The 55,375-nt window shown below is 64.5% G+C and carries 59 protein-coding genes (2 of these 59 running past the window's edge); 38 read left to right on the top strand and 21 right to left on the bottom strand.

Annotated elements, in window-relative coordinates; translation table 11 throughout:
• On the top strand, window positions 1-1,025 hold the 3' portion of the coding sequence (locus NGM06_RS16025; RefSeq protein WP_254267924.1) for a carbon starvation CstA family protein. 796 nt of this gene lie to the left of the window's left edge; 1,025 of the gene's 1,821 nt are visible here — the last part of the coding sequence; its start codon lies beyond the left edge, outside the window; the stop codon is at window positions 1,023-1,025.
• Between the two features lie 61 nt (window positions 1,026-1,086).
• Here the strand turns inward: NGM06_RS16025 and NGM06_RS16020 are convergent, their stop codons facing one another.
• Together NGM06_RS16020 and NGM06_RS16015 are read right to left on the bottom strand one after the other, a co-directional pair.
• Window positions 1,087-1,734, bottom strand: a complete 648-nt coding sequence (locus NGM06_RS16020; protein WP_254267923.1) for a DUF8052 family protein — start codon at window positions 1,732-1,734, stop codon at window positions 1,087-1,089.
• The gene (locus NGM06_RS16015; RefSeq protein ID WP_254267922.1) at window positions 1,731-2,105 is read right to left on the bottom strand and encodes a cupin domain-containing protein; all 375 of its coding nucleotides are present in this window, start codon (window positions 2,103-2,105) and stop codon (window positions 1,731-1,733) included. The genes NGM06_RS16020 and NGM06_RS16015 overlap by 4 nt, the downstream gene beginning before the upstream one ends.
• Before the next feature lie 183 nt (window positions 2,106-2,288).
• Here NGM06_RS16015 and NGM06_RS16010 point away from each other — a divergent pair, with 183 nt between their 5' ends.
• From NGM06_RS16010 to NGM06_RS16000, 3 genes are read left to right on the top strand one after another with little or no spacing between them, the layout of a single operon-like run.
• Window positions 2,289-2,510: a DUF8007 family protein gene (locus NGM06_RS16010; protein WP_254267921.1), complete on the top strand. Its 222-nt coding sequence runs from the start codon at window positions 2,289-2,291 to the stop codon at window positions 2,508-2,510.
• Between the two features lie 58 nt (window positions 2,511-2,568).
• Window positions 2,569-3,255 carry a DUF5828 family protein gene (locus NGM06_RS16005; protein WP_254267920.1) on the top strand — a complete coding sequence of 229 codons (687 nt, stop codon included), beginning with the start codon at window positions 2,569-2,571 and terminating at the stop codon, window positions 3,253-3,255.
• Between the two features lie 50 nt (window positions 3,256-3,305).
• Window positions 3,306-4,499, top strand: coding sequence for an inorganic phosphate transporter (locus tag NGM06_RS16000; protein ID WP_254267919.1), 1,194 nt, complete (start codon window positions 3,306-3,308; stop codon window positions 4,497-4,499).
• 88 nt (window positions 4,500-4,587) lie between these two features.
• On the opposite strand, the gene NGM06_RS15995 is transcribed toward NGM06_RS16000, so the two are convergent.
• Window positions 4,588-5,910, bottom strand: coding sequence for a hemolysin family protein (locus tag NGM06_RS15995; protein ID WP_254267918.1), 1,323 nt, complete (start codon window positions 5,908-5,910; stop codon window positions 4,588-4,590).
• 197 nt (window positions 5,911-6,107) lie between these two features.
• Here NGM06_RS15995 and NGM06_RS15990 point away from each other — a divergent pair, with 197 nt between their 5' ends.
• From NGM06_RS15990 to NGM06_RS15975, 4 genes are all read left to right on the top strand, one after another.
• Window positions 6,108-6,386 (top strand): glutathione S-transferase N-terminal domain-containing protein, encoded by a 279-nt coding sequence (locus NGM06_RS15990; RefSeq protein ID WP_163519551.1) that lies wholly within the window; start codon window positions 6,108-6,110, stop codon window positions 6,384-6,386.
• On the top strand, window positions 6,386-6,949 hold the full coding sequence (locus NGM06_RS15985) for a redoxin domain-containing protein (protein WP_254267917.1): 564 nt from the start codon (window positions 6,386-6,388) through the stop codon (window positions 6,947-6,949). Before NGM06_RS15990 ends, NGM06_RS15985 begins: the two co-directional genes overlap by 1 nt.
• A gap of 71 nt (window positions 6,950-7,020) precedes the next feature.
• A complete protein-coding gene (locus NGM06_RS15980; RefSeq protein WP_254267916.1) occupies window positions 7,021-7,611 on the top strand; it encodes an L-threonylcarbamoyladenylate synthase in 591 nt (196 codons plus the stop codon).
• A gap of 208 nt (window positions 7,612-7,819) precedes the next feature.
• On the top strand, window positions 7,820-8,137 hold the full coding sequence (locus NGM06_RS15975; protein WP_254267915.1) for a HalOD1 output domain-containing protein: 318 nt from the start codon (window positions 7,820-7,822) through the stop codon (window positions 8,135-8,137).
• 119 nt (window positions 8,138-8,256) lie between these two features.
• Here NGM06_RS15975 and NGM06_RS15970 read toward each other — a convergent pair whose 3' ends face one another.
• Window positions 8,257-8,925: a CRISPR-associated protein Cas4 gene (locus NGM06_RS15970; protein ID WP_254267914.1), complete on the bottom strand. Its 669-nt coding sequence runs from the start codon at window positions 8,923-8,925 to the stop codon at window positions 8,257-8,259.
• Between the two features lie 276 nt (window positions 8,926-9,201).
• Window positions 9,202-9,804, bottom strand: coding sequence for a conditioned medium-induced protein 4 (locus tag NGM06_RS15965; protein WP_163519546.1), 603 nt, complete (start codon window positions 9,802-9,804; stop codon window positions 9,202-9,204).
• 107 nt (window positions 9,805-9,911) lie between these two features.
• Between NGM06_RS15965 and NGM06_RS15960 the strand changes: the two genes are divergently transcribed.
• From NGM06_RS15960 to NGM06_RS15950, 3 genes are read left to right on the top strand one after another with little or no spacing between them, the layout of a single operon-like run.
• Window positions 9,912-10,493 (top strand): biotin transporter BioY, encoded by a 582-nt coding sequence (locus NGM06_RS15960; RefSeq protein WP_254267913.1) that lies wholly within the window; start codon window positions 9,912-9,914, stop codon window positions 10,491-10,493.
• Window positions 10,494-10,516: 23 nt separating this feature from the next.
• Window positions 10,517-11,287, top strand: coding sequence for an energy-coupling factor ABC transporter ATP-binding protein (locus NGM06_RS15955; RefSeq protein ID WP_254267912.1), 771 nt, complete (start codon window positions 10,517-10,519; stop codon window positions 11,285-11,287).
• Window positions 11,284-11,991: an energy-coupling factor transporter transmembrane component T family protein gene (locus NGM06_RS15950; protein ID WP_254267911.1), complete on the top strand. Its 708-nt coding sequence runs from the start codon at window positions 11,284-11,286 to the stop codon at window positions 11,989-11,991. The genes NGM06_RS15955 and NGM06_RS15950 overlap by 4 nt, the downstream gene beginning before the upstream one ends.
• Before the next feature lie 162 nt (window positions 11,992-12,153).
• On the opposite strand, the gene NGM06_RS15945 is transcribed toward NGM06_RS15950, so the two are convergent.
• Both NGM06_RS15945 and NGM06_RS15940 read right to left on the bottom strand, forming a co-directional pair.
• Window positions 12,154-12,966: a hypothetical protein gene (locus tag NGM06_RS15945; protein WP_254267910.1), complete on the bottom strand. Its 813-nt coding sequence runs from the start codon at window positions 12,964-12,966 to the stop codon at window positions 12,154-12,156.
• Between the two features lie 193 nt (window positions 12,967-13,159).
• On the bottom strand, window positions 13,160-13,342 hold the full coding sequence (locus NGM06_RS15940; RefSeq protein WP_254267909.1) for a hypothetical protein: 183 nt from the start codon (window positions 13,340-13,342) through the stop codon (window positions 13,160-13,162).
• Between the two features lie 169 nt (window positions 13,343-13,511).
• Between NGM06_RS15940 and NGM06_RS15935 the strand changes: the two genes are divergently transcribed.
• Window positions 13,512-15,698, top strand: coding sequence for a (Fe-S)-binding protein (locus tag NGM06_RS15935; RefSeq protein ID WP_254267908.1), 2,187 nt, complete (start codon window positions 13,512-13,514; stop codon window positions 15,696-15,698).
• A gap of 298 nt (window positions 15,699-15,996) precedes the next feature.
• Here NGM06_RS15935 and NGM06_RS15930 read toward each other — a convergent pair whose 3' ends face one another.
• Window positions 15,997-16,677 carry a DedA family protein gene (locus NGM06_RS15930; protein WP_379793567.1) on the bottom strand — a complete coding sequence of 227 codons (681 nt, stop codon included), beginning with the start codon at window positions 16,675-16,677 and terminating at the stop codon, window positions 15,997-15,999.
• Between the two features lie 173 nt (window positions 16,678-16,850).
• On the opposite strand from NGM06_RS15930, the gene hemB reads away from it, so the two are divergent.
• Window positions 16,851-17,837 carry a porphobilinogen synthase gene (gene hemB, locus NGM06_RS15925; RefSeq protein ID WP_254267907.1) on the top strand — a complete coding sequence of 329 codons (987 nt, stop codon included), beginning with the start codon at window positions 16,851-16,853 and terminating at the stop codon, window positions 17,835-17,837.
• Between the two features lie 51 nt (window positions 17,838-17,888).
• Here the strand turns inward: hemB and NGM06_RS15920 are convergent, their stop codons facing one another.
• Together NGM06_RS15920 and NGM06_RS15915 are read right to left on the bottom strand one after the other, a co-directional pair.
• On the bottom strand, window positions 17,889-18,629 hold the full coding sequence (locus NGM06_RS15920; RefSeq protein ID WP_254267906.1) for a hypothetical protein: 741 nt from the start codon (window positions 18,627-18,629) through the stop codon (window positions 17,889-17,891).
• A gap of 16 nt (window positions 18,630-18,645) precedes the next feature.
• Window positions 18,646-19,383, bottom strand: coding sequence for a hypothetical protein (locus NGM06_RS15915; protein WP_254267905.1), 738 nt, complete (start codon window positions 19,381-19,383; stop codon window positions 18,646-18,648).
• Window positions 19,384-19,645: 262 nt separating this feature from the next.
• Between NGM06_RS15915 and NGM06_RS15910 the strand changes: the two genes are divergently transcribed.
• Window positions 19,646-20,170: a hypothetical protein gene (locus tag NGM06_RS15910; protein WP_254267904.1), complete on the top strand. Its 525-nt coding sequence runs from the start codon at window positions 19,646-19,648 to the stop codon at window positions 20,168-20,170.
• Window positions 20,171-20,205: 35 nt separating this feature from the next.
• Here NGM06_RS15910 and NGM06_RS15905 read toward each other — a convergent pair whose 3' ends face one another.
• On the bottom strand, window positions 20,206-20,700 hold the full coding sequence (locus tag NGM06_RS15905) for a cupin domain-containing protein (RefSeq protein WP_254267903.1): 495 nt from the start codon (window positions 20,698-20,700) through the stop codon (window positions 20,206-20,208).
• A gap of 440 nt (window positions 20,701-21,140) precedes the next feature.
• Here NGM06_RS15905 and NGM06_RS15900 point away from each other — a divergent pair, with 440 nt between their 5' ends.
• Both NGM06_RS15900 and NGM06_RS15895 read left to right on the top strand, forming a co-directional pair.
• On the top strand, window positions 21,141-22,865 hold the full coding sequence (locus NGM06_RS15900; RefSeq protein WP_254267902.1) for an ammonium transporter: 1,725 nt from the start codon (window positions 21,141-21,143) through the stop codon (window positions 22,863-22,865).
• 173 nt (window positions 22,866-23,038) lie between these two features.
• Complete coding sequence (locus tag NGM06_RS15895; protein ID WP_254267901.1) at window positions 23,039-23,455, top strand: DUF5518 domain-containing protein; 417 nt, start codon at window positions 23,039-23,041, stop codon at window positions 23,453-23,455.
• 50 nt (window positions 23,456-23,505) lie between these two features.
• On the opposite strand, the gene NGM06_RS15890 is transcribed toward NGM06_RS15895, so the two are convergent.
• Window positions 23,506-23,739: a hypothetical protein gene (locus NGM06_RS15890; protein ID WP_254267900.1), complete on the bottom strand. Its 234-nt coding sequence runs from the start codon at window positions 23,737-23,739 to the stop codon at window positions 23,506-23,508.
• 167 nt (window positions 23,740-23,906) lie between these two features.
• On the opposite strand from NGM06_RS15890, the gene NGM06_RS15885 reads away from it, so the two are divergent.
• Window positions 23,907-24,539 (top strand): DsbA family oxidoreductase, encoded by a 633-nt coding sequence (locus NGM06_RS15885; protein ID WP_254267899.1) that lies wholly within the window; start codon window positions 23,907-23,909, stop codon window positions 24,537-24,539.
• A gap of 53 nt (window positions 24,540-24,592) precedes the next feature.
• On the top strand, window positions 24,593-25,933 hold the full coding sequence (hemL, locus tag NGM06_RS15880) for a glutamate-1-semialdehyde 2,1-aminomutase (protein ID WP_254267898.1): 1,341 nt from the start codon (window positions 24,593-24,595) through the stop codon (window positions 25,931-25,933).
• 56 nt (window positions 25,934-25,989) lie between these two features.
• On the opposite strand, the gene NGM06_RS15875 is transcribed toward hemL, so the two are convergent.
• Complete coding sequence (locus NGM06_RS15875) at window positions 25,990-26,187, bottom strand: hypothetical protein (protein ID WP_254267897.1); 198 nt, start codon at window positions 26,185-26,187, stop codon at window positions 25,990-25,992.
• Window positions 26,188-26,295: 108 nt separating this feature from the next.
• On the opposite strand from NGM06_RS15875, the gene NGM06_RS15870 reads away from it, so the two are divergent.
• Window positions 26,296-26,766: a hypothetical protein gene (locus NGM06_RS15870; protein WP_254267896.1), complete on the top strand. Its 471-nt coding sequence runs from the start codon at window positions 26,296-26,298 to the stop codon at window positions 26,764-26,766.
• A 1-nt stretch (window position 26,767) separates the two neighbouring features.
• On the opposite strand, the gene NGM06_RS15865 is transcribed toward NGM06_RS15870, so the two are convergent.
• Window positions 26,768-26,983, bottom strand: coding sequence for a hypothetical protein (locus NGM06_RS15865; RefSeq protein WP_254267895.1), 216 nt, complete (start codon window positions 26,981-26,983; stop codon window positions 26,768-26,770).
• A gap of 113 nt (window positions 26,984-27,096) precedes the next feature.
• On the opposite strand from NGM06_RS15865, the gene hemC reads away from it, so the two are divergent.
• The 6 genes from hemC (at window position 27,097) to NGM06_RS15835 (ending at window position 33,498) form a co-directional block, all read left to right on the top strand.
• A complete protein-coding gene (hemC, locus tag NGM06_RS15860) occupies window positions 27,097-28,257 on the top strand; it encodes a hydroxymethylbilane synthase (protein WP_254267894.1) in 1,161 nt (386 codons plus the stop codon).
• Between the two features lies 1 nt (window position 28,258).
• Window positions 28,259-29,002, top strand: coding sequence for a uroporphyrinogen-III synthase (locus tag NGM06_RS15855; protein WP_254267893.1), 744 nt, complete (start codon window positions 28,259-28,261; stop codon window positions 29,000-29,002).
• A 116-nt stretch (window positions 29,003-29,118) separates the two neighbouring features.
• The gene (locus NGM06_RS15850) at window positions 29,119-29,793 is read left to right on the top strand and encodes an RNA 2'-phosphotransferase (protein WP_379793565.1); all 675 of its coding nucleotides are present in this window, start codon (window positions 29,119-29,121) and stop codon (window positions 29,791-29,793) included.
• Between the two features lie 69 nt (window positions 29,794-29,862).
• Window positions 29,863-31,305, top strand: coding sequence for a RecJ family nuclease (gene recJ / locus NGM06_RS15845; protein ID WP_254267891.1), 1,443 nt, complete (start codon window positions 29,863-29,865; stop codon window positions 31,303-31,305).
• 471 nt (window positions 31,306-31,776) lie between these two features.
• Window positions 31,777-32,109, top strand: a complete 333-nt coding sequence (locus NGM06_RS15840; RefSeq protein WP_254267890.1) for a DUF5783 family protein — start codon at window positions 31,777-31,779, stop codon at window positions 32,107-32,109.
• Between the two features lie 672 nt (window positions 32,110-32,781).
• Window positions 32,782-33,498 (top strand): hypothetical protein, encoded by a 717-nt coding sequence (locus NGM06_RS15835; protein ID WP_254267889.1) that lies wholly within the window; start codon window positions 32,782-32,784, stop codon window positions 33,496-33,498.
• A gap of 110 nt (window positions 33,499-33,608) precedes the next feature.
• Here NGM06_RS15835 and NGM06_RS15830 read toward each other — a convergent pair whose 3' ends face one another.
• Complete coding sequence (locus NGM06_RS15830; RefSeq protein WP_254267888.1) at window positions 33,609-33,947, bottom strand: hypothetical protein; 339 nt, start codon at window positions 33,945-33,947, stop codon at window positions 33,609-33,611.
• 290 nt (window positions 33,948-34,237) lie between these two features.
• Here NGM06_RS15830 and NGM06_RS15825 point away from each other — a divergent pair, with 290 nt between their 5' ends.
• Together NGM06_RS15825 and NGM06_RS15820 are read left to right on the top strand one after the other, a co-directional pair.
• A complete protein-coding gene (locus NGM06_RS15825) occupies window positions 34,238-34,606 on the top strand; it encodes a NifU family protein (protein ID WP_254267887.1) in 369 nt (122 codons plus the stop codon).
• A gap of 93 nt (window positions 34,607-34,699) precedes the next feature.
• Window positions 34,700-36,187, top strand: a complete 1,488-nt coding sequence (locus NGM06_RS15820) for a sulfatase (RefSeq protein ID WP_254267886.1) — start codon at window positions 34,700-34,702, stop codon at window positions 36,185-36,187.
• Between the two features lie 56 nt (window positions 36,188-36,243).
• Here the strand turns inward: NGM06_RS15820 and NGM06_RS15815 are convergent, their stop codons facing one another.
• The 6 genes from NGM06_RS15815 to NGM06_RS15790 all read right to left on the bottom strand — a co-directional run bounded on the left by NGM06_RS15815 (window position 36,244) and on the right by NGM06_RS15790 (window position 43,502).
• Entirely contained in the window at window positions 36,244-37,269 is a 1,026-nt protein-coding gene (locus NGM06_RS15815; protein ID WP_254267885.1) for a lysylphosphatidylglycerol synthase transmembrane domain-containing protein, read from the bottom strand.
• A gap of 153 nt (window positions 37,270-37,422) precedes the next feature.
• Window positions 37,423-38,331 (bottom strand): ketopantoate reductase family protein, encoded by a 909-nt coding sequence (locus tag NGM06_RS15810; protein ID WP_254267884.1) that lies wholly within the window; start codon window positions 38,329-38,331, stop codon window positions 37,423-37,425.
• Between the two features lie 517 nt (window positions 38,332-38,848).
• Complete coding sequence (locus tag NGM06_RS15805; RefSeq protein WP_368410449.1) at window positions 38,849-39,190, bottom strand: DUF7130 family rubredoxin-like protein; 342 nt, start codon at window positions 39,188-39,190, stop codon at window positions 38,849-38,851.
• 67 nt (window positions 39,191-39,257) lie between these two features.
• A complete protein-coding gene (locus tag NGM06_RS15800; protein WP_254267883.1) occupies window positions 39,258-42,809 on the bottom strand; it encodes a DNA polymerase II large subunit in 3,552 nt (1,183 codons plus the stop codon).
• Entirely contained in the window at window positions 42,810-43,229 is a 420-nt protein-coding gene (locus NGM06_RS15795; RefSeq protein WP_254267882.1) for a PPC domain-containing DNA-binding protein, read from the bottom strand.
• Window positions 43,230-43,331: 102 nt separating this feature from the next.
• Window positions 43,332-43,502: a DUF7556 family protein gene (locus NGM06_RS15790; RefSeq protein WP_254267881.1), complete on the bottom strand. Its 171-nt coding sequence runs from the start codon at window positions 43,500-43,502 to the stop codon at window positions 43,332-43,334.
• Window positions 43,503-43,799: 297 nt separating this feature from the next.
• Here NGM06_RS15790 and NGM06_RS15785 point away from each other — a divergent pair, with 297 nt between their 5' ends.
• From NGM06_RS15785 to NGM06_RS15735, 11 genes are all read left to right on the top strand, one after another.
• Entirely contained in the window at window positions 43,800-45,611 is a 1,812-nt protein-coding gene (locus tag NGM06_RS15785) for an ABC transporter substrate-binding protein (RefSeq protein WP_254267880.1), read from the top strand.
• Window positions 45,612-45,821: 210 nt separating this feature from the next.
• Window positions 45,822-46,838, top strand: coding sequence for an ABC transporter permease (locus tag NGM06_RS15780; protein WP_254267879.1), 1,017 nt, complete (start codon window positions 45,822-45,824; stop codon window positions 46,836-46,838).
• Between the two features lies 1 nt (window position 46,839).
• The gene (locus NGM06_RS15775; RefSeq protein WP_254267878.1) at window positions 46,840-48,237 is read left to right on the top strand and encodes an ABC transporter permease; all 1,398 of its coding nucleotides are present in this window, start codon (window positions 46,840-46,842) and stop codon (window positions 48,235-48,237) included.
• Window positions 48,237-49,319: an ABC transporter ATP-binding protein gene (locus NGM06_RS15770; RefSeq protein ID WP_254267877.1), complete on the top strand. Its 1,083-nt coding sequence runs from the start codon at window positions 48,237-48,239 to the stop codon at window positions 49,317-49,319. Before NGM06_RS15775 ends, NGM06_RS15770 begins: the two co-directional genes overlap by 1 nt.
• Window positions 49,316-50,647, top strand: coding sequence for an ABC transporter ATP-binding protein (locus NGM06_RS15765; protein WP_254267876.1), 1,332 nt, complete (start codon window positions 49,316-49,318; stop codon window positions 50,645-50,647). The genes NGM06_RS15770 and NGM06_RS15765 overlap by 4 nt, the downstream gene beginning before the upstream one ends.
• Complete coding sequence (locus NGM06_RS15760; protein WP_254267875.1) at window positions 50,648-51,121, top strand: DUF7555 family protein; 474 nt, start codon at window positions 50,648-50,650, stop codon at window positions 51,119-51,121.
• Window positions 51,122-51,276: 155 nt separating this feature from the next.
• Complete coding sequence (locus NGM06_RS15755; protein ID WP_254267874.1) at window positions 51,277-51,864, top strand: DUF7529 family protein; 588 nt, start codon at window positions 51,277-51,279, stop codon at window positions 51,862-51,864.
• Between the two features lie 81 nt (window positions 51,865-51,945).
• Window positions 51,946-52,479 carry a GrpB family protein gene (locus NGM06_RS15750; RefSeq protein ID WP_254267873.1) on the top strand — a complete coding sequence of 178 codons (534 nt, stop codon included), beginning with the start codon at window positions 51,946-51,948 and terminating at the stop codon, window positions 52,477-52,479.
• A gap of 276 nt (window positions 52,480-52,755) precedes the next feature.
• Window positions 52,756-53,604 carry a CBS domain-containing protein gene (locus tag NGM06_RS15745; protein WP_254267872.1) on the top strand — a complete coding sequence of 283 codons (849 nt, stop codon included), beginning with the start codon at window positions 52,756-52,758 and terminating at the stop codon, window positions 53,602-53,604.
• Window positions 53,601-55,346 carry a glycine--tRNA ligase gene (gene glyS / locus NGM06_RS15740; RefSeq protein WP_254267871.1) on the top strand — a complete coding sequence of 582 codons (1,746 nt, stop codon included), beginning with the start codon at window positions 53,601-53,603 and terminating at the stop codon, window positions 55,344-55,346. Before NGM06_RS15745 ends, glyS begins: the two co-directional genes overlap by 4 nt.
• Before the next feature lie 2 nt (window positions 55,347-55,348).
• Window positions 55,349-55,375, top strand: the start of a protein-coding gene (locus NGM06_RS15735) for a diacylglycerol/polyprenol kinase family protein (protein ID WP_254267870.1). Its footprint extends 558 nt past the window's final position; only the first 27 of its 585 coding nucleotides appear in the window; the start codon lies at window positions 55,349-55,351; the stop codon falls past the right edge of the window.

Here is a 55,375-nt window from a genome sequence, read left to right as displayed (position 1 = left end):
TGCTGCTCCAGCCGCGTGACTACCTGTCGTCGTTCCTACTGTACACCGGCGTCGGCGGCGCGCTGCTGGCTATCATCGTCGGCACCGTGTTCGGTTCGGCGTCCCAGCCCCTCGAAATCCAGCTCGCCGCGTACAAGGGCTTCATGGGAGCGACGGGGACGCCGCTGTTCCCGCTGCTGTTCATCACTATCGCGTGCGGGACGATTAGCGGATTCCACGCGCTGGTCTCCTCGGGGACCACCGCCAAGCAGTTGAACAAGGAGACGGACGCCCGGACCATCGGGTACGGCGGGATGCTCGGCGAGGGCCTGCTCGCGACCGTGGCGCTCGCCACCGTTGCCATCGTCGCGCCCGACGTGGGCGGCGGCATCGGTCTCGCGCTCCCGACGTTCGCCAGCGGCGGCGGCATCATCCTCACGTCGTTCGGCATCCCGACCTCGTTCGGCGGTCCGTTCATGGCGCTGGTGCTGGTCAGCTTCCTGCTGACCTCCACCGACACCGCGGTCCGCCTCGGTCGGTACATGGTCGAGGAGATCGTCGGCACGGACGCGTCCGCCGCGGGCGAGGTCGCCAAGAACCGCTACGCCAACGCCGCGATACAGGGCGTCCCGGCGTACATCCTCATCACCAGCGGGTCGTGGCTCACGCTCTGGCAGTTGTTCGGCGGTGCGAACCAACTGCTCGCGGCGCTCGCGCTACTGACCGCGACGGTCTGGTTGGCCAACTGGGACGACTCGAAACAGCTCATCTCGACCGGCGTCCCGATGGCGCTGATGGGCACGATGACCATCCTCGGACTGGGGTGGCTCGCGTTCCACGACAACCTCTACGTCAAGTTCATCCAGAGCAGTCCGGCCGAGATGACGACCGTACAGACGCTATCGGCCGTGACCCAGATGGTACTCGCACTGGTCCTCATCGGACTGGCGCTGTCGCTGGTTCGGATGGGGTACAGAAACATTCAGAAAGTCCGCGGCGGCCGCGGAGCGGCGGTCGCGGACGGCGGCGAACCCGGCAGCGACTGACGCACCGACGGCGATTTTCTTTTTCCGATTCCGCGAGTCACCCTCGAACCAGAGCGACGACTCACCCTCGAATCGCAGCGACGAGTCGGGCTAACAGTCCCGACCGCTCCTCGGTCACGTCGGTCCACGTGCGGAACGCGGTGGCCACGTCGGCGCTCTGGCTCTCGACGGCCTCCTCGCGCTCGGGTGCGGCGACGAGTAAGTTCACCTCGTAGTGGCCGTAGTAGCCGAACTTGAGCAGGGTCCGGTCCTCGAACCCGGCGACGTACTCGCGTATCTCGTCGGGAATCTCGGGGACGACCACCGCGAAGGTGAACTCGGTGCCGTAGTGTTCCTCGTCGGGGTCTATCCACTCGTCGGCGAGGTCGTGGCCGAGTTCGACGAGTTCGTCGAGGTCGGCCCGCGAGACCGTCTCGGCGCGCCGGACGAACAGATGCTCCCGGGCCTCGTAGTTGGCGTAGTTGACGGACGGGTGGAGGAAGTGCTTCTGGGACTCCATCCGGAGTTCGCCGTACATCGTGAACGTCCGGCCGCGGAGGCGGTACTCCTTTTCGAGGTCGTAGTTGAACATCAGGCGGTCGCTCACCCGGTCGACGTACTCGTCGTCCCAGTCCGGCACGTCGTCGGGGGCCTGTGCGTCGTCGGGAACCTGCGCGTCGTCCGGGAGGTCCGCCTCGGGCGTTTCCGACTCGGCGGTCTCGTCGCTCATGACTCGGGTTCGTAGGCGTGAACGTCGTCCACCGACGGCGCGCCGAGGACGAGCGTCCGGACCGTCTCCTCGGCGTCTTCGGGGACGAACGCTCGCTGGGGACTGTCCGGTTCCACGACCAAGACGTTGTCCTCGGGGACGACCTGCTCGCCCTCAGGCGTCTCGACGTGGAGGTCGCCCGACTCGACGTAGAAGACCTCCTCTTGGTCGTCGTGATAGTGGTACGCCAGCGGAATCTGTTCGCCGGGTTCGACCTCGTAGAGGTTGAGCGCGACGTTCTCCAACCCGGCGGCGTCTCCGAGCGCGCGCTGGACGCAGGGTCGGTCGGGCGTCGGTTCGACGGTCTCGGGGTCGATGACGTGGTATCCCATGCGTGACCACAGTTCTCAGGGGGTTAAATACTCTCGGACGAGGCGAAGGTTTCCTGCGTCGCGCGAGGGCCATCGCGTCCGCGACGTCGGGCGAACTCCGACGCAGTCCGGTCTCGCGTTCGCTCCGCCTCAGCGCCGAAACCTTAATACCCCGAACACCCAACCATCGTGCAAGTGGTCCGCATGGACGACAAACGAACCGAAGCGTGTGGCCGATGCTCGATGACCAGCGTCGTCTCGATGACCGGAGAGGACGGCGAGCGCGCCGGTCGCAACCCCTTCGACGGGGCGCGCATCGAGGTACCGGAGGCCGAGATGCAGGCGGCCAACAGACACCAGGTCTGGCTCGGCCGACTCAAGCGCCGTCTGGACGAGATGGCGACCCGCCTGACGTACGGTCGCTAGTCGCACGACGGACAGCACCCGACAAGCGTATACCGAATCCGAACTAGAAGGTCTACCAATGGAAGAGAGCGTTTCGGGATTCAAGCTCCGCGGGACGTGGGGCGACATCGTCGAACACGGCGAGCGCATCACGGAGGCACTCCGCGAGGCCGACGTCTCCGGCGACGCCTACGAGGAGTGGGAAGAGTGGCGACCCAAACACCACGAGCGACTCGGCGAAGACGTGTCCGAGAAGACCGCCGAGCAGGCGTCTGTCGGCGAAGGGAAAGGAGAGAAGAAGGGCAAGACGCCCGACGACGACCTCAAGACCGCGGGCGAGAAGATCAGCGAATCCTACGAGAAGTTGGAGGACGAGGACACCGACGAAGCCGTGAGCAAGTGGCAGGACTCGGTGAGCTACGTCGCACGGGCCGCCGACTCCGCGAGTCGGAAGGCCCTCCGGAAGGTCGAGGACACCGTCTATCAGAAGGTGATGACCCGACTCGCGCCCTACTACTTCGACAACGACCTCATCAGCGCGAACGTCCAGCAGGTCGGCCGGGGCGACGGCGAGGAGGAGTTCGTCTTCGAGGTCAACATCAACGACGACCAGCTCAAGCAGAAGGTCAGCGACAAGCTGGCGGCCTACGAGGACGAGGTCAACCGTTGGCACGTCGCCACCGAGAAGGACACGGACATCGCCGAGGCCGCGGAGGGCGTCGAAGCGCCCGAGGAACCAGAACAGCCACACTCGAAGACGACTTGAGGCGTCCAGAAGCCGGTACACTATTCTACCGTCGGCGATAGGTTCGGAGCATGGTCGGGAGTGGCGTCGTAACGTTGGTAATCGCAGGCATCGCCAGCCTCTTCATGGCGTGGGCCATCGGCGCGGGGTCGTCGGGGTCCACGCCGTTTGCACCAGCCGTCGGCGCGAACGCCATCTCCGTAATGCGGGCCGGATTCTTCGTCGGTCTCCTCGGCTTCTTCGGAGCCGTGTTGCAGGGAGCGAACGTCTCGGAAGCGGTCGGGACGGAACTCATCGGCGGCGTCCAACTGACTGCTATCGCGGCCACGACGGGACTGCTCGTCGCGGCGATACTGGTCGCCATCGGCGTGTTCACGGGGTACCCCATCGCCACGGCGTTCACCGTCACCGGAGCCATCGTCGGCGTCGGACTGGCGATGGGCGGCGACCCCGCGTGGGCGAAGTACCGCCAGATTTCCGCGCTGTGGATTCTGACGCCCATCGTCGGTAGTTCTATCGCGTACACCACTGCCAGACTCCTCCGGTCCGAGCGCACCTCCGAAGGGGTCGTCATCCCGCTGCTCGGCGGCTTCGTCGGTCTCATCATCGCCAACGTCAAGTTCGTGATATTCGGGCCGCCGGACGTGAGCCAATCGGTCGCCGAGACCGCGGCCGACGCGCTGGCACTGCCCGCGGTCGCCGGGTTCGAGACCGGCCGAATCGTCGTCTCGCTCGCGGTCGCGGGATTCATAGCCGGACTGTTGGCGTGGGACGTTCACCGGGACCTCGACGCCGGACAGCGCCACTTCCTGCTCGCGCTCGGGAGCCTCGTGGCGTTCTCGGCGGGCGGGTCGCAGGTCGGTCTCGCCATCGGACCGCTGGTCCCCCTGCTGGACCCCTTCGAGATTCCGCTCGTGCCGGTCCTCGTCGGCGGCGGACTCGGCCTGCTCGCCGGGTCGTGGACCGGCGCGCCCCGGATGATAAAGGCGCTGGCGCAGGACTACTCGGCGCTGGGTCCCCGGCGCTCCATCGCGGCGCTCATCCCCTCGTTCGCCATCGCGCAGGTCGCGGTCTTCTTCGGGATTCCGGTGTCGTTCAACGAGATCATCGTGAGCGCAATCGTCGGGAGCGGGTTCGCCGCGGAGGGCGGTAGCAGCGTGAGCAAGCGGAAGATGGGCTTCACCGTGCTAGCGTGGGTCGCGTCGCTCGTCCTCGCAATCGGGGTCGGCTACGGCGCGTTCGCGCTCATCGACACGGTGAGCTAATCGGGTCGTAGACGAGTACGTTTAGCAGAGACTCTCCTTCGAAGGCGGACGGAGAATTCGGACGCGAAAACGCGACTTCGAGACGCTACTACCCTTCGGTCTCGACGCCGTCTTCGATTTCGGTGTCCCGCTGGCCCTCGCTCTCGGCGCGTTCGACCGCATCGAGTTTCGTCACGCGGGCCTTCATGATGCGGGTGTTCTCGACCTGTTCGACGTGGAGGCGCACGCCGTCGTAGGTGATGTCCTCGCCCTCCTCGACGAGGCGACCGGCGCGGTTGAAGATGAACCCGGCGATGGTCTCGAACTCCTCGCCCTCCGGGAGTTCGATGTCCAGCGCCTCGTTGACCTCGTCGATGTTGAGTTCGCCCTGCACGATGATGGTGTCGTCGTCCACGTACTCGATGGGTTCCTCCTCCTCGCCTTCGAGGATGTCGCCGACGATCTCCTCGACCATGTCCTCCATCGTCACCAGCCCCTCGGTGGTCCCGAACTCGTCGATGACGATGACCATCTGCATCCGGTTCTCGCGCATCTCGGTCAGGAGTTCGTCCACGTTCTTGCTCTCGGGGACGTGGAGGGTGGGCTGAATCACGTCCTCCAGTTCGAGGTGGTCGTGCTCGCCGTAGGTCTGTTCCCGAACCAAGTCGCGGATGTGGATGACGCCGATGACGTTGTCGAGGCTCCCCTCGTAGACGGGGACGCGCTCGTGGCCGCCCTGAACCAGCGTCTCGATGGCCTCCTCGACGCTCGCGGCCTTCGAGACGGCGGTCATGTCGAGGCGCGGGGTCATGACCTCCTTGGCGATGGTGTTGTTGAACCGGAAGATGCGCTGGAGCATCTCGCGCTCGTCCTCTTCAAGGACGCCCTCGCGCTCGCCGGTCTCGATCATGTCCTGAATCTCGTCGCGGGTCACGTACGACGTTTCGATGGCCGACCGCCCGCCCGTGACCTTGTTGACGACTCGCGTGAGGTAGTCGAACAGGACGACCAGCGGGAGGAGAAGGTACTCCGACAGTTTCAGCGGGCGGGCGATGCGGAGCGCCCACGACTCGGTGTTCTCCACCGCGTAGCTCTTGGGCGCGGACTCGCCGAACAGCAGAACGAGAGAGGTAATCCCGAAGGTCGAGACGAGGACTGCCATCCCCGCGCTGTCGACGTGGATACCGACGATGGCCGTCGCTATCGACGACATGGCGATGTTGACGATGTTGTTGCCGACCAGAATCGTCACCAACAGGCGGTGGGGGTCGGATTTGAGTTCGTTGACCGTCTCCGCGCCCGGCACCTTGTCCTCGACCAGCGCGTCCACGCGGTGGTTCGCCAGCGAGAACATGGCGATCTCCGAGGACGAGAAGAATCCGGAGAGCGCGATGAGGAGGGCGATGACTATTGCACCACCCCACGTAACCATCGCTCTCGAGACCTGAACGCCCAACACTTCCGCTATCGGGGTCGGCCCCACAGACGCGACCGTAGACATCGGGAATGGCACCATTCGACAATCCAACTTGCAAGTGGACGGGATTAACTCTTTATTCTTTTCCTGCGACGTGACGGGAGACTGCCGCGAGCGAAGACCTTACGGCGCTTTCGGGACAATACTCGGTCATGAGCCAGTCAACCAGCGCCGAGTCGGCGATAACCCTGTACCGCTTGCAGGCGTGTCCGTACTGCGAGCGCGTGGTCAACAAGCTACAGGAGTACGACCTCGACTACCGGTCGCGGTTCGTGGAACCGATGCACAGCGACCGCAACGTCGTCAAGCGTATCTCGGGCAAGCGGACCGTCCCGGCCATCGTGGACGAGAACACCGGCGTCACGATGAGCGAGAGCGCCAACATCGTGGACTACCTCGACCGGACCTACGGCGCTGGAGGTGCCGAGTAATGCCGGACTTCGACGTCGTCTCGCTCCCCGACACCGACCACGTCGCGGAGGGCGACACCGCGCCCGACTTCACTCGGCCGCTGGTCAACGACGAGTACTGGGAGGACGCCGCGCTGTCGGACCTGACCGACGAGGGGCCGGTCCTGCTGGTGTTCTTCACGATGGACGGCGCGTTCCCCGCGACGTACATGTGGAACGAGATTCGCGATAGAGCGTGGGGTAGCGAGGCGCAACGCGCCTCGGAGGAAGCGAGCGGTGAAACCGCGAACGAAGAGGACCGCGACCTCACCGTCGTCGGTCTCTCCATCTCGGACCCCTACGCCCACAAGCAACTCGTCGAGGAGCGCGGGGTGGAGTACCGACTGTTCAGCGACCCGCAGAACGGCGTCGCCGAGGAGTACGGCATCGTCAACGACCTCGACGGGATGGCTGGCGTGAGCGAACCCCGGCCCGCCGTCTTCCTGCTGGACGGGGACCGGACCGTCGAGTACGCGTGGGTCGCCGAGGAGTGGCCCGACTTCCCGGACTACGACGAGGTCGAAGCCGCCATCGAGTCGCAGTAGCTCCGGGACTCCCACGGTGTCGCGCCGCCGGACCGACGCGCATTTTTCCGCCCGACGCGAACGTTCGCTCGATGAGTGCCGACGCCGACGACATCGAACGAGCGGCGACCGCGATTCGGGACGGCGAACTCGTGGTCTACCCGACCGAGACCGTCTACGGACTCGGTGCGGACGCACTGAACGAGGACGCCATCGAGCGCGTCTTCGCGGCCAAGGACCGGTCGCGCGACAAACCGGTCTCGCTGGCGGTGCCGGACGCCGACGCCGCGCTGGAGTTCGTCCGGGCGTCGGACCGCGAACGGCGATTCATGCGGGAGTTCCTGCCCGGTCCGGTGACGGTCCTGTGCGAGAAGCGCGAGACGGTCCCGGACGCGCTGACCGGGGGCCGCGAGCGCGTGGGGATTCGGGTTCCCGACCACGAGGTCGCGCTCGACCTCCTGCGCGAGGTCGCGCCCGTCACGGCCACGAGTGCGAACGTGAGCGGGCGGCCGAGCGCGACCCGCGCGGCCGACCTCGACGCCGAGATTCGGGACGCCGCCGCGGTCGTCCTCGACGGCGGGGAGACCGGTGACACCGGAAGCACCGTCGTGAACGTCGAGTCCGGCGAGATTCACCGCCGTGGACCGAACGCCGACGACGTAGCGGCGTGGCTACGGGAGTGACCCACGTGGCCGGGAGTTCGACGCGAGGTCGGAGAGTCGTTCGACAGTCGTCGCCCGGTCGCTCGAAACCGACCGAGTGCAGTCGGACGTAGGCGGTGGTTACTTCGTTACCGGCGACTGTCGGACCTGCTGTGAGAGTCCCTGCCACCGATATCAGGCGGGACATAACAAAGGAAGGCTACGAATACGGTATCGGTAGGGATAGACAATGTCGATCGCAACGAAGGACGCGAACTCGGAGATACTCTACCGAGCGAACCACGACCGAGACAACGACGGTCCCGTCAGCGATACCGTCGTCGAGGCAATCGCCGCAGTCGAGAACGTCGAACCGCAGAACCTGGACGTTCGTCTGTACGACAGCATCGACGGCGACGCGCTCGACCGCCTGTACGAGACGACGGCCGAACGCTCCGAGCGACTGCGCGTGTCGTTCACCATCTCCGCCTACGAGGTGACCATCGAGGACGACGGCTACGTCGTCGTCCGCGAACGCGTGGATAACCCGAAACAGAGCGTTCGGTGAGGCCGAGTCGGAGTGTTCGGGGAGACGGAACGGGAGTGTTCGATGAGACCCGAGCACAGTGCTCGATAGGGTCGAACCAGCGCCGTCGGTGACACCGAGACTCGTCCGGAACTCACAGTTCAGAACCCCAGTAGTGACTTCAGCGACCGGGTCACGACGCCGCACTCCGAGCGGTACTCACAGGCGTCGCACTTCGCGCTGCCGCGGAGTCGCGGCGGGGGACCGTCGAGCGAGCGAACCGCCCCGACGGCCGTCCGGTACGCGGCTTTCCGGCGGGTGTTCAGTTCGACCTCGCGGACGACGCCGTGGGTGGGGTACTCCACGAAGGCGCGTTCGACCGGTCGCTCGAACGTCCACGACAGCGCCTTGGCGGCGGCGACGGTCCGCACCGTCTGTGGCTCCCAGACGCCCTGTTCCGGCGGGTCGCCGGTGAAGACCATCGCGGGCGTCGGCGGGTCGAGCGCGAGGACTTTGTGGACGACGCCCCGGCAGTCCTTGCCCTCGGTCAGTCGGTCGCGCTCGCTCGGGTCTCGAATGGCGGGCCACGCCTTGTCGAACCGCCGTCTGGCGTAGTCGAGGTTCGACCTGAACTCGGTCGGGCCGACCGCCAGCGGTAGGTCGGCGAGTCGCTCGTCGGGAGCGTCGAGCAAATCGCCGTACCGGAAGGCGAGGTCGCGGCGCTCGGCGACTCGTTCGGGCACCTCGAAGTCGTCGTCCCGTCGCCGGTAGTACAGCTTTCGCGGACAGTACGCCGCGGTTTCGAGTTCGCTGAACGGAATCTTCGACACGGGGAGGGTTCGTCCCGGCTTCAGAGATAAAGTTTGGCCACCCTTAGCTACGGTAAAGAAACGAATTGCTTCTTTGGCGGACGGCCAGCGAGCGCCCGGCCAGACTGCCGACAGCAGACGCTCGACTGAGCAACCGATGCGGAAGTAGCATCCGTGCGAGCGAAGCGAGCGCGATTCACCGCGAGTGAGGGCGTCGCCCGAGTGAGCGGACTTTTTTGGTCGAGATTTTTTCGAGGAGCGGTGCCCGAGGACACCCGACGAAGAAAAAAGGTCGTTCTAAAAGGAGACGTTCGTCTCCATCCCCTCGGTCGCGTCGTCCAGACCGTCCTCCTGCACGCCCTCGGTCATCCGGTCGGAGAGTTCGCGGTCCTGAAGCACGTTCTCGAACTCGTTGCGGAACCGGTCGTTGACGGTGCGGCGTTCCTGCTGGGCCTCGACGACCCGACGGTAGCGTCTGACCGTGGACTCGCTCACGTCGAGTTCCTCGGCGCACTCACCGGTGGAAGCGTCGGCGTCGAGGAGGTCGCGGAGGTCGTCGAGGTCGAATGGCGCGTCTTCGTCGGCGTCGCGGATGAGATGGAGGTCGATGCGGGCGCGCGACACAGTCTTACCGAGCGAAGCGTCGCCGAGTTCGCGGGCGATCTCCGCGTCGGAGTCGCCCGCGTAGAAGCCACGGACCACGGTCACGAGTTCCTCGTCCGAGAGCGTCGTCCCGAAGTCGTAGTGGTCGCGCATGCGCGAGATGACCTCTTCGAGGCGCTCCTCGACCGCCGCCTCCGAACTCAGAGACCCGTGGGTCTCCTCCTGCTGTTCGGTGACGGTGGATTCGTCGGTGACATCCATGAAGATGTCACGGAGTTCCTCAGTCTTCTCGTCCATTATTCTATGATGTGGGTGGGTCGGGACCGCAATATAAAAATCTGTCGGCAACGAGACGGACGCCGTCAACCGAAGAAATAATCTCGGTTGACGAGAGAGTGGCGACCATGAGTACCGACACCGCGTCAGTCGAGTTGGTCGGCGAAGAGACCGCGGAGAACGTCGCGCGGGCGGCCCTGCTCGCCGCGCTCACGGGCGCGTTCGCCTACGTCTCGTTCCCGAACCCCTTCTCGCCCGCACCGGTCAGTCTCCAAGTTCTGGGCGTCTTCCTCGCCGGGATTCTACTCGGCCCCTCTTGGGGCGGCGTCTCGATGGCGCTGTACCTCGTCGCCGGAGCGGTCGGCGCACCGATTTTCGCTGGCGGGTCGGCGGGAGTGGGCGCGCTGCTCGGCCCGACCGGCGGGTACCTCTGGTCGTACCCCGTCGCGGCGTTCGCCATCGGCGCTGTCGCTCACGGCGGACTTCGACTTCGTGACCCCGCCGAGCGCGGACTCGGCCGTCTGGTCGGCGCGATGGTGATCGGCACGGTCGTCATCTACGCCTTCGGCGTGGTCGGGTTCGCGTTCGTGCTGGACATGACCCTCCAGAAAGCGTTCCTCACGGCCGCGGTGGCGTTCATCCCGGCCGAGGCGTTCAAGATGGCCGCCGCGGTCGGCGTCGTCCGGAGCGACCAGATAGCGGCGGAGTAGACCCCGGCGACTCACAGAACCAGATGATAGAGACTCGAAACCTGCGCCATCGGTACGGCGGCGACGACGGCCCCGCGGCAGTAGACGGCGTCTCGCTGTCCATCGCCGACGGCGAGTTCGTCGTGCTGGCGGGACCGAACGGGTCGGGGAAGTCCACGCTCGTCCGCCACTTCAACGGCCTGCTCGACCCCGACGAGGGCGAGGTGCTGGTGGACGGCACGCCGGTCTCGGAGGACCTCGTCGCCGCCCGGACTCGGGTCGGGATGGTGTTCCAGCAGCCCCGAGACGGGTTCGTCGCGGCCACGGTCGGCGCGGACGTTGCGTTCGGTCCCGAGAATCTGGGCCTCCCGCGCGAGGAAATCGACCGGCGCGTCGGCGAGGCCCTCGCGGCCGTGAACATGGCGGGCCGCCGCGACGAGCGCATCGACGAACTCTCGGGCGGCGAGCGCGAGCGCGTGGCCATCGCCGGGGCGCTCGCGATGGACCCCGGACACCTCGTGCTGGACGAACCGTTCACCGGTCTCGACGCCCCGGCGCGCGAGTCGGTGGTCGAGCAACTCCGGGCGCTCCGCGACGCGGGGACCGGCGTCGTCCTCGTGACACACGACCTCAGAGACGCGCTCGAACTCGCGGACCGAATCGTCGCACTCGCCGACGGACAGGTGGCCGTGGACGCTCCGCCCGCCGAGGTGCGCGAGCGACTGCCCGACCTCGGAATCCGGGTACCGCCAGCGTCGGAGCGGGAGTCCCCAGTCCCGGGACGAGAGTCCACGAGTCCGGAGCGGGAGCCGTGACACTCAGCTATCGCCCCGGCGACTCGCTCGCTCACCGACTCGACCCCCGGACGAAACTCGGCTTTCAGGTCGCGTTCGCGGCCGCGGCGTTCGCGCACACGACCCCGCAGGGCCTGGTCGCGCTGACGGTGGTCGCGTTCGTCGTCCTGCGAGCGTCGGGCGTCGCCGCGCGCGAGGCCCTCGTGGAGTACCGGTTCGTCTTCCCGTTCCTGCTGGCGGGACCGCTGATTTCCTCGCTGACGCTCGGCGCGCCGTGGGTTCGGTGGGAGGCGGGCGTCGAGAGCCTGTTAGCGAGCTATCGCGTGGTGCTCGTCCTGCTCGTGAGCGCGGCCTACCTCCGGACGACCCCCGTCCGGGACTCGCGGGCCGCGATTCAGCGCGTCGTGCCGGGGAAGGCCGGGCGACTGCTCGGCACCGGTGTCGGCTTCGTCTTCCGATTCCTGCCGGTCCTGCAGGCGGACTTGCGCCGGATTCGCGACGCCTCGGCCGCCCGGTTGGGCGACCAGCGAGGGCTGGTCGAACGCATGAAACTGGTCGGCGTCTCGGGACTGGCGCGGGCGCTCTCGCGGGCCGACAGGTTCGCGCTCGCGCTCCGCGCCCGGTGTTTCGCGTGGAATCCGACGCTTCCGCCCCTGTCGTTCTCCCGGGCCGACGTTCCGGTGGTGGTGGGGAGTGCGGGGCTGTTGCTCTGGGCGGTCCTCTAACTCGGTGGCCGGAGAGAGAGCGGGACACCACTTTCGCGCCTCTGCAGGTAAAACGGGTGAGTCACAGCGTTGCACCCGCTCCGGGTTCGTTCGAGGCCCTCCGACAACGTCGGGGGTGGAAGGTCGGTAACGTTCCGCAACCGGTACGACTCCCGGCGAGCGTCAACAGGCACAGACCTTCTCGCACACGTCCTGCGGGTTACTGATTCCGAAGGTCGTCACGACGAGACAGAGCACTCCGAATGCCGCGGCACAGGCGAGCGGACCGACGCCGGTCTCGGCAGTGACGAACGAACAGTAGGCGGCCGTCTGTAGACTGCACGACAGCGAGTTCAGTATCGTCACCATGTTCTTGCAGTCTCCGCACCCGATGGTGTCGGGAAAGTCTGAACAGTAACTCGCCTGCGTGGTGACCTCACCGTCGTTGAACCATCCTGAGAGGTCGTGGGTCTTCTTCGTAACCGTCGTTCCCCCGACGTTGGTCGTCGTCGTCCGGGTCGAGACGTTTTCGAGACCGTTCGCAGTACTCGTCGAAACCACGCCGCCCCGACCGAACTCGGTGATGGTGACGGGGCGGTCCCGGTCGTCGAGTTCGGTGACCGTCGCCTTGGCGACGGAGTCACCGCCCAGCGGAATCGAGATGTTCACACCACCGGCATCGACGCTGTCGTCTACGAACGAGACGAGTTCGAACTTTCCACCGCTCGCCGGAAAGACTTTGAAAGCGTTGACCTCGGTCGCGTCGAACGAGATGCCTTCGCGCTGGAGCGCCGTAGCGAACAGTTCGAACTCGTCGGTGGAGCGCGCGTCCTCGATTACTTTAGAGCGTTTGCCGCCACGGATTCGCTTTATCCTCAGTTTCCCGTTAGCCGAAGCAGGGTTCGATGCGAACCCGAATGTCACGCCAGCGGCACCGATGCCCTTTAGACATTTCCGACGACTGAACGAACGCTCGTCTTGGCTATCTCGTGACATGCAGCAGGATTTTCACGCGTCTAGATTAAAGAATTTTTATATCTACGTCGATTTTATTATTTTCAACTATCATTAATTATCTCATGAGGGCATACAGCATAAGATGTGATAAAATTGATCGAATATCGATATCGGATATCGGTGAGTGGACGGTTCGACCCCGACTTGGCCGAGAAACTGCGTATCGGTCCGATTACTTGAGCAACAGCGTCGTGGCCACCAGCGAGACTAGTCCCGAGATTGCCGCGACCAGAAGGCGGGAGTCCGCCGGGGCTACGAGCCAAGTGAAAGTAGCCGTCACGACCGCGATACCGATTATCAGTCGCAGTTGAGTCGGTCCAATCGTGGCGCGACCGTTTCGGTTCACGTTCGACATCGTATCACCCTACGTCACAGTCGAAAATAAAAGGTTGGATTGGTCGAGCGAGAGACGCGACCCGTGCGGTCGAGCGTGAACTGAAAACGGTAAACTCCGAGTCCGTTTTTGACAGAGGAAGCTGCCTGAGTCGGTAAAACTTAAGCGAATCGTCTCCCCCGTGTAAAACATGGCAAGATTTGTGCTGGCGCAGGCGGGGGCCGAGGCGACCCGCCCGACCTTCTGGAAGATCGGTCATCTGGGCGAGGCCATCTTCTACTACCTCGCGGCGGTGGCGATGGCCATCTTCGCGTTCGGGGTCTACGAGCGGTTCGCCACCTACGCCGAGGGGACCGACTCGTGGTTCGACCGCCTCGACGACCTGTCGGGCCGCATCGTCTCGGCGACCAAAATCGTCTTCTCGAACCAGAAGCAGTTCGACCGCGACCTCTACGCGGGCCTGATGCACGCGTTCGTCTTCTGGGGGTTCCTGACCCTGCTCATCGGGACGACGATTCTGGCCATCGACATGGACATCTGGACCAAGGGACTCGGCCAAGAGTCGTTCTTTAACGGCGCGTTCTACCTCTCGTACTCGCTGGTGATGGACGCGATGGGCCTGCTGTTCGTGGTCGGCGTGGGGATGGCCATCTACCGGCGCTACTGGGTCCAGAACAACCGGCTGTGGGGTCGCCACACCTCGGCCGAGGACGACCTGTTCGTCTGGTCGCTGTTCCTGCTCGGGGTCGGCGGCTACGTCACCGAGGGCGTCCGCATCCTCGGGACGAGCGCGACCCGCGACGTCTCCTTCGAGACGGTGAGTTTCGTCGGGTGGTTCGTCTACGACGTGCTGGCGGTCGCGGGGGTCAGCCCCGAGATGGCGACCGCGGCCTACCCCGTAATCTGGTGGTCCCACGCGCTGCTCGCGCTGGCGTTCGTGGCCGCGGTTCCCTACGCCAAGCCGTTCCACATGATCTCGTCGTTCGCCAACGTCGTCACCCGCGACGAGAAGGCGGGCAAGCGCCTGCCGGGCGTCCCCGAGGACGCCAGTCCCGAGGAGATCGGCCACGGGTCCATCGAGGACTTCACGTGGAAGGAACTGCTCGACCACGACGCCTGCACCAAGTGCGGTCGGTGTTCGTCGGTCTGTCCCGCGAAAGCGTCGGGCCGACCGCTCGACCCCCGCGACGTGATTCTCGACCTGAAACGGTACCGCGAGGACCGCGACGCCGGGAACGTCGAGGAGATGCCCATCATCACGGACGCCACCGTCGACGAGACCTACTCGCCCGGCCGGGGAGCGGAGGCCGCGACCGACGGGGGCGTGGCGACCGGCGAGAGCGTCATCGCGAGCGAGACGATGGAGTCGTGCATGTCCTGCATGGCGTGCATGGACGCCTGCCCGGTCGAGATAGAACACGTCGAGCAGTTCACGCAGATGAACCGACGGCTCACCGAGTCGGGCCAGATGGACCCGAACGTGCAGGACACGATGATGAACGTGTTCCAGAACGGCAACACGTTCGGCGAACCCCAGCGCAAACGCCCCGACTGGGCCGACGAGTTGGACTTCGAGATTCCGGACGCTCGCGATGAGTCCGTCGAGTACCTCTGGTACGTCGGCGACTACCCGAGTTTCGACGAGCGCAACCGGAAGGTCGCGCGTTCGCTGGCGACTATCCTCGAAGAGTCCGGCGTCAGTTACGGCATCCTCTACGACGACGAGCAGGCCGACGGCAACGACGTGCGCCGGGTCGGCGAGGAGGGCCTCTACGAGATGCTCGTGGAGGACAACGCCGAGGCGATTCAGGACTGCGACTACGACAAAATCGTCTGCACGGACCCCCACAGCTACAACACGTTCAAGAACGAGTATCCGGAGTTCGAGGCGTGTTCGTGGACCGAGGACGACGTGTTCCACTACACGCAGGTCGTCGAAGACCTGTTCACCGAACTCGGACTCTCGGGGACCGAACTCGACTACACCGTCACCTACCACGACCCCTGCCACCTCGGGCGGTACAACGACGAGTACGAGGCCCCGCGGGAAATCGTGAAGGCGACGGGCTGTGAACTCGACGAGATGCCCCGCAACCGCGACAACTCGTTCTGCTGCGGCGGCGGCGGTGGCGGCCTGTGGATGGACTTCGACGAGGACCCCAAGCCGAGCGAGGAGCGCCTGCGGGAGGCGCTGAACGACACCGACGCCGGGAGCCGCGTCGAGAAGTTCGTCGTCGCCTGCCCGATGTGCATGACGATGTACGAGGACGGCCGGAAGACCGGCGGCTACGAGGACGACATCGAAATCGTAGACGTCTCGGAGTTGCTGGTGGACGCCATCGGTCGGAAGGAGCAGGTCGAAGTCGCGGCGGATTAAGTAGCGGGCGTTTTCGGGTCGATACGGGGGTTATGCCGTCGTAGTCGTCGTCGAACGTGAGGACGATACGTACTGGCAGGTATCGAGTGGAAGTATCGAAAGAGAGCGACTGCCGCACCCATCGCGGCAGAAGTGCGCTCGCGTGGCGTTCATGGCATGGCACGCGATGAGGTCGGCACGCGAGCGCACCTGACCCTACGAACCGCGGCTTGTTAGGTCTGACGCCTACCACTTCGCCGAAAAACGCGACGGGGTAGCGGGCCGAGTTTCCGCGAGCGCGGAGCGTGGAGCGGTCGGGTCAGAGGAATCCGAGGAATCCGAGTTCGAGCGCGTAGAGCGCCGCGGCCGCGAGCCACGTCTGGAAGACGAGGGTACCCAACGCCGAGAGGACGACGAACTCCGCGTCGTTCATCTCGGCGAATCCCGCGGGCACGGTGAGCATCCCCCGAGTGAACAGCAGGGCGTTGCTCACCGGGACGACGATACGGCCCCACTTCTGGAACCACCCGTCGAAGCGGTCGAGTTGGCTCTCGTCGATTCGGAACCAGCGCTTTTCGAGCAGGTACTCTCGGCCGCCGCGCTTGGCCAGCAGGAAGAGCGCGTACTGCCCGATAGTCGCCCCGACCACCGCGACGGCGATGACCGCCGCGATGGTGGCGTAGTCGGTCGAGGACTCCGCGAGCAGCGTGACGCCGAGGGGGACGAGGCTCTCGCTCGGCGCGAAGTACAGCAGCATCGCGCCCTCCAGAATCAGGATGAGGAAGAGCGCGAGCAGGCCGTACTGGTCGAGCCACGCCTTGGCGAGTTCCTTGTTTCCGACGAAGAACAGGCCGACGCCGACCACCGCCGCGAGGACGATACCGGCCGTGAGTAGGACGAGACCGTTGTCGGCGAAGAACTCCCGGACTGCGCCGGGTTCGGTCGCGTTAGACAGCAGTGCGCCTGCGACGAACACCGCGACTCCGAGTGCGACTGGCACGTCGGAAGCGACGAGAGCGAGCGGGGACAGCATTCGTGACTGTCGTATCGACTGGCGGTAGTAAATGCGTTGTGACCCCGGCCGAGCAGAACCCCCTCCGGAGCGTGACCGCGCGACCCCGCCGAACTGACCGCGAGCGACGCGGTTTTGACGAGGGGGCCGCAAGGACCGATATGAACCTCACCGACCGGCCCCGTCGCCTCCGGCGGGACGGACTCCGCGAGATGGTCAGCGAGACCGACGTGGACGCCAGCGACCTCGTCGCGCCCGTCTTCGTGGACGCGACGACCGACGAACGAGTTCCCATCGAGTCGATGCCGGGCCACGAGCGCGTGCCCGTCTCGGACGCGGTGGCGCGCGTGGAGGAAGTCCTCGAAACCGGCGTCGAGGCGGTCATGCTCTTCGGCATCCCCGAGTCGAAGGACGAGCGCGGCACCCGGGCGTGGGCCGAGGACGGCGTGGTGCAGGAGGCGACCCGCCGCGTGACCGCCGAGACCGACGCCTACGTGATTACCGACGTCTGCCTCTGCGAGTACACCGACCACGGCCACTGCGGCGTGTTGGAAGAGGGAGCAAGTGAGGGCGAAGAGCGCCTGACGGTGAAGAACGACGAGACGCTCGACCTGCTCGGCAAAATCTCGACCTCTCACGCCGAGGCCGGGGCCGACATGGTCGCTCCCTCGGGCATGATGGACGGGATGGTCGGAGCCATCCGGGAGTCGCTGGACGACGCGGGCTTCTCGGACGTGCCGATCATGAGCTACGCCGCCAAGTACGAGTCGGCGTTCTACGGTCCCTTCCGGGACGCGGCGGACGGCGCGCCCGCGTTCGGCGACCGGCGACACTACCAGATGGACCCCGGGAACCGACGCGAGGCCCTACGCGAGGTCCGCCTCGACGTGGAACAGGGCGCGGACGTGCTGATGGTCAAGCCCGCACTCCCCTACCTCGACATCGTCCGGGACCTCCGCGAGGAGTTCGACCACCCGGTCGCGGCGTACAACGTCTCCGGGGAGTACGCGATGCTCCACGCCGCGAGCGAGAAGGGGTGGCTGAATCTGGAGGAGGTGGCGATGGAGTCGCTGGTGTCGATGAAACGCGCCGGGGCAGACCTGATTCTGACGTACTTCGCCGAGGACGTGGCGGACCGTCTCGACTGAGAACCTTGGCACTATCTAGAGGCGAACGAGGCGAAAAGGCCCCGGTGTCAATTACGGCACTCCTTTCGAGTTGTCAAGAGTCGATAGGTCCACGACCGAGATGTCCTCCAGATACTTAGCGCGTAGGACCCGCGTCACATCAATTTCCTGTTGCCATCGGTCGATGTTCACCGAACGCTCGTTCTTCGGGATGTGAGGTGCGTCAACGAGGTCATCGGAAACCTCGTAGGCTTTTACGGTTATCGTGTGTTCATCCACCTCAGTCGTCTGTTCCGTATTTGGTTGGAGGGCCGTTTTGAACGACCCCGTCGAGATAGTCGCAGCACCGGCTTCAGGCGTGATCTCGACACCGGGTTCTTGGAACGGTTCCTCCAACCCGAGGACGGCGATCGGCCGGTAAGTTGAGTCGTCAAGTGCTGTTGGAAGCACAGTAGTAGACTCGTTGCCTAACGAATGCTCTTTCATTGCGCCAAGTCCACTCTGTTTGACTATCGTCGCACGTGACTGGAAGGCAGACTTCTCAGTTGGCGATACTGCACTAGTCAGGTACATCGATTTCTCTGCTGAGTCAAAGAAGTAGCCCGGTGTACCGTTGATAAGGAACTCTTGGAGTTCGAATGGCTCATCGAATTGGTATTCAACACCCACTTGGACTAAGTCTACAGTTCCGATAGATTCGGTTGAACTCGCATTAGCGAGTCCACTAAGCCCAATGAGGCCTGCTGAAGCCCCTACGTTTTTTAGCACGGTTCGTCGGTCAACGCCGTCAGTATCGGTGTTGTTGGTTTGCATTGTATGTCCTCCTTAATTAACAGGACGGGTAGTTCCCCGTTATCTTGACAGCCTCTTTCGTACACCACGTCAGACTCGTCGTGTATCCGTTGTCAGCTCCGTTATAACTACAGTCCCCGATTCCATTGAGGTTGGGATGATACGTGAGCAACGGCGTCGTGTTGTGGCTTGAGTTTCGTTCGCCGAGTGCGTGTTCATACATGTAGTCATCAGACGTAAATCCACAATCGACGAGACACCGAACGTCCTTACTCTCCCAGTTGATGAAGTTATGGAGTGTCTCCTGAACGGCAGATGCCTTTACCTTCGACGTAGAACAACCGCTTAGAGGCGAAATTGCACCGACACCGGTGGTGAACGCATTATCTCCACAACTAACGACGTATGCCGAGTTAGCAGTACTCGTACTGCACTCATTGTAGTCGCCGACGAGCAGATGCGTCCCCTTGTAAGACGATAGGTCTTCTCCGTAGCCGTTGTCACTACCGTCTTCTAACCAAGATTGGAACGAATTGTTACTGTCTGTTTTTGGGTAATGGTCGGAGTCAGCAGTGTTGAACTTGTAAATCCGGTAGTAGTCTATCGACCCATAGGAGAGGAGTTGTTCACAGGCGCTCTTTAGTGCCCCCGGGACCGTGTCAGATGAGCTATTGACATTCCCTTCTTCATTCGACGTGTTTGGATACACACGGATGTACATTTGTACGTCTCCGTAGCTGTCACCGCCCTCCGTTAATTTACTGTATTTTGCCATGCAACGATACCTCTACCCCCAGCGTAAGTAAATTTTTCTATCTCAGACTGACATACATTTATTTTCTCTACTGGAGTATGTATCGTCAGAAGTACAGCGACCACAAGGTTGATTTAGTATATTATTAATAGAAATTACCATGAGAACAAGTTCTCGGCGGAGACTGCTAACCACTTGCGGAGGGCTGCTTGCCACCGCGCTATCGGGGTGTTCAGAGCGGGCAGCAGAGACCCCGGTGACGACCCAGAGAACTGACGAGCGAGTGAGTACGCGAACAATTGAGAGTGCACACACAACCCAAGAAACGCCGGAAGAGCGACTGGAACTCGGTGAGTGGCACGCCGACGGCCACTGGCGGTTCGCCGTGACGGAACTGGCGCTGTCGGCGACCGTCGAAACCGACGACGGCGAGACCCACGAGCTACCGCCCGACGAGCAACTACTCGTCGCCACGACCCGCGTCGCCAACGACGGCTCTGCCTTGGACGAGCATCTCGCGGGCCGGTTCGTCGCGCTCGTCGGCGGCGAGGCGTTCTCCGAGCAGTACCGCATCGAGAACCCCGAGACTGAGTGGCGGATTCGTGCGGACCAGTTACGTCGGGTCGAGTACCCCGGCCAGTGGACCGCCGAGGGACTCGCGGTCGAACCCGGCGAGACCACCACGGCGTGGTCCGCGTTCGTCGTGCCTCGGCCCGCGGAGCGCGGCGCGGTGAGAATCGGATATAACCCTGACCGCGAACCGGACGGTCCGTTTCCCGTGCAGTGGGTCACAGAGACCGAGCACTGACCGGAGACTACGTCACGGACGACGTACCGACCGAGTCACTCCGGCCCCGCGGTCATTCGCCTGACTTCGGCCCCGCAGTCCCCGCAGTAGAGGACGTACGTGTCACCGCCGTCGCGTTCTTCGTAGTCGCGGTCGGTCTCGTCGCCGCACTCCGGACATCGTTCTTCGATGACTGCGCCGTCGTCGGCCTTCGGCGCGCCGACCGCGATTACCCGCGCGGGTCCCTCGCCGGTCGCGACCGTGCGCTGTTTGGCCTCGGGCGGGACGAAGAACGCCTCGCCCGTCCCCACGTCGTAGTCGCCGTCGGGCGTCTCGACGCGAATCTCGCCCTCGACGACGTACAACAGTTCCTCGTGGTCCGGGTGACGGTGTTCGCCCCACGGCAACTGCTGTCCGGGGTCGGCGAGGTAGACGTTGAACCCGAACTCGGTAGCGCCGACCGCCTCGTCCACTTCCTTCTTGTGCCGAGTCGGATTGGGGGCGTCGGGCAGGTCCTCGACCGCGACTTTGCGGAACTCGCTGTCGGTCATGCGTCGAGATACGACGCCGACTCCGAAAAGGCCGCGCCTCGGTCTCGGGGACGAGGTGGTACGGCGAACGCACCCGTCAGGACGGTTCCGTAGCCGTTCTCTGGCCATCGACGCGCTTCTGAGTCCGGTTTCCGTCGCGCGCGCCCTCGACTCGTGGGACGAGGGCGCACGCTCCGACCCCGCCCTACGAACGTCCGAAAACCGAACGCCCGAACGTCCGCTTTCTGGACGGAATACAACCTTATATGGATATTATCCGATTTTAAATCGGACGACCGTCTACCGTAGACAGATTATTCTGTAGAAATTCAACGCTTATCCTTATGTACTGTTTTCCCGTCACAGTATATCGTGAGCGAACACACGAACCCAGAAGAATACGAGATTTTCCTGCACAGTCGTCCAGATGACTTCGTCGAACTCCCGACGGAGGGGTCTGAATGCTAGGCGCACCCCTACAGGTGGACCCCGGGTCGATAGCCAGCGGGGTCAACAACGTCTGGGTCCTGACCGTGACCTTCCTCATCTTCTTCATGCACGCGGGCTTCGCCATGCTGGAGGCGGGGCAGGTCCGGTCGAAGAACGTCGCCAACCAGTTGACCAAGAACATGCTGACGTGGAGCGTGGGCGTCATCGTCTACTTCCTCGTCGGCGCGGGTCTCTCGTCGGTCGTCGGCGGGGCGGCCGACCCCTTCGCCTACGTCAACGGCGGGTCGGACTCGTGGATCGGCTGGCTGTTCGGTGCGGTCTTCGCCATGACCGCGGCGACCATCGTGTCCGGTGCGGTCGCGGGCCGGGCGAAGCTCCGGGCCTACGTGACCTACACCGTCCTGCTGTCGGCGGTCATCTACCCGGTCGTCGTCGGCTTCACGTGGGCGGGCGGCTTCCTCACTACCATCGGTCCGGGCTTCCAGGACTTCGCGGGCGGCGTCATCGTCCACGGGATGGGCGGCATCGCCGGACTCACGGCGGCGTGGATTCTCGGGCCGCGGATGGACCGCTACAACGACGACGGGTCGGTCAACGTCATCCCCGGCCACTCGGTGACGTTCGCCGTCCTCGGGACGCTCATCCTCTGCTTCGGCTGGTACGGCTTCAACGTCGGCACCGCCGCGAGCGTCTTCGTGGTCGAGAACGGTACCCTCGCGCTCGGCGCGTTCGCCGACACGGTGGGTCGCGTCGCGCTGACCACTACGCTCGGCATGGCCGCGGGCGCAATCGGTGCGGGCACCGTCTCGCTAATCAAGACCGACAAGGTCGACACCCTCTACGTCGCGAACGGGATGCTCGCCGGACTGGTGGGCATCACCAGCAACACGAACGCCATCACGTGGGTCGGCGCGCTGGTCGTCGGTCTCGTCGCCGGAGGACAGCTTCCGATAGTCTTCGAGTTCGTGGAACGGAAGCTCAAAATCGACGACGTGTGTGCGGTCTTCCCGGTCCACGGGTCGGCGGGCGTCCTCGGGGCGCTGCTGTTCCCGTTCTTCGCCATCCCCGGTTACGAGGTCAGCTTCGTCGCGCAGGCCATCGGCGTCGGCGTCATCGCGCTGTGGACCGTCAGCGCGACGGCGTTCGTCTTCGGCGTCCTGAAACTGCTCGGTCAGGCCCGGGTCAGCACCGAACACGAGCGCGAAGGTCTCGACATCGCCGAACACGGCGTGGACACCTACCCCGAGTTCGGTCGTCCCGAGGTGTCCGAGGGAAGCGCAGTGCGGACCGACGGCGCTGGCGGTCTGCGTGCCGACGGGGGTGAGCGAACTTCGAGTTCGCGAGCCTCGTCGGAGCTTCGCTCAGACGGTGCCGGTGACCTGCCCGACACCGGCGAAATCAAGATGGTCACCGCCGTCGTCCGGCCCGACCGCCTCAGCGACGTGAAGACCGCCCTCGCACAGGTCGGCGCGCCGAGTCTCACGGTCACGAACGTCTCGGGCCGCGGGAGCCAACCCGCGAAGACCGGCCAGTGGCGCGGCGAGGAGTACACGGTTGACCTCCACCAGAAGGTGAAAGTCGAGTGCGTCGTCGCCGACGTGCCCACCGACGAGGTCGTCGAGGCGATTCGCGAGGCCGCCGACACCGGCGAACCCGGCGACGGGAAGATATTCGTGATTCCCGTCGAGGACGCCGTGCAGGTCCGGACCGGCGTTCGCGGGACTGAGGCGGTGTAAGAGGGCCTCGTCCGCGGCGAGTGTCGGTCGCCGCCGAACGTTCTCACCGACACCGACGGTTCCGATTCTCGGTTCTCCCCCGGTTTCCTGCGAGTTCCATTTTTCAGTATCGCCGCTCTGACTCGGTCCGCGAAACGGCCAACATATATCATCTCTCGGCGGAAGTGTTGGGTATGGAAGAGGAGCAGACCACTGTCCGGTCTACGAACTACTCTCCCGGCGACGAGAAGCGCCCGCGGAACGACGACCCGAACACCCTGCTGAACGCGCTCGTCGGTGCGGTCGTCACCGTCGTCGGCGCGCCGGTCCTCCCGTTCTCGGCCGTCGTCGGCGGCGGGGTCGCGGGCTACCTCCAGCGGGGTGACCTCAGTGACGGTGCGACGGTCGGTGCCATCGCGGGTATGCTGGCGGCGATTCCGGCGTTCCTGTTCGCGTGGGTCGTCGTGGGAGTGTTCCTGCTCGGCGCGGACCCCTTCTTCGCGCTGAGCGGACTGTTCGCCGGGTTCCTCTTCGTCGTCGTCGTGGGCTATCTCGTCGGTGCCGGAGCGCTCGGCGGCGCGCTCGGGTCGTACCTCCGACGCGAACTGTGAGCCGGGTGCGGCCGAAGGGGCAGGCCCCGCTCCGGACGAAGGAGTAGTTGCTATTTTTCGGACGCGCGCTTCCAGTAGCCTCGTGAGAACCAGACGTAGAGACCGGACAGCACCCAGCCGAGACCGATCCAGACGAGTGCGCTGACTCCCAAGTAAACGTCCGTCGGTGGGGTAGTCAATCCCCGATACAGCGATAAAATCCCTAACCCGAGAAATAGGACTGCGCCGACCGTATCGAGACGGTCGGCGACTCTCTCGGGCGTGAGCCAGTCGAGTGGAGCCATCGCTACGCCTTCGAAGACAGTGCTGTCTCTGATAAATGTACGCGAGAGGCGGTACGTCGAGGGCCGACAACGACAGGAGCGTCGCCGCCGCAGTCGGAATGCGGCCGGAAGGGGCAGACCCCGCTTCAAGTGAGGGGCTTTTCCATCTCGAACCCCCACAATGGAACATGAGTACGATAGACGAGGACAAACTGACGGTCTTCTCGGACTACGTCTGTCCGTTCTGCTACCTCGGAAAAGCGGCGATGGAGGAGTACCTCGACGAGGCCGACGACCCGCCGGAGGTCGAGTGGCACGTCTTCGACCTGCGGGGCTACAAGCGCCAACCGGACGGGAGCATCGACCACGACGTCGAAGACGGGAAGGACGACGACTACTTCGCGCAGGTCCGCGAGAACGTCGAGCGACTGAAAGAGCAGTACGACGTGGACATGACGCTGGACTACTCGCTGGAGGTGGACTCGTGGGACGCTCAGAAGGTCTCGCTGTACGTGAAGCAGGCCTACGACGAGGAGACGTTCCTCGACTTCCACGAGCGCACGTTCGAGGCGCTCTGGCAGGACGGTCGGGACATCGGCGACCCGGAAGTCATCGCGGACATCGCCGAGGGCGTCGGCGTCCCCGCGGACGAGGTGTACGACGCCATCGAGGACGACGGACTCGAACAGGAGATGAAACAGCGGTTCGAGGAGGCCAAACAGCGCGGCGTCTCGGGGATTCCGACCTTCACCTTCGACGGACACGGCGCTCGCGGCGCGATTCCGCCCGAGCAGTTCGAGCGACTCGTCGAGGGCGCCTGACCCCGGTCGGCCAGACAGAAATCGACTTTAGCCCCGAACCAGAAGACTACGGTATGCACGACGCGAACTCCCGCGAGTTGTACGACCGGGCGCTGTCGGTTCTGCCCGGCGGGGTCAACTCCCCCGTGCGGGCGGTCAGACCGTACCCGTTCTTCGTCGAACGCGGCGACGGCGCGCACGTCGTCGACGCCGACGGTAACAAGTACGTCGACTACGTGATGGGCTACGGTCCCCTGTTGCTGGGCCACGGCCTGCCCCAAGAGGTCGAGTCGCGGATTCAGTCTCAGCTCTCGGACGGCCCGATGTACGGCGCGCCGACCGAGGTGGAGGTCGAACTCGCGGAGTTCATCGCGCGCCACGTCCAGAGCGTCGAGATGCTGCGCTTCGTCAACTCCGGTACCGAGGCGACCACCTCTGCGGTCCGCCTCGCCCGCGGCTACACCGGCCGGGACAAGATAGTCGTCATGCAGGGCGGCTACCACGGCGCGCAGGAATCGACGCTCGTGGAGGGGAAGTCGGGCGGCGTCGGGTCGCCGAGTTCCGACGGGATTCCCCGAGCGTTCGCCGAAGAGACCATCACCGTCCCGTTCAACGACGAGCGGGCGGTCCGGGAGGTGTTCGAGGAGCGCGGTGACGAAATCGCGGCCGTCCTCACCGAGCCGATTCTGGGCAACTGCGCGTCGGTGGGTCCGGTGGAGGGCTACCTCGACAGCCTCCGCGAGATTACCGACGACCACGGCGCGCTCCTGATACTCGACGAGGTGATGACCGGGTTCCGCGTCGGCGGTCTCCAGTGCGCGCAGGGCAAGTTCGGCGTCACCCCCGACATCACCACCTTCGCCAAGGTCATCGGCGGCGGCTTCCCGGTCGGCGCGGTCGGCGGTCCCGCCGAAATCATGGAGTCGTTCACGCCGACGGGCGACGTGTTCCAAGCCGGAACCTACTCGGGCCACCCGCTCTCGCTCACCGCGGGGCTGGAGATGCTCCGATACGCCGCCGAGAACGACGTGTACGACCACCTCAGCGACCTCGGCGACCGGTTGCGCTCGGGGCTGACCGACATCCTCGAAGACGAGGCTCCCCGATACACCGTCACCGGGTACGACAGCATGTTCAAGGTCGTGTTCACGCGCGACGGGCCGCGCGACCTCTCGGGCCAGTGCGATGCCGGATGTCGGCAGGACCCCGACTGCCCCCGGTTCGACTACTGCCCCAAGAACAAGGCCGACGTGGACGCGGCCGAGACCGAGCGCTGGGAGCGCCTCTTCTGGCCCGCGATGCGCGAGGAGGGCGTCTTCCTGACCGCGAACCAGTACGAGTCGCAGTTCCTCAGTTACGCCCACACCGAGGAAGACGTGGAGGAGACGCTGGAAGCCTACAAGAACGCGCTGTAGCGCGATCGGAGCGACTGTTCGCGCCGAGACGCCCGCTCACGGCTCCCGCGGGCGAACTACGGTTCCGAGTAATCGACTTTCCCCTCTTCCTCGCTCATCTCGACGGCGTAGAGTCGCGCGTACGGAAGGTGGAGATAGCTCCCGTCGTCGAGTTGCACGCGGACGCCGTGGACCTTCCCGGAGTCGGATATCTTCTCGGCGCCCACCTCGACCGTCTGGACCCCGTCGGGGTCGTCGTAGGTGATTCGCGCCATCCCCTCGAAGTGGGCGCTCCAGTTCAATAAGGGTGATTGCGGCGCTCGGGGCGTCGTCGCGAGACCGCATGCGACACGCGTTTAGGGACCGCGCCCCCAATTCGGACCATGAGCAGTGAACGGGCCAACAGCGAGCGAACGAGACGCCGCCGGTCCCACCACTGGTACTGGGTGGCCGCCATCCCGGCGACGTTCCTCCTCTGGTTGGCGACCCTCGGGTGGTTGGCGCTGGCCTCCTCGTGGGAGGCGTTCGGATTCGGCGGCAACACGGTCGAACTCTCCTTAATCGTGCTCGGCGTACCGTTCGTGTTCCTGACGGCCTACTTCCCGCTGGCGGTGTATCGGGACGCCGACTACGTGAACCGGACCAGCGGCAAGTGGGCACCCGAACCGATGCGGATGGCGTTGACCGCCGGAGTCGGCCTCGTCGTGCTGGTTCTGGTCGGCGTCCCGTCGCTGTTCCTCGGACTGCCGCCGACGTACGGTGTCATCGCGGGGTTCGTCGTCAGCGTCCCCTTCGCGGCCTACTACCTCTCGAAGCGCCGCGAACACGTCGGCGTTCCCGACGTGCCGTGGTGACTCACTCCCGGAGGTCGGTCCTCGCCTCGGCGTCGAAGTAGTCGTACAGCGCCCGGTAGAGGCCCGCCGACTCGTTCTCGTCGGTTCCGAACCCGCCTTCTCCGTCGGACTCTCGCAGTGACTCCGAGTCGCTCGACTGCCGAGGCGACTTCCGCGGCCGCCGGATTGGCGTCCGAGTGGAAGTCGTCGGGTCGCTCGCACCTCGGCGCGTCCGCACGGACGACCGGAGCGAGGCGAAACCTGATTGGGGGCCGACGATTCGGGCGGGGCCGAAACCGCGTCCGCGAGGAGAACGAACAGGGTTTCAACCTCCGGCGCGGACGCTCACACATGAGCAAACACGGGACCGAGATACGCCTCGCCACGCGGGGGTCGGACCTCGCGCTCCGGCAGGCCGCCGAGGTGAAGGCCGCGCTGGAGGACCGGCGATTCGACGTGGAACTGGTGGAGGTCGAGACGACGGGCGACGAGATTCGAGACGAACTCATCCACCGCCTCGGGAAGACCGGGGCGTTCGTGCGAAGTCTGGACGAGAAGGTGCTGTCGGGGGAACTCGACGGCGCGATTCACTCGATGAAGGACATGCCGACCGACAGCCCCGAGAAACTGGTGGTCGCGGCCATCCCCGAGCGCGCCAGCGCCAACGACGTGCTGATAACCCCGGACGGGAAGGAACTGGACGAACTCCCAGAGGGCGCGACGGTCGGCACCTCCAGCCTCCGGCGGAAGGCCCAGTTGCTGAACTACCGCGACGACCTGAACGTCGAACCCCTCCGGGGGAACGTGGACACCCGCGCCGAGAAACTGCTCGCGCCCGCCCTCCAGCGGGAACACGAGGAGCGGACGCAGGCCGAGAAGGAGAAGCAGTCGGACAAGGCGATGGCCCAGAAGGGCCACAAGAAGGAGTACGAGGGGAAGTTCGACCGGACCGTCGAGGAGTGGTTCAACGACCTCGCCGAGGTCGAGCGCCGGGCGTTAGAGCGGGAAGTCGAGACCGAGTACGATGCCATCGTCCTCGCGCAGGCCGGACTCGAACGAAGCGGTCTGGCCCACCACCTCGACTACGTCGAACTTCCCAGCAGTCAGTTCGTCCCCGCGCCCGGACAGGGCGCGCTCGCGCTGACGGCGCTCGACAGCGAACTCGCGGGCGACGTGAACACCGTCCTCGACCACCCCAGAACGCGGGTCGAGACCACCGTCGAGCGCACCATCCTCGCCGAGTTGGGCGGCGGCTGCGTCGCGCCCATCGGCGTCCACGGCCTGATTCAGGGCGAGAACGTCCACGTCGACGTGCAGGTGTTCTCGCAGGACGGCACCGAAGTCATCGAGGCCAGTCGGGACGTGCCGGTCGAGAACCACGTCTCGGCCGCCAAGGAGTTCGCGGCCGACCTCGCCGAGCAGGGTGCCGACGACCTCATCGAAGCCGCGAAGGCCGACGACGAGGACCGGGAGAGCAAGCGGGGTGAGTCCGTCCATCAGGAGGACGAGTGAGATGAGTAGAGACGTGCGAGTCGCCGTCTTCCGGCCCGACGACGAACGACTCGCCGAGGCCGAGGCACTGCTGGACTCGCTCGGTGCCGAGACCGTCGCCGACCCCATGCTGGAAGTCCGGCCCACGGGCGAGACGCCTCGAGACGGCGCGTACGTCGTCCTGACGAGCAAGACCGGCGTGGAGTTGGCCGCGGAGGCCGGGTGGGACCCCGACGGCGCGACGGTCTGCGCAATCGGCGAGAGCACGGCCGAGGCGCTCCGCGACGCGGGATACGACGTTGACATCGTGCCGAAAGAGTTCTCCTCGGCCGGACTGGTCGAAGCACTCGCGAGCGAGGTCGAGGGCGAACGCGTCGAAGTCGCCCGGAGCGACCACGGGAGCGACGTGCTGACGGACGGTCTCGCCGACGCGGGAGCCGACGTAAACGAAACTACGCTATATCAATTGGTGCGTCCCGAGGGGTCCGGCGAGTCGGCCGCCCTCGCGGCGGCGGGGGACCTCGACGCCGCCGTCTTCACCTCGTCGCTGACGGTGGGCCACTTCTTGGAGGCGGCCGAGGAGCGCGGCGTGCGGGAGGCGGCAATCGCGGGCCTGAACGACGCCGTGGTCGGCGCTATCGGCGACCCGACCTGCGAGACGGCCGAGTCCGAGGGCGTCGAGGTGGACGTGGTGCCCGAGGTCGCGGACTTCGAGACGTTGGCCTGCGAAGTCGTGGAGACGGCCGCGCCGACGTATCACGAGTGACCGCGCGACGCCGGTAGCTATCTGCTCGTTCTCGGGCGAACTCGCGGACGGAACGCGGTTCTGGTCCGACCCCGCCGAGCGAATTTTCCGACGCGAACCCGAACGCCCCGACGAGCGTGACGGACCCGATACTCCGCTGCCCGGACCACGGTTTCGTGACCGCATCCGTCGGTGGCGACCCGAACTGTCCGGAGTGCGGCGCGGACGCCGAGCGAGTTCTCTCGGGCGAGCGCAGACGCCGCCTCTCGAAGTTCGTCAGCGGCGCGCTCCGGCACTTCCCCGACGACGCCGGTCTCGAACTGGACGACCGCGGGTGGGCCGACTACGAGCGACTGGCCGACGCGGTGGCGCGGAAGTACGACTGGGCCGACCCGCAACTCCTCGCCGCGGTGGTCGCCACCGACCCCAAGGGCCGATTCGAGCGCGAAGGGGGTCGGATTCGCGCGGCGTACGGTCACTCGGTAGACGTGACGCTGGAAGCGAGCGAGAGCGACCCCGAGAGCCGGATTCCCGACCGACTCTACCACGGCACCGACCCGGACAATCTGGACTCTATTCTCGCGGAGGGGTTACAGTCCATGAACCGGCAGGAGGTTCACCTTTCGGCGACGCCCGCGGAGGCCCGCGAGGTGGGACGTCGGCACGCCCCGAGTCCGGTCGTCCTCGAAATCGACGCGTCCGGGATGGTCGCGGACGGCCACCGGGTCTCGAAGCGCGGCGCGGAGACGTACACGGCCGACGAGGTACCGCGGGAGTATCTGGACGTTCGAGAGCAACGAGAGAAGGACTGAGACGGACGGAAAGACTCCGGAGCGGGAGACGCAGAACTTTATAAGTAGTAACGACTTACCTTGCTCCGAATGGCTTCCGCTGGTCCAGTTCCCGCCCTCGAAGAGCGCGCCGCCGCGTGCGCCGACCGCTTGCGGGACGCCGACGAGGTGTTGCTCGCGTCCCACATCGACGCCGACGGACTGACGAGCGCGGCGATAGCGTCGCGGGCGCTCGAACGCGCGGGCATCCCATTCGAGACCGTGTTCAGCAAGCAGTTGGACGCCGACGAAATCGCGTCCATCGCGGCGACCGACTACGAGACGGTGCTGTTCACCGACTTCGGGAGCGGCCAGTTGGACCTCATCGCCGACCACGAACGGGCGGGCGAGTTCACTCCGGTCGTCGCCGACCACCACCAACCCGCGGACGCGGACACCGAGTTCCACCTGAATCCGCTGTTGTTCGACATCGACGGCTCCTCGGAACTCTCCGGCGCGGGCGCGGCGTACGTGCTCGCACGTGCGTTGGAACCGGACGGAACCGACAACCGCGACCTGGCGGCGCTCGCGGTAGTCGGCGCAGTCGGCGACATGCAGACGACCGACGGCGAACTCGTCGGGGCGAACCAGTCCATCGTCTCGGAAGGCGTCGAGGCGGGCGTCGTGGAGACGGCGACCGACCTGACGCTGTACGGCAAGCAGACCCGGCCGCTGCCGAAACTGCTCGAATACGCCAGTGACGCGTACATTCCTGGTATCACGAACGACGAGAGCGGCGCGCTCCGGTTTCTCGACGGTCTCGACGTGGACCTGAGAGACGGGGACGGCGAGTGGCGGTGCTGGGTGGACCTGAACGAAGACGAGCGCAGTACGGTCTCGAACGCGCTCCTCCAGCGCGCGGTGTCGAGGGGCGTCAGTTCCGACCGAATCGAGGGACTGGTCGGGACGAGCTACGTCCTCACCGCCGAACCCGAGGGCACCGAACTCCGGGACGTGAGCGAGTTCTCCACGCTCCTGAACGCGACGGCGCGCTACGAACGCGCCGACGTGGGGCTGGCGGTCTGTCTCGGTAATCGTGACGGGGCGCTGGACTGCGCACAGAAACTGCTCGCCAACCACCGGCGGAACCTCTCGGAGGGCCTCCGGTTCGTCGAACGCGAGGGCGTCACTCGCGAGGAGAACCTCCAGTGGTTCCACGCCGGAGACGAGATTCGCGAGACCATCGTCGGCATCGTCGCCGGGATGGCGGTCGGGTCGGACGGCATCGAGCGCGGGACTCCCATCGTCGCCTTCGCCGAGAAGACCGACGACAGCGATGACGGCGAGGTGACGGAGGTGAAGGTCTCGTCGCGCGGGACCCCCGCGCTCACCCGTCGCGGTCTCGACCTCTCGGTGGTGATGCGCGAGGCGTCGCAGGCCGTGGGCGGCGACGGCGGCGGCCACAACGTCGCCGCGGGCGCGACGGTACCGAAGGGCACCGAGGAGGAGTTCGTCGAGCGCGCCGACGAACTCGTGGGCGAGCAGTTGGGATAGCCGACAGCGAGTCGAAGCGAAATACGGCGTGTTTTCGAGCAGCTACGGTCGGTAGCGTTGCCGTTCTGCGAGTTCACCGTGACGAATCGTGCGTCCCATCCGCTAACTCGGCGACTCCGTCGACGTTCCGCTGACAGCGACCGTCGAGCGATTGCAGAGAAATTCGTATCGCAGTATTTGATTTATGGACGCGGTATCGCTGATTCGCCCGATTTACCGAGTCAGGAGACGAGGCGTCAGATAGCTCCCGGAACGGCGACGCTCACTCGGCGAACTGTCCGGAGACCAGTAGTTTCGTACCGCAATGCTCTCAGCATCAGATAGAGGAGGCCAGTACTGGAGAAGAGGAAGCCAGACTGGAGATGTAGTAAGTCCTCGCGCACGCGCGGCCCTCCCACAGGTCACTGCGCTCCCGAACCGTCGTCACGCGGCATCGCCCGACTTTTACCCGCGCTCGTCCAATTCCGGCACATGAGCGACTTCGACCCCGAGAAGTTCGAGGACAAGTACGTCCACTACTTCAACGAACTACAGAAGGCGTACAAGAACGCGTTCAACCGACTCAACGAGCAGTACGACTCCGAACTCATCCACGCCATCGACCAACAGATTCTCAACGAGTCCGAACCCTTCTACGAGGGTGACGGCGAGTTTCGCGTCGAACTCCCGGAGAACCCGACCGAGCGCGTGCAGGCCATCGTAGTGGACGACGAGAAACTCGAGGAGATGCTCGACATCTACGTCGAAGAGATCGAGACGGAACTTCGTCGCGTGTTCGGTTTCGAGACCGAGAGCGAAGCGTAGTTCAGACTCGGTAGTGCGGATACGGTGGTTTTCTGGCGGCGTTCCGACGTTCCTCCGGCAGTTACTGTGAGTGCCACGCGAGAAAACTGAGACGGAATTGACCGATATAAATCACATATAGCTATATCCAATATCGCCGCGAGTCTCGACTTCGACGGATACGCAGTGAAAGTCCCAACGAGTGTAGCCGAGTTCAAAGCCATCGCGGCAACGGGTTGGTTCTCCCCCGTGCGAGGACTGAGACCTACGGGCACGGGAAGACGGTGAACTGTGTCTAGAGCGTTTCAGTCAAAGCGTAACTCTCCTCGGCGATTACCACGTGACTCCCTCGCTCGGGAGGAGCGGTTTCAGACTATCCCGTCACGGTTCCTCTTCGTGGGGCCGACGCGAGTGTCTCTCGATTAGAGGCGACCGCAACAGGTTCGACGCGGCGCTGAATCCGAAATTCGTTCAATGAATACTGTTCCTAGCTAATATTCAGATACGAAGAGAAGATACCAATCCATATTACTTTTTAAACAAATATGTTTCTTTTCCTAAGATACAGTTATTACCCCACTATCTAGTTCACAAATCGGAGTTATGGTTGAAGAAGAAAATAGCGTAAATAGAAGTCGTAGAAGTGCGATAAAATCCCTCGGTGCTGCAGCCGTCGGTCTCTCTACCGCTCCGATGTTGGGCAGTGCAAAACCGGGCGACGAGGAGATCTACGAGCGAGCGTACCGGATCCTCGAAAAGACCGGAAGTCACGAGAAGTTCAATCAGTACATGAAGAAGAAGGGGCTTTTCGTCTCCACCGTCCAGAACACGTACACGGTCCCCCGTCCGTCAACCTCCGAAGGGGAAGTCGGAACGCAGTACTTGGACAAGGCGGACTTGAACACTGGTCTCACTCTGACGGCCTACTCCAGTACGGACACCAAATACACCGCGACGATATCGTGGGATTGGTCCCGACAAGACGCCGACGACTGGGGCGAGCCGCCGAAGGACCTCGTCGGATTCTTCTGGCGAGACAACGAGTGGTACGTACAGGGTTCGGAGTACGACTACATCGACAAACACGTCTCGTTCCACTCCAGCAAGAACGACGGTGACGAGGGAATGGTCTTCGACTTCAACGATTCGAAGGGTGACGGTGGCGACCGGCACTGGGCCTCCATCGAAGCACGGTACGACGCCGAGAACGTCGACTCGGAGAAGAGACAGATATTCGGAAAGTACGTTCACACGTACGATTCGTTCTCGTATCCCGAGGTCTCGGTCGGTCTCCCGAAGGGTATCGACATCACGTCTCCGAGTGACGTGGACGGGAAAACGTGGACGTCCGAGGAGACCGAGGACGACGAACGCCTCGTCGTTTCACCCGACAATATGGTGGTCACCTAATCGGGTACTCGGACAGTCGAACGCGACTGGTCGAACAGCCATCTAGGTATCCGTTTCCGGGTCGGGTCGAGGAAAGAAACTGACGACGACGAACTACCGGCGGAGTCCGACTATCCGCAGTTCTGAACGCTCGTTTCCACGTCGTCGTTCCGGAGCGTAACTCGCAGACGATTCGGTCGATTCCCGGTACAACCGAACGACGTTATCAGTTCCGCGTCTCGCCCGTGTTCGAACTCGTCCTTGCCGGTCCAGACGTGGATACGGTACTCCCGGTCCGCGTTCGAAATTTCGAGCGCGTGGGTAGTTTCCGCCCGAGAGGACAGTTCGTCCGAGGAACGAGGCGGAAGAGTAACGGACTGACCCCACACCTCTTCGTCGTCGTCCACTCGTTCGACCGTGACTCTCGCTAGTTTCTTCTGTTCCGAGTCGTTCGTGACCGTAACGTTCACCTCACCCACGGTCTGGTTACCGCGTGAAAACGTGGAACACCCCGCAACGAGCGACAGTGTTCCGAGGCAACCAGCAGAGAGAAACGAACGGCGGGACCATTTAGGAGACATCGACCGAGCCTACAGAGGCGAGGGCGAAATACTTTCTCCCTGTCTTTCTGTTGAAATATCCGGGCGAAGGGGTCTCTAACTGCATTCCGGAAGACTCGAACGTAGAGCGCCAGTCGAACGACGATGGTCTCGGAGTGTTGAACCAAAGGCCTAAGACTTCCCGAAACCAATTCCGTCGTATGAGCACCGAGACTCAGGACGACGGGGACGACCTCGAGGAGCGCGTCAGCAACTTCCTGCGGCGCAACTTCCCCCAGATTCAGATGCACGGCGGCAGCGCGGCCATCCAGAACATCGACCGCGAGACCGGAGAGGTACACATCCAACTGGGCGGCGCGTGCAGTGGCTGTGGCATCTCGCCGATGACGATTCAGGCCATCAAGAGCCGTATGGTGAAGGAGATTCCCGAAATCGAGCAGGTCCACGCCGACACCGGCATGGACGGCGGTGGCGGCATGGGCGGCAGTGGCGGCATGAGTCCGTCGTTCCCCGGCGAGACGACCGACGACGGCGAGGACAGCGACGAAGGTCCGCAGGCTCCGTTCTAAGTCCGGGTTGTCGCACGGAAACGTCCCGATTCTTCGCGTAGAACGCGGCTAACATCAGGATATTTATCCCGCAGGGAGTTGGACGGTACTGGTATGACCAACGACGACGCTGCGGGGAACGTCGTATTCGTGGTCATGGACACGGTTCGCAAGAGCCATCTCTCAGTCTATGGCTACGACCGACCGACGACGCCGGGCCTGGAGCGGTTCGCCGACGAGGCGGCCGTCTTTGAGCAGGCGGTCGCCCCCGCTCCGTGGACCCTCCCGGTCCACGCCTCGCTGTTCACGGGAATGTACCCGAGCGAACACGGCGCGAGCCAAGAGAATCCGTACCTCGAAGGTGCGACGACGCTCGCCGAGACGCTCTCGGGCGCGGGCTACGAGACGGCCTGCTACTCCTCGAACGCGTGGATCACGCCCTACACGCACCTCACCGACGGCTTCGACAGTCAGGACAACTTCTTCGAGGTGATGCCCGGCGACTTCCTGTCGGGACCGCTGGCGAAGGCCTGGAAGGCGATGAACGACAACGACGCCCTGCGGAAGGTAGCCGACTACCTCGTCAGCGTCGGCAACAAGATTCACGAGTACACCGCCTCCGGGGAGGGTGCCGACTCGAAGACGCCGCAGGTCATCGACCGGACGATGGAGTTCATCGACGACGCCGACGACGACTACTTCGCGTTCATCAACCTGATGGACGCCCACCTGCCGTACCACCCGCCCGAGGAGTACAAGCAGGAGTTCGCCCCCGGCGTCGATTCCGACGAGGTCTGCCAGAACTCCAAGGAGTACAACTGCGGTGCTCGCGACATCTCCGACGACGAGTGGGAGGCCATCGAGAGACTCTACGACGCCGAGATTCGACACATCGACGCCGAACTCCAGCGCCTGTTCTCGTGGATGCGGGAGAACGACGAGTGGGAGGACACGATGGTCGTCGTCTGCGCCGACCACGGCGAACTCCACGGCGAACACGACCTCTACGGCCACGAGTTCTGTATCTACGACCCCCTCGTCAACGTCCCGCTGATGGTCAAGCACCCCGAGATGGACCCCGGCACGCGCGAGGACCGGCAGGTCGAACTCGTGGACCTCTACCACACCGTGCTGGACCACACCGGCGTCGAGGCCGAGCGCTCGACGGTTCCGCTCGACCGGACGCGGTCGCTCCTCGACGCCGATTACCGCGACTTTGCGGAAGGAGACTACGCGTTCGTGGAGTACTACCGGCCGGTCGTGGAACTGAAGCAGTTAGAGCAGAAGGCCAGCGACGCTGGCATCGAGTTGGACCGCGACTCCCGGTTCTACTCCCGGATGCGGGCCGCGCGCCGCCCCGACGCCAAGTACATCCGCAACGAGCGCATCGCCGACGAGTTCTACCACCTCGACGAGGACCCTGAGGAGTCGGACGACGCCTACGGCGAGGGCAGCGACGAGGAAGAGGAACTCGAAGGCGCGCTCTCGGAGTTCGAGCAGAGCGTCGGCGGCGAGTGGAAGGAAGTGGAGGACGAGGACGTGCTGGACGACATGAGCGACGACGCCAAGGACCGACTGCAGGACCTCGGATACATCGACTGACGCAGTCGTTCCTCCAACGCGACTCGACTCGAAAAGACAGAACAGCCGTCTCCTTTCTACACCGAATCGATGCCGACCACGCTCACGACCGTGCCGCCGATCGCGATGGGGACCCAGTAGACAGCGCCGCGGAAGATTATCACGGCGGCGAAGGCGGTCTCCCAGCCGACCGCGGCACCGGGGAGACTGGACAGCAGACCGACGAGTACCGCTTCGATGCCGCCCGCGCCGCCGGGAAGCGGCGTGACCCCCGCGATAGCGCCCACCGGGACGACGAACAGGAGTACGGAGAACGGAATCGGCGAGCCGATTGCCAGGAACGCCAGCCAGAGCGCGACCATCTGGCACACCCATCCCACCGTCGAGGCGGTGAGCGCGAGCGTCAGTCCGCGCCGGTTCGTCGCCACGCGCTCTATCGAGTCGAAGAACTCGCCGACGCGAGATTCGAGGGCGTCCCGTTTGAGCGACACGTCTACGGGAGCGACTCGCGACACGAATCGGAGTATCGGCGCGAGCACTCGCGCGATGGCGCGCTGCAGGGCCTGCCGGTTCCGCCAGCCGAAGAACCCGACGAAGGGGACGGCCACCGAGAGGACGACGATGGCCGCCGTGGCGAGTCGGAGGCGGCGACCGAACGAGGTCTGGGTCGCGTAGAACCCGGCACCGCCCAGCGCGAGGACGATGGACGGGACGAAGTTGAGCGAGTCCACGCTCGCGATGGCCGCCAGTCCGCGCTCGTACTCCGTGTCCGCCACCTTCGAGATGAGCAGCGCGGTCACGGGTTCGCCGCCCGCCTGTCCGAACGGCGTGATGTTGTTCGAGAACATCGCCCCGTTCAGGATGAAGAACGACTTGAGGAACGACACGTCGACGCCCAACACGTCGAGGACCGTCCGGAGGCCGAACCCCCACGCCGCTAGCCAGCCGAGCGTGACTACCACGAGGAGCGCGACCATCTCGCCGTCGGCCCGCCGGAGTTCTCGGACGAGTCCCTCGATGCCGACGAAGTACGACAGCAGACCCAGAATCGCGAACGTACCGAGAAACCCGAGAATAGTGGTTCGCAACTGCGCGTCGTTCATGGGCTACGCTTGCTTTCTGCATTAATCAGTATGTCGGAATCTCCACCCACACCTGACGGGGAAAGGACAACTTAGAGAGAGTTGTGACGGGCGTAGTCGTCCGTACGGCCGCGTTTCGTACGGTTAGCTATCGGAACAGCGGACCGGACCCGTTCACTCCTGCGGGTGCTCCACGGTTCCGTTCTCCCACGCCCGAAGCAGGTTCGTCAGCGTCCGATTGACCGGGACTGTTCGGTCGGCCTCGCGCGCGCGGGCGACGACGTATTCGTTGATGGCCTCGACTTCGGTCCGCCTGTCGGCCAGCACGTCTTGGTACATCGACGAGGTGTTCGCGGCGGTGGCCTCGGCGACGCGTTCGACGGCGTTGACGGCCTCGTCGTCGCCCAGTTCGACGCCCTGGTCGCGTGCGACGCGGGCCGTCTCGCGGGCCGCGTCCGCGGCGACGTCGCGGGCCGGGCCGTCGAGGAGCGCGCCGTTCTCCACGCGGGCCAGTGCGGTCGTGGCGTTGATGCCCGCGTTGACCGCCAACTTCTCCCAGAGGCGGCGGGGCATGTCGTCGGCGACGGTGGTCTCGATGCCCGCGGTCCCGAACGCCCGACCCGCCGCGTCGGCCACGTCGGCGGTGCCGCCCCCACGCGGGCCGAGAACGACTTCGCCGCGGCCGGTACACTCGACTTCGCCCGGTTCGCGGAGGACGGCACCGTAGGTCGCGGTTCCGGCGAGGACCGGGCAGTCGAGCGAGTCGGCGAGCACCTCCTCGTTTCCCATCCCGTTCTGGAGCGAGAGCGCGGCGTCGAACGCGCCGGTCGCGAGGGTCTCGCCCGCCGCCTCGGTGTCGAAGGCCTTGACGGTCACCACCGCGAGGTCGGCCGCGAGACCCGTCCCGTCGGTGGTCGCGTCGGGGCGGACCGCGAAGTCGAACCGGCCCCCGACGCGGAGACCGGACTCGCGCACCGCCGCGACGTGGGGGTCGCGTCCGACCAGCGTGACCGCGTGTTCGCGGGCGAGCAGGCCGCCGACGAGGCTTCCGAGGCTTCCCGCGCCGAACACGACGATGTCCATGTCTCCTCGTCGGGGTCGCGGGTAGAAAATCGGTTCGTCTCGCTCGCGGCTCGGGAGGTGAGTCATCCGTCTTGGCGTGCGCTGAGACTCGTCCGAGACCGGCGCGCGCTGGCGCGGCCTCCGCGCCGCACCATCTCCGTGCGAGGGACGAGGACCGTGGTTCGAGAGAGCAAAGCTCTCTCGTCATCCCGAAAGTCCCCGATTTTCGGAGACAACGCAGTGAGGACCGCAGTCGGTTGGGGAGGACGTGGCGGCGGCGGTTCGCCGTGGGGAGGGCGAAAGGGGCCGTCCGGTCGCGTCCGAACGGCTTGGTCGTCTCCGCGAGCAACTATTCCCGCGCCGGGCAGTGCGGAGAGGCACGGGAACATCTCGCGGAGCGACCGCGACCGGCCGGGGGCTTTCTATACGTTCATCACTGCGTTAGTCGGGGTGCTGTCCGAGTCTATCACGAGGCGGAACGAACTGATAGTAAAAATGTTCGCCGTGCAACCTCTGATTCCGAAAGAGAAGCGAACGCCTAGTCCTCGGTCCAGTACATCAGCGCTTCCTTCGGTTCGCCGCAGTTCGGACACTCGTCCGGAATCCCGTCGTCTATCTCGCCCATCTCGCCGCACTCGGTACACCGCCACATCAGTTCGCCCTCTCCGTACTCGTGACCCGCGCGGGAGTGTTCGACGCTCAGACTCTCGACGCCCTCTCGCGTGGTGACGAAGAACCCGCCGCGCTCGAAGCCCCGAATCTGCCCGATTTCGTTGCCGTCGTCGTCGTAGACGCTCTGGCCCAAGTCGAGTTGCATGATGGTCTCGGCTGCCTGCTCGTCCCCGTCGTCCTCCAGTGGTTGCTCACCGTGTCCACTCATACGGTGAGGTACGGCGTAGGTACTGATAAAACTCGTCGCCGATTTGAACCACTGACGGAGAGCAGCGCTACATGAAGTCGGCGATGCTTCCCTGCTTGTTCTTGTCGTTCTCGAAGATGCTCTCCAGTTTCGTGTCCAGCAGTTCGAGTCGCTGTTTGGTGTACTCCCGACAGTCGTACGTCTCTGCCACCTGAATCGCGGTCTCCATGTACTTGTTCACCGACCCCTCGTGGACGGTGAGGTTGACTCTCCCGCCGCACTCGCGGCAGTCGCCCGTGAGCGGCATCCGTCGGTACTTCTCACCGCAGTCGAGACACCGGGTCTCCTGTCGAGAGAACGCCCGGAGGTTACCGATGAGGTCCGGAAGGAAGTGGTACTCGATGACGCGCTCGGCCACGTCTGTCTCGTCCACCGACCGGAGCTTTCGGGCCAGTTCCAACTGCGCGTTCATCTTGTCCATCATCGACCCGAGCGTCTTGTACGCCGAGAGGTCCGGCCCGAGCGCGATGTCGGAGGTGTCGTGGCTGTGGTGGAAGTCGGTGTACTCGCGGTCGGTGCCCAGATTCTCCTCGGCGATGGTCATCACGTCCTCGACCTCGCCGGGGTCGGCCATCTCGCGGGTCGCCTCGTAGAACTCGCGGGGGTACTCCCGCACGATGTCCATGTTGTGTGCCTCGTCGTCGATTTCGGAGGGGTCGATGCGCGAGGACATCACGAGGGGCGCGTCCATCTGGCCGCCGCGCTTGTCGGGTAAAAATTCTTTACTGAAGTTAAGAAGCCCGTCCATGAGAAGCATAACACAATCCTCGTCGCCGTCACAATTCCGTCTTTTTGCGGCGTGAAAGTACGGATGTGCGTATCCGACGGCCGCGGACGTGAAGCCGACGATGCGGCCCACGACCGCCGCGGAGGTGTGAGGTGCCATCCCGAAGACGAGTTCACCGACGAGTTCGTCGCGTTCGTCCATCTCGTAGAACGGGTCGAGACCGTAGTACTGTTCTAGCAGGTCGTCCACGAAGTCGGCGGTCTTGAGCAGGTGTTCGGCCGCGCCGTCCGAGAGGACGATGTCCTGCACTTTCAGTTCGACCAGTTGGTCGTCGTGGCGGAGCGGGTCGCCGTAGATGTCCTCCTCGTAGCCCAGCGACCGGAAGTGGTCGGCCGACACGTCGAGTTCCGAGGGCCGCACGCTCGTCACGGGGAGGTCGGTCATGTCGTAGCGGACCGTCCCGTCCTTGAACGCCGAGACGCCGTGTTTCGCCCTGAGGATGCCCTTCTCGATGGGTTCGGGCGTCTTGTACGACGACGACAGCCCTTTGACGCCTTTGAGCGTGTCGAAGGCGTTCTCGCGCTCGCCGACCGATTCGAGCGCCGACCGAAACTCGTCGTTCACGTCGATGGTTCGGCGCTCGACCGACGTGGCCTCGACCTCGCAGCGGTCACAGACCGCGCGTCCCGACTCGTCGAGTTCGACCACCGACCCGCAGGAGGGGCACTCGAAGTGCGCGAAGGTGTTGCCGCCGCACTCCGGACACTCGCACTCGAACGTGTGCTCGCCGCAGTCCTCGCACTCCCGGCGGCCGACCTGCGCCTCGACGAGTCCGGGCGTACTCTCCATGTCCGGCGCGTGCTTGGCGGCGGCGGCCACGTCGCGCTGACTGCCGCCCGCCTCGCCGATGGGGAACAGCGTGTGGACCGCGGGCGAGAGTTCGCGGCTCTCGGACTTCTCCGGGCGACCCATCCGGTTGCCGACGCGCGTGGGCGCGCGCTCGCGAACCTCGAAGGGTGCGACCTCGTTGACCGCCCGAACCGCGTTGTCGCCGTCTTCGTCCTCGCCCCAGTTCCGGGCCTCCGGCGAGAGGTCGTCCCACGTCTTCTCGAGACCGTCGTCGATTCCGAGCGACCGCGCGAGGGGCCGCCACTCGGGGATTCGGATGGTCGCCTCGTCCTGCTCGTGGGGAACGAGGATGCATTCGAGAGCGGTGCGAACCGCCTCCTCGGTGAACTCGATGACCAAGTCGCCGTCGCCGCCCTCACCGTCCACGATGTCGCCCGCCGCGACCGTCTCGGCGAGGGCTTCGAACTGCTCGACGGTGGCGTCGTGCCAGAGGTACGTGTACTTCGGATGGAGCGGACAGTCGTACTCGGTCGCCCACTCCACCGCCTCGTCTGGACTCGGGTCCGAGAGGTCCACGCTGGGCGAGTCGCGGAGCGCCTGCACGTCTGCACCGGCGGCCTCGAAGTCCTGCACCCACCACTCGAAGGTGTAGGAGGCGGGCGCGAGGGGATGGTTGTTCTCCACGAACTCGCCGTAGTTGACCAGATACTCCCCGAGGTCGAGAATCTTCTCGACGCCGTTTCGGAGTTCCAACGCCTCGTCGGGGTCGTCGATGCGTCGCACGTCGCCGTTCGCCAGTCGCACGGTCGGGCCTTCGATGGAGTCCACGGGGACCACGCCCGCGGCCTTGCCGGGACGCTCGGTCTTTATCTGAGTCCCGGTGGCGAGGAAGTCGTCCACGAGGTGCATCGTCGCGGGGTGGACGCCCGCGGTGGCGAAGCCGTGGTTGCGCGCTCGGCCGTATCGCAGTCGGAAGCCGCCGGACTCGCTGGGGTGTCCGAACACGGGGCGTCCGGCGATGAGGTCCCGGAGGAACTTCTTGGCGGGTTCGACGCGGGGCGGGCCATCGACGCCTTCGACCGCCTCGTCGGCGCCCTCCTCGGCCGCGGCGTCTTCCGCTTCGGCGGTCTCCTCTCCGTCGTCTCCCCCGTCGGCGTCGTCCTTCCCGATGGTACCGTCGATGAGGTCCTGTAGCCACGGCCAGTCGATTTCGTCCAGATTCCGGGTGTATCGCTGAATCTTGGGGGCCTTGAGCGCGATACCCTCCGCGAGGACGAGACACATGCCGCCCCGGGCGTTGTTGGTATCGACTCGTTCGAGGTCGCGGAAGCCCGAGACCTCCTCGTCGCCGGTCGATTCCCCGTCGAGCATGATGGGGATGTGTTCGGCGATGAACTTCGTCTCCTTGTCCTTGGGCGAGTACTGGAGTCCGGTCTCCTTGTCGTAGAGGGTTATCTCCTCGGCGTAGCGCTCGACCTCCTCGTCGCGGGCCTCGTACTCGGCCATCCCGACGAGCGCCCGAGTGTAGTCGGCCACGAGGACCGAGAGGGCCTGCGCGGTCCCACCGGCCGACCGAATCGGTCCGGCGTAGTAGACGTTGACGAACTCGGTGCCGTCGTCGTTCTCCAGCACCTCGACGCGGTCGATACCCTCGATGGGGGCGGCGACCACGCCCTCGGTGAGGAGGGCGACTGCGGTCCGGACCGCGCCTTCGACCTTCCCGGCCTTGCTCTCGTAGTCGCCGACTCGCCCCTCCGCGAAGTCCTCGGCGAGTTCGAGCGCGGCCTCCTCGCGTGACATCTCGCCCTCCAGTTCGCGGACGCGTTCGGCCACGCCGTCGATACCGAGAATGTTTTCGACCCTGTCGGCCATGTCCTTGGCGACCGGAATCTCGACCTCGGGCTTGGGGTCGCCGCTGCTCTCGCGGGCGTCGCGTGCCACCTCGAAGGCGTCGTCTAAGTCGTCTTCGAGGTCTTCGAAGTAGTCCTCGTCCTCCTCGCGCATCTATAGCCAGAGGTCGAGGTCGGTGGGTTCGTCACGTTCGCGCTCCAACTCGTCCTCGAAGGTCCGCATGTAGAGTTCGCCGGCGAAGACGGTGGCCGAGTCGAGGTGGCCCGCGAGCGTCTGGCCGCTCTTTCGAGAGAGGACGGCGTGGGTGTGAGCGAATCGGTCGCCGTCCAACCACGAGACGTTACCGACGCAGGAGGCGACTTCGAGCGGTTCGTCGAACGTCACTTCCCGGTACTGGAGTTCCGACTGGTCGTAGTACCAGACGGTGGCGTCCTGCACCGCGCCCATCGCGACGAACCACGCCGCGTCCACGTCCGCTTCGGCGGCGAACGTCTCGATCTCCTCGCGCCAGTCCTCGTCGTGGTCGAGTCGCGCCACGAACTCGCGGTCCCCTGAGACCTCCCGGTAGTTCATGTTCTGTGGAACGAGGACCGTCGGGAAAAAGGTTCAGTATTAGCTCGTTACCCGAGTTGCGCGGAGTCGTGACGGAGGAAGAAAAACGCCGTTTAGGCGACGCTACTGCCAGTCTTGGAGGGTGACGCTGCCGGATACGGGAACCGAAAGCCACGCGTCGTCGGCCGTCGTATCTGCGATGATGAGTCGCTCCGTGCGACCATCATCGTCTAGCGAGGCCATAACCTCGCTCTGTGCGACCGACTGCGCCGGAGTGGCCGTGTTCGGGGCCATATGTGATACATGGTATCATGGGTTGATAAACGCTCCGAAACTGTAAACGGGTGGTCGGAATCGAAGTGCTCAAAATAGTGAGAATCGGTACCATCCCTCAATAGTAACAGCTGGCCGTCACGAACGCGGAACTCGAGAGGGGGAGACCAAGAGATACTACATCTCGTGCGAAACCGGACGTAAAATCAAAAGAACAGCAGAAATTCCTCTAGAGAAAAGCGATACAGGCGTTAAGGCGGTCTTTCTCTGGGTAACAAACGGTAAGTTTATCCGGTCTGGTTGACAACGGACCGTTGGATGACAGATACTGACAACGTTAGCCGTCGCCGCTTCCTGCAAGCGACCGGCGGTGCGGCATCGGCCGTCGCGCTGGCTGGCTGTACTGGCGGAGACGACAGCGACACGGAGACGACGACCACTGACTCTGGTGGAGACAGCAAGGAACGCAACCTCAAGATTACGTGGCGTCCCCTCGACACGCTCGACCCCGTCGCGTCGACCGACTCGGCGTCTGGGTGGGTAATTCAGCAAGTCAACGACACGTTGGCGAACTACAAGAACGGGGCAGTCGAGATCGAGAGCCGCCTCGCGACCGACTGGTCCATCGAGGACAACACCAAGTACACGTTCACGCTCGCGAAGGACGCAAAGTTCCACAACGGGAAGAAGGTCACCGCGCAGGACGTCGTCTACTCGTTCGAACGGCTCGCGGCGTCGGACAGTTCGCGGCGGGCATCGTTCATCCTCAACGACCTCGGCGTCAAGCACGAGACCAAGACCGTCACCAAGGACGGCGAAGAGGTCGAGGAGTACAAGCCGAACTCGCTCGCAGTGAACGCCGAGGACGAACACACGGTGAGCATCGAACTCTCCGAGCCGTTCCACGCGAGCCTCCCGATGCTGGCGTACACCTCGTTCTCGGTGATTCCGGAGGGAATCATCGGCGACGTCGGCGACTACGAGGGCGAGATGAGCCAGAAGAAGTTTGCGAAGCAGCCGGTCGGTGCTGGCCCGTTCAAGTTCGATCAGTGGCAGCAGGACACGAAGGCAGTGGTCAAGCGGTTCGACGACTACCACGGGAAGGTGCCGGAGGTCGCTGGCGTCCACTGGCAGCTCATCTCGGACGACACGGCCCGGTACACCTACCAGATGAACAAGAACGCCGACATGTTCAACATCCCCACCTCGAAGTTCGACCCGAACAAGGTCTCGGTCGAGAAGACCGACGACATGGGGCGCAAGCACGGCACCTACGGTCCCGTCCGGAACGGCGATACCGTCAACTTCGGCCGCGTCGGCGGCATCAGTAACCACTACGTCGGCTTCAACTGCGAGAAGGTCGACAAGAAGGTCCGGCAGGCGTTCGCCTACGCCCTCAACCAGGAGACGGTGTCCAACAACATCTTCAAGGGCCGCTCGAAGCCCGCCCAACACTTCACGCCGCCCGCCATCTTCCCCGGCGGCGCCAGCGGCTACGACGAACACGCCAAGAAGTACCCCTACGACAGCAGCAAGGCCCAGCTCCAGAAGGCCAAGGAGCTGATGAAGGAGGCCGGTTACGGGAAGGACAAGAAGCTCGACATCACGCTGACCACGTACGACGCGAACGTCTACATCGAGATCTCGAAACTGCTGCGCGACAAGTTGGCGAGCGCGTACATGAACATCTCCGTCGAGCCCGTGAAGTTCCCCACGCTGGTCAACCGCGGCCGGAACGGGAAGCTCGAGGTGTACACGCTCGGCTGGCTCATGGACTACCCCGCACCCGACAACTTCCTGAAGCTGCTGTACCCGCCCAAGACCGACACCTCCAAGAAGGGGATGGCGTCGTACGTCAACTGGTCTGGAACGGAAGCAGCGAAGAAGGCGACGGAAGCATGGGACAAGATTCAGGCCAACACCAAGCCCACCGAGGAGGCCCAGAAGGCCCGGAACGAAGCCTACCTGACGATGGAGGAGGCCAACTGGGAAGACGCGGTGATGATCCCGCTGGACCACCCGTACGAGGACCGCATGTCCTACGACTGGATCGACGTGCCGATGTTCGGCGGCGCGGGTCGCTCGCGCCAGATGCTGAACACCGCGAAGTTCACGGGTAAGCGCAACTAACCGCGGACGCTGTTCGCCGTCTTTTTCCGGAACGATGGATAGTTGTGATTACGAGAGTGGGGTATAGCCAGTCTAAGCCGTCCGAGATTGTCGGTTGGGGGAAAACACAAGACCTAATGAGACGAGTGTCAAAATAGCGGTCATGTGCGCGGTCCAGTTTGGGTACGTTCAATACGACAGGAGTAGCTGTCGCACCGGCGGTGGTTCGCCGTGAGCAGGTGGCAGTACTTCGCGAAGCGACTGTTGCTCTCGGTCCCGGTGTTACTGTTCGGGACATCGATCACGTTCCTCGTGATTCGTGCGGGACCGCTCGATCCGGTGTCCGCGATACTTGGACCACAGGGAAACCCGCAGGCGTACGAAACGATTCGACGCCAACTGGGACTGAATCAGCCGCTCTGGCAGCAGTACATCGACTACATGATAAACATGTTCACCTTCGACTTGGGCGAGTCGTGGGTGATCAGCCCGGACACCAGCGTGTACGCGCTGGTGACTAGCTACGCACCCCGAACCCTCTGGCTAGGGTTCTGGTCGGTCGTCATCGCTATCTTCATCGGCATCCCGCTGGGGTTCTACGCGGGACTCAACCCGAACACGCCAAGCGACTACTTGGCGTCGTTCGGCGGCATCGTCTGGCGCGCCATGCCGAACTTCTGGCTGGCGGTCATCCTGATGAGCGTCCTCTCGCAGTCGGGTGACTTCCTCTTCGGGTTCGACTGGGAGAACTGGCTGTTCCCGACGAACGTGACGGGGCCGCCGCCGCTCGGCAATCTCGCGTCGTTCGAAGGGTTCGTCACGGCGCTGAAGAAGATAGCGCCAGCCGCCATCGTTCTCGGTTCGGCGTCGATGGGCAACGAGATGCGCATCGGGCGGACCGCCGTGCTGGAGACGGTGAACTCCAACTTCATCGAGACGGCGAAGGCGAAGGGCGTCCCGCCGCGTTCGCTCGTCTGGAAGCACATCTTCCGGAACGCGCTCATTCCGCTCGTTCCCATCATCACCGGCGAGGCGTTCATCCTCATCGGTGGGTCGGTGCTGGTCGAGACGGTGTTCGACATCAGCGGTATCGGCTACCTGTTCTTCCAGGCGGTCAAGAACGGCGACATGCCGTTGGTCGGGTCGCTGATGTTCATCTTCATCCTGCTGGTGGTCCTGATCAACATCGTCCAAGACTTCCTGTACACGATAATCGACCCGCGAGTCGGCTACGACGGAGGTGCCTGATATGAGCGCAGATAGAGACCAAGAAGACGTTTCGATTGCGGCACGCATCAAGGAGAATCCGGGTCCCGCGTTGGGGTGGATGGTCGGTGCGCTGCTCCTGTTCGCGCTCGAAGCCGGGGCAGTCGTCCACTTCGTGACCAGCCTACTGGGTAACCCGGTCGAGTTACCGACGCTGCTCTCGCGAGAACTCATCCCGAACAACGGCTACGTGAAGCCGAACGGCGTGTGGAAGGAGACGTTCCTCGGTCTACCCGCGGCGTACGCGTGGGCGCTCCGGGTCGTCCTCATCTACGCCTACGCGTTCCTGTGGCTGGTGTGGCTCTGGCGAGGGTATCTCGTCTTCCGCGAGAACTACCGATACGCAGACTGGACTCCGCGCGACGATATGGTGGACCGACTCCGAAGCCACCGCTGGGGACAGTTCGGCGCGGTAATCGTGTTCGCGTTCGTCGTGATGGCGATGTTCGCACCGGCGCTCGGACCGACCACCGTCGAACGGACCATCTCCAATCCGTACTCACACTACATCGAGTACTACAACGACGACGGCCAACTCGAGAACGTCACCGTCGGGTCGGCCAACCTCGGGTCGCGCTCGCAGGGGACGCCCGACCGAAACGTCGGACCGATGGAGTACGACGATTACGGGCGGTGGCACCCCTTCGGGACGTTACCGTCGGGGAAAGACATGTTCACCTTCATGGCCGCCGGGGCGAGGATATCGCTGTTCATCGGTCTCACGTCCATCCTCGTCAGCGGGTTCATCGCCGTCGCGTTCGCGCTGGTGACCGCCTACTACAAGGGGCTGGTAGACCTCTTGGTGGTCATCTTAGGTGACTCCATAATGTCGTTACCCAGCCTCCTGTTCGTGATGCTGTTATCGGTGGTCCTCGGGGACACGTGGTTGGCCGACATCTACAGCGGCGGCTTCCTCCTCGCGGTCATCTTCGCGGGGACAGGGTGGCCGTTCCTGTGGCGGTCGGTCCGCGGACCGGCGATGCAGATCGCCGAACAGGAGTGGATCGACGCCGCGAAGAGCTTCGGCCAGCGACCGAGCGTGACGATGCGCAAGCACATGGCGCCGTATATCCTCGGCTACCTGCTGGTGTACTCCTCGATGCGCCTCGGCGGCATCATCATCGCCGTCGCGGGCCTCTCGTTCCTCGGACTGGGCGTCAGTCCGCCCACGCCCGAGTGGGGCCGCGCGGTCAACATCGGCCAATCGTACGTCACCACGTCGTCGTGGCACATCTCGTTCATCCCCGGCGTCCTCATCGTGCTGGTCGTGACCGCGTTCAACGCGCTCGGCGACGGCATCCGCGACGCCATCGACCCGCAGAGCGAGAGCGGCGAAGGCGAAGGTGCTGAAGTCGCCGCGGCCGGTGGAGGTGGTGCCTGATGGCACAGCGAGAGACCACCGAGTTCCGCGGCGAAGAGGACCCCCTGCTGTCGGTGCAGAACCTCCAGACCGCCTTCTTCACGGACAAGGAGACGATTCGCGCCGTGGACGGCGTGAGCTTCGACATCCGGCGCGGCGAGACCGTCGGCATCGTCGGCGAATCCGGGTCGGGCAAGAGCGTCACTGCCCGGTCGATCATGGGACTCGTGGACTCGCCCGGCCGCGTGCTGGACGGGAGTCGCATCGACTTCCGGGGCGAGGACCTCACGCAGAAGAGCGAGCGCGAGTACCGGGGCCTCCGCGGGAGCGACATCGCGATGGTGTTTCAGGACCCCCTGACCTCGCTCAACCCCGTCTACACGGTCGGCAATCAGATCAAGGAGTCGCTGCGACTCCACCAGAACATGCGGGGCGCAGCGGCCACCGAAGAGGCAATCAACCTGCTCGAAGCGGTCGGGATTCCGGACGCCTCGCGGCGTGTCAAGGAGTATCCCCACGAGTTCTCCGGCGGGATGCGCCAGCGCGCGGTCATCGCCATGGCGCTCGCCTGCGACCCGGAACTGCTCATCTGCGACGAGCCGACCACCGCGCTCGACGTGACGATTCAGGCTCAGATTCTCGAACTCCTACAGGACCTGCAGGACGAGCGAGACCTCGCCATCATGTTCATCACCCACGACATGGGCGTCATCGCCGAGATTTCGGACCGCGTGAACGTGATGTACGCGGGCGAAATCGTCGAGAGCGCGCCGGTCGAGGAGCTGTTCGAGAACCCGCGACACCCCTACACGCAGGGGCTTCTCAAGTCGATTCCGGGCAATCAGCCCGATGCCGAGCGGCTTCAGACCATCGAGGGCGACGTGCCCACGCCGAACGAACCTGCGAGTTACTGCCGGTTCGAGCCGCGATGTCCCAAGGCGTTCGAGGACTGCACGCAGGTCCACCCGGCGTCGGTCGAGGTCGACGCCGAAACAGACGACCACACCGCGGCGTGTCTGCTGTATCCCGAGGACGTCTCGCAGGAGGAGGCCGTCGAGTTACACGAGCAGCGTGAGAGTCAGCGGGAGGTGAGCCAGCGATGAGCGAACAAGTTCGACAGGAATCCGTCAGCGTCGCCACGGGCGAGACGCTCGTGGAGGTAAACGACCTCAAGACGTACTACGACGAGGGAGGCATCATCGAATCGAACCCGGTGAAAGCGGTGGACGGCGTCGATTTCGAGATCAAGCGCGGCGAGACGTTGGGTCTGGTCGGCGAGTCCGGGTGCGGGAAGACGACGCTCGGCCGGACGCTCATCCAACTCGAAGACGCGACCGACGGCGAGGTGCTGTTCGACGGCACCGACGTGACCGAACTGTCGGGGGCGGACCTGAAAGACTGGCGGCGCAACAGCCAGATGGTGTTTCAGGACCCCGAGTCCAGCCTCAACGACCGGATGACCGTCGGCGAAATCATCCGCGAACCGCTGGACGTTCACGACTGGAACACGGCTCAGGAGCGCCGCCAGCGCGTGCGCGAACTCCTCGACGTGGTGGGGCTGCAACCCGAACACTACTACCGCTACCCCCACCAGTTCTCGGGCGGGCAGCGCCAGCGCATCGGCATCGCCCGGGCGCTGGCGCTCGAACCCGAGTTCGTCGTCCTCGACGAACCGGTATCGGCGCTGGACGTGTCGGTGCAGGCCCAGATTCTCAACCTGCTGGAGGACCTGCAGGACGAGTTCGGCCTGACCTACCTGTTCATCGCTCACGACCTGAGCGTCGTCCGGCACATCTGCGACCGGGTGGCCGTGATGTACCTCGGTAACATCATGGAACTCGGCGACACCGCGGAGTTGTTCGACGACCCCAAGAACCCCTACACGCACTCGCTGCTGTCGGCGATTCCGGAACCCGACCCGACGTCCGACAAGGAGCGCATCACGCTGCGCGGGACGCCGCCGAGTCCGCGCGACCCGCCGAAGGGGTGTCCGTTCACGACGCGGTGTCCGATGAAGATTCGCCCCGATAAGTATCAGGACATGGACGCCGACACGTGGGTCGCCATCGAGGTGTTCCGCGAGGTGCTTCGGGAACGCTCTCGGGCCGACAAGTCGCTGACCGAGCAGGCCAAGGAGATGCTCGGGATGGAGACGCGGTTCTCCGACATCGGCGAGATCAAACGCGAACTGTTCGGCGACATCGACCTCGCGAACGAGGTCGAACAGTACATCGACGAGGCGGCCAGTTACGTCGAGGACAACGAGGAGGGCGAGGCGCGGCGACTCCTCCGCGAGGAGTTCGGGAGCATCTGCGACACCGAGAAACCCGACGACTACGTGGTCAGCGACAGCGGGCGAGTCAGCCACTGTCACCGCCACGAGTCGGAGTACACGGAACCGGACGACTTCGTGCCGTACACCGAACGGTAGATGTCGCCCACGTCCTCGGACGCGTCCACCGCGTCGTCGGCCGCCCGGCGCACTCGTCAGGTCGTCGACGCCGTCGTCTACGCGTTCGCGGTCGCCGGGGTGGTGTTCGTCGTCGGTGCGCTACTCGGACTCGCGGTCGGCGGCGGTCTCGTGACCGCGAAGTACGTGATGTTCGTCGTCGGTCTCCTCGCGTTCGGGTACGCGACGTTCCAGATGCGTCCGGACCCGCCGTGGGACACCGAACAGACCGACGACGGCACGGTGACGGTGACGAGAAACGACCAGTCGGGAACCGTCATCGGCGGCCGAGACGAGACCGCGTTTCAGGCGGCGGTCCAGCGGATTCCGCCGCTCCCGTGGTACTCGCTCCCGCCGGACGAGCGGTTCCCGGTGCCGTTCAAGATGTTCCTCGCCAGTCTGGCGACGCTCGCGTGGTCGTTCGTGATGGAGACGGTGTTCGGCGTCGCGGTGTGACTGTCGGCGAGGGGCGCAGGTATCGGGAGGGGCGTGACACACGATTTTCAGTCGCACGGTCTCACGCACGTCGGAGAACTTCGGTTCTCGCCGGAGCGTGCCCGGTTGGCACCCAAACAACAGGTTTTACCATAAGAAGGCCGTCAGACGTACACATGCCAAAGATTGGGGACGGGGACGACGAACCCGACTACGCCGAGCAGATCGCCGCGAGTGCAGACGTTCACAAGGGCGCGTGGCAGCGCACCATCGAGGACATGGAGGCGATGGCAGCGGAGTTAGAGGAAGACGGCTGGGACGTCGTCACCATCGGGTCGGGTCACACCGCGCCGACGAACCCCGACGCGGGCGAGACCGACCGCTGGGGCTTCGTCCACGTCGTTCCCGACAACGAGGCCGAACCGTTCACCGAGGCGGTCGAGACGGGCGATTTCCCGCGGTACCGCGTGTTCCGAAACGAGATGCAGGGGCGCATCTTCATGCTGACCCAACTGCTCGACCCCGACTCGGAGACGGCCATCCTCATCGCGGGCAACTTCGAGGTCCGGCACGCGCCCGGACTGGTCAAGACCGCGCTGAAGGAAGACGAGATGTACACTCACGTCCAGAAACTCGACCAGACTCACCTCGGGTCGTTCCGTCACGACGACGTGGAGAAGTTCTTCCCGGACCCACACAAGTACGCGGGCTATCAGGTGGACTTCGAGGGCGTGCTGGACGACGAGGCGGCCGAATCGGAGTAAGTCGGTCCCCGTCGTCCGAAGCGAGCAGTACGAGTTCGACCATCCCACAACGATTTTTGTCAAGTACATTGACGTTTCTCTATGGACGAAACGCCGATTACGATTCACGACTACGACCCGGAGTGGCCGGAGACGTTCGAGGCGGAACGACGCCGGATTGGGGCGTTGCTCGCGGAGTACACGGCTCGCATCGAACACATCGGAAGTACGGCGGTGCCGGGCCTCGGCGCGAAGCCGGTTATCGACGTTCTGGCCGTCGTGACCGACCTTCCGGAGGTCTGGGGGGACCTCGACAAACTCAGTGCGGGCTTCGGATACGAACTGAGCCACATCCCCGCCGACTGGCTGTTCGTGCAACGGACTGACGGTTCGGGTCAGCAATACAACCTCCACCTCGTCCGCGAATCGAACGACCAGTGGAAGGACGACCTGCTGTTCCGGGAGTATCTGCGGACTTACCCGGACGTGCGCGACGAGTACGAGACCGTAAAGCGAGATGCGGCCGAATCTCATCCCGACGACATCAACGCATACAACGCGGCGAAGGACGATTTCTGTCGGTCCGTGCTTTCGCGGGCCAGAGCTGACGACGCTGTCGTGGTACCTGAGGGGTGAAATTTCCGCTTCGAGAAGTCACGCCACGGGAGCGCGGTTACCGAACCGAGCGGAGTTTCCGAGTTACCGACGAGAGTCGGATAGTTCGTCAGGACTAGCGACAGGTTCGAGCAAAGCGAGACTGCACGACGAGGCGCGCTCGCACGCGCCGGAGACGGGAATCAGCCAGCGGGTCCGATACCTTTTCGCCGATACCTTCGAAAACGGGGAGATTCGAACGGAGAGCGAGCGTTCGGTTCGTAGACTACAAGACGCCCCGACACGTATCGCGCGAACATGAAAGTCGGCGAAGCCATGACGCCCCGCTCGGAGGTCGTTACCGTCGAGCTTCCGGGCACCCGCGACGACGTGCTAGAGTATCTCCAAGAGCGGTCGTTCTCGTCCGTTCCCGTGGTCAAGACCACCGACGGAGTCGAGGAGTTCCGCGGACTCATCTCGCGCGAGGACCTCATCGAGAACCCGGACGAGGACCAACTCGCCATGCTGATGCGCGACGTTCCGACCACCACGCAGGACACCACCCTCGAAGCGGTGGCGGCCCTGATGATAGACGAGGGCGCGCGCCGCGTCCCGGTCGTGGACGGCGAACTGGAGGGCATCGTCACCGTCACCGACGTGGTGCGGGCCATCGCCGACGGAGACGCCGACGGCGGCGAGGCGGTCGGCGACATCGCTTCGCGCGACGTGAACACCACCTACGTCGAGGTGCCCCTGACGGTCGCCGAGCGCGAACTCTACTACGCGAATCTCCCCTACGCCGTCGTCCTCGACGAGGAAGGCGAGATGGACGGCGTGCTGACCGAGGTGGACATCATCGACGTCGCCCGGGTTGTCGAGGGCGAGGACGACACCGGCGACTCGCTGGCCGACGAGGACGACGACTGGAAGTGGGAGTCCATCAAGGCGGTGGGGAAGCGCTACCTCCCGACCCGGAACGTCGAGATTCCGGCCGCGCCGGTCCGCGAGTTCATGACCGACGACGTGGTGACGGTCTCGGGCGAGAAGACCGCCAAGCAGGCGGCCCAGACGATGCTCACCAACGACATCGAGCAGATTCCGCTGGTGAGAGGCGACGAACTCACGGGCATCGTTCGGGACGTGAACCTCGTGGAGGCGATACGATGACTCGAAACGACCTCGTGGAACTCGCAAAGCGCCGCGGGTACTTCTTCCAGTCGGCTGGCGCGTACGGCGGCGTCTCCGGGTTCTACACCTACGGTCCGCAGGGCGCGACGCTCAAGCAGAACGTCGAGAACTCGTGGCGCGAGCGCTTCCAAGTTCGGGAGGGCCACCGCGAAATCGACGCCCCGACCGTGATGCCCGAACCCGTCTTCGAGGCGTCGGGCCACCTCGACACCTTCGACGACATGCTGGTCGAGTGCCCCGAGTGCGGCGAGAGCCACCGCGCCGACCACCTCATCGAGGACAACACGGACATCGAGGAGGCCGAGAGCATCGCCATCTCGGAGGTCGAGGACCTCATCTCCGAACACGACCTCCAGTGTCCGAACTGCGGCACCGAACTCGGCGGCGTTCCGGTCGAGGACTTCAACCTGATGTTCGAGACCAACATCGGTCCCGGTAGCTCCTCGCCGGGCTACCTCCGTCCCGAGACCGCACAGGGCATCTTCGTGGAGTTCCCGCAACTCGCAGAGTACGCCCGCAACCAGCTTCCGTTCGGCATCACCCAGATCGGCAAGGCCTACCGCAACGAGATCAGCCCCCGGAAGTCCATCGTCCGCGTCCGGGAGTTCACGCAGGCCGAACTGGAGCACTTCATCGACCCGACCGAGGACGAACCCCAACTCGACCGCGTGGCGGACGTGGAACTCAAACTCTACCCGGCCGAGGAGCAGGAGAAAGAGGACGGCGAGTACGTCTACAAGACCGTCGAGGAGGCGGTCGAAGAGGGTCTCGTCCACGAGTGGGTCGCCTACTATCTGGGCGTCGGCAAGCAGTGGTACGAGTCCATCGGCGTGGACATGGACCGCTTCCGGTTCCGCCAGCACCTCTCTGGCGAACTGGCCCACTACGCGGCCGACTGCTGGGACGCCGAGTCGGAAGTAGACGGTGACTGGATAGAGATTACTGGCTTCGCCTACCGGAGCGACTACGACCTGAGCAAGCACGACGAGTACTCCGACGACGACTTCACCGTCTTCAAGCAGTACGACGAACCGAAGGTAGTCGAGCGGGCGACCGTGGACCCCGACATGAGCTACCTCGGTCCGGAGTTCGGCGGTGCCGCGGGCGACGTGGCCACCGAACTCGAACTGCTGGCCGAGCGCGACCGCACGGCCTTCGACGGCGAGACGGTCACGGTCGAAGTCGAGGGCGACGAACACGAGATTCCGGTCGAGAAGACCGGGTTCGCCGTCGAGGAGGTCAAGGAGACCGGCGAACACATCATGCCGCACGTCGTGGAACCCTCCATCGGTATCGACCGCGTCATCTACACCGTCCTCGACCACGCCTACGAGGAGGACGAGATCGAGGGCGAGACGCGGAGCTATCTCTCGCTCGAACCCGACGTCGCGCCCACCTTCGTCGGCGTCTTCCCGCTGGTCGATAAGGAGGGCATGGACGACCGCGCCCGCGACATCGCCGACGACCTCCGCGCCGAGGGCTTCGACGTGACCTACGACGACTCGGGCAGCATCGGCCGACGCTACCGCCGACAGGACGAGGTGGGGACGCCGTTCTGTATCACGGTGGACGACGAGACGGCCGACACCGTGACCCTGCGGGAGCGCGACTCGACCGAGCAGGTCCGGGTCGAGACCGAGGACCTGCCGGACCTGCTCGCGGACCTCCGCGAGGGCGAGACCACCTTCGCGGAACTGGACGCGACCGCACCAGAACAGTAACCGTGTCGCTCCACAGCGAGGTCAAGCGC

Origin of the sequence: Halorussus aquaticus (assembly GCF_024218795.1) — an archaeon.
Lineage (GTDB): Archaea > Halobacteriota > Halobacteria > Halobacteriales > Haladaptataceae > Halorussus > Halorussus aquaticus.
The sequence above is the reverse complement of the archived record's forward strand: the minus strand, read 5'-3'. Positions and strand labels throughout refer to the sequence as shown.

What these genes read in the sequence shown, in the direction of transcription:
- NGM06_RS16020 (WP_254267923.1), bottom strand. Translation starts at nt 1,734, where the DNA reads ATGAGCGACGAGACCGCCGAGTCGGAAACGCCCGAGGCGGACCTCCCG.
- NGM06_RS16015 (WP_254267922.1), bottom strand. Translation starts at nt 2,105, where the DNA reads ATGGGATACCACGTCATCGACCCCGAGACCGTCGAACCGACGCCCGAC.
- NGM06_RS16010 (WP_254267921.1), top strand. Translation starts at nt 2,289, where the DNA reads ATGGACGACAAACGAACCGAAGCGTGTGGCCGATGCTCGATGACCAGC.
- NGM06_RS16005 (WP_254267920.1), top strand. Translation starts at nt 2,569, where the DNA reads ATGGAAGAGAGCGTTTCGGGATTCAAGCTCCGCGGGACGTGGGGCGAC.
- NGM06_RS16000 (WP_254267919.1), top strand. Translation starts at nt 3,306, where the DNA reads ATGGTCGGGAGTGGCGTCGTAACGTTGGTAATCGCAGGCATCGCCAGC.
- NGM06_RS15995 (WP_254267918.1), bottom strand. Translation starts at nt 5,910, where the DNA reads ATGGTTACGTGGGGTGGTGCAATAGTCATCGCCCTCCTCATCGCGCTC.
- NGM06_RS15990 (WP_163519551.1), top strand. Translation starts at nt 6,108, where the DNA reads ATGAGCCAGTCAACCAGCGCCGAGTCGGCGATAACCCTGTACCGCTTG.
- NGM06_RS15985 (WP_254267917.1), top strand. Translation starts at nt 6,386, where the DNA reads ATGCCGGACTTCGACGTCGTCTCGCTCCCCGACACCGACCACGTCGCG.
- NGM06_RS15980 (WP_254267916.1), top strand. Translation starts at nt 7,021, where the DNA reads ATGAGTGCCGACGCCGACGACATCGAACGAGCGGCGACCGCGATTCGG.
- NGM06_RS15975 (WP_254267915.1), top strand. Translation starts at nt 7,820, where the DNA reads ATGTCGATCGCAACGAAGGACGCGAACTCGGAGATACTCTACCGAGCG.
- NGM06_RS15965 (WP_163519546.1), bottom strand. Translation starts at nt 9,804, where the DNA reads ATGGACGAGAAGACTGAGGAACTCCGTGACATCTTCATGGATGTCACC.
- NGM06_RS15960 (WP_254267913.1), top strand. Translation starts at nt 9,912, where the DNA reads ATGAGTACCGACACCGCGTCAGTCGAGTTGGTCGGCGAAGAGACCGCG.
- NGM06_RS15955 (WP_254267912.1), top strand. Translation starts at nt 10,517, where the DNA reads ATGATAGAGACTCGAAACCTGCGCCATCGGTACGGCGGCGACGACGGC.
- NGM06_RS15945 (WP_254267910.1), bottom strand. Translation starts at nt 12,966, where the DNA reads ATGTCACGAGATAGCCAAGACGAGCGTTCGTTCAGTCGTCGGAAATGT.
- NGM06_RS15940 (WP_254267909.1), bottom strand. Translation starts at nt 13,342, where the DNA reads ATGTCGAACGTGAACCGAAACGGTCGCGCCACGATTGGACCGACTCAA.
- NGM06_RS15935 (WP_254267908.1), top strand. Translation starts at nt 13,512, where the DNA reads ATGGCAAGATTTGTGCTGGCGCAGGCGGGGGCCGAGGCGACCCGCCCG.
- hemB (WP_254267907.1), top strand. Translation starts at nt 16,851, where the DNA reads ATGAACCTCACCGACCGGCCCCGTCGCCTCCGGCGGGACGGACTCCGC.
- NGM06_RS15920 (WP_254267906.1), bottom strand. Translation starts at nt 18,629, where the DNA reads ATGCAAACCAACAACACCGATACTGACGGCGTTGACCGACGAACCGTG.
- NGM06_RS15915 (WP_254267905.1), bottom strand. Translation starts at nt 19,383, where the DNA reads ATGGCAAAATACAGTAAATTAACGGAGGGCGGTGACAGCTACGGAGAC.
- NGM06_RS15905 (WP_254267903.1), bottom strand. Translation starts at nt 20,700, where the DNA reads ATGACCGACAGCGAGTTCCGCAAAGTCGCGGTCGAGGACCTGCCCGAC.
- NGM06_RS15900 (WP_254267902.1), top strand. Translation starts at nt 21,141, where the DNA reads ATGCTAGGCGCACCCCTACAGGTGGACCCCGGGTCGATAGCCAGCGGG.
- NGM06_RS15895 (WP_254267901.1), top strand. Translation starts at nt 23,039, where the DNA reads ATGGAAGAGGAGCAGACCACTGTCCGGTCTACGAACTACTCTCCCGGC.
- NGM06_RS15890 (WP_254267900.1), bottom strand. Translation starts at nt 23,739, where the DNA reads ATGGCTCCACTCGACTGGCTCACGCCCGAGAGAGTCGCCGACCGTCTC.
- NGM06_RS15885 (WP_254267899.1), top strand. Translation starts at nt 23,907, where the DNA reads ATGAGTACGATAGACGAGGACAAACTGACGGTCTTCTCGGACTACGTC.
- hemL (WP_254267898.1), top strand. Translation starts at nt 24,593, where the DNA reads ATGCACGACGCGAACTCCCGCGAGTTGTACGACCGGGCGCTGTCGGTT.
- NGM06_RS15875 (WP_254267897.1), bottom strand. Translation starts at nt 26,187, where the DNA reads ATGGCGCGAATCACCTACGACGACCCCGACGGGGTCCAGACGGTCGAG.
- NGM06_RS15870 (WP_254267896.1), top strand. Translation starts at nt 26,296, where the DNA reads ATGAGCAGTGAACGGGCCAACAGCGAGCGAACGAGACGCCGCCGGTCC.
- hemC (WP_254267894.1), top strand. Translation starts at nt 27,097, where the DNA reads ATGAGCAAACACGGGACCGAGATACGCCTCGCCACGCGGGGGTCGGAC.
- NGM06_RS15855 (WP_254267893.1), top strand. Translation starts at nt 28,259, where the DNA reads ATGAGTAGAGACGTGCGAGTCGCCGTCTTCCGGCCCGACGACGAACGA.
- recJ (WP_254267891.1), top strand. Translation starts at nt 29,863, where the DNA reads ATGGCTTCCGCTGGTCCAGTTCCCGCCCTCGAAGAGCGCGCCGCCGCG.
- NGM06_RS15840 (WP_254267890.1), top strand. Translation starts at nt 31,777, where the DNA reads ATGAGCGACTTCGACCCCGAGAAGTTCGAGGACAAGTACGTCCACTAC.
- NGM06_RS15835 (WP_254267889.1), top strand. Translation starts at nt 32,782, where the DNA reads ATGTTGGGCAGTGCAAAACCGGGCGACGAGGAGATCTACGAGCGAGCG.
- NGM06_RS15825 (WP_254267887.1), top strand. Translation starts at nt 34,238, where the DNA reads ATGAGCACCGAGACTCAGGACGACGGGGACGACCTCGAGGAGCGCGTC.
- NGM06_RS15820 (WP_254267886.1), top strand. Translation starts at nt 34,700, where the DNA reads ATGACCAACGACGACGCTGCGGGGAACGTCGTATTCGTGGTCATGGAC.
- NGM06_RS15815 (WP_254267885.1), bottom strand. Translation starts at nt 37,269, where the DNA reads ATGAACGACGCGCAGTTGCGAACCACTATTCTCGGGTTTCTCGGTACG.
- NGM06_RS15810 (WP_254267884.1), bottom strand. Translation starts at nt 38,331, where the DNA reads ATGGACATCGTCGTGTTCGGCGCGGGAAGCCTCGGAAGCCTCGTCGGC.
- NGM06_RS15805 (WP_368410449.1), bottom strand. Translation starts at nt 39,190, where the DNA reads ATGAGTGGACACGGTGAGCAACCACTGGAGGACGACGGGGACGAGCAG.
- NGM06_RS15800 (WP_254267883.1), bottom strand. Translation starts at nt 42,809, where the DNA reads ATGCGCGAGGAGGACGAGGACTACTTCGAAGACCTCGAAGACGACTTA.
- NGM06_RS15795 (WP_254267882.1), bottom strand. Translation starts at nt 43,229, where the DNA reads ATGAACTACCGGGAGGTCTCAGGGGACCGCGAGTTCGTGGCGCGACTC.
- NGM06_RS15790 (WP_254267881.1), bottom strand. Translation starts at nt 43,502, where the DNA reads ATGGCCCCGAACACGGCCACTCCGGCGCAGTCGGTCGCACAGAGCGAG.
- NGM06_RS15785 (WP_254267880.1), top strand. Translation starts at nt 43,800, where the DNA reads ATGACAGATACTGACAACGTTAGCCGTCGCCGCTTCCTGCAAGCGACC.
- NGM06_RS15775 (WP_254267878.1), top strand. Translation starts at nt 46,840, where the DNA reads ATGAGCGCAGATAGAGACCAAGAAGACGTTTCGATTGCGGCACGCATC.
- NGM06_RS15770 (WP_254267877.1), top strand. Translation starts at nt 48,237, where the DNA reads ATGGCACAGCGAGAGACCACCGAGTTCCGCGGCGAAGAGGACCCCCTG.
- NGM06_RS15765 (WP_254267876.1), top strand. Translation starts at nt 49,316, where the DNA reads ATGAGCGAACAAGTTCGACAGGAATCCGTCAGCGTCGCCACGGGCGAG.
- NGM06_RS15760 (WP_254267875.1), top strand. Translation starts at nt 50,648, where the DNA reads ATGTCGCCCACGTCCTCGGACGCGTCCACCGCGTCGTCGGCCGCCCGG.
- NGM06_RS15755 (WP_254267874.1), top strand. Translation starts at nt 51,277, where the DNA reads ATGCCAAAGATTGGGGACGGGGACGACGAACCCGACTACGCCGAGCAG.
- NGM06_RS15750 (WP_254267873.1), top strand. Translation starts at nt 51,946, where the DNA reads ATGGACGAAACGCCGATTACGATTCACGACTACGACCCGGAGTGGCCG.
- NGM06_RS15745 (WP_254267872.1), top strand. Translation starts at nt 52,756, where the DNA reads ATGAAAGTCGGCGAAGCCATGACGCCCCGCTCGGAGGTCGTTACCGTC.
- glyS (WP_254267871.1), top strand. Translation starts at nt 53,601, where the DNA reads ATGACTCGAAACGACCTCGTGGAACTCGCAAAGCGCCGCGGGTACTTC.